The sequence below is a fragment of the Bacteroides sp. OM08-11 genome (genome assembly GCF_003438665.1).
Lineage (GTDB): Bacteria > Bacteroidota > Bacteroidia > Bacteroidales > Bacteroidaceae > Bacteroides > Bacteroides cutis.
This window is the reverse complement of the sequence record NZ_QSTJ01000002.1, coordinates 414,726-472,396: the sequence shown is the minus strand read 5'-3', so window position 1 is coordinate 472,396 and position 57,671 is coordinate 414,726. Positions and strand designations below refer to the sequence as shown.

Annotated in this window: 49 protein-coding genes and 1 pseudogene (2 of these 50 cut by a window edge); 33 read left to right on the top strand and 17 right to left on the bottom strand. The window is 39.8% G+C overall.

The features are described from left to right. The 3 genes from secA to DXC10_RS05695 all read left to right on the top strand — a co-directional run. On the top strand, positions 1–224 hold the end of the coding sequence (gene secA, locus DXC10_RS05705; RefSeq protein WP_101543061.1) for a preprotein translocase subunit SecA. Its footprint begins 3,073 nt before the window's first position; the window shows 224 of its 3,297 coding nt (coding positions 3,074–3,297); the start codon falls outside the window, past its left edge; the stop codon is at positions 222–224. A 113-nt stretch (positions 225–337) separates the two neighbouring features. Continuing rightward, positions 338–1,438, top strand: coding sequence for a DUF6340 family protein (locus tag DXC10_RS05700; RefSeq protein WP_101543436.1), 1,101 nt, complete (start codon positions 338–340; stop codon positions 1,436–1,438). Positions 1,439–1,554: 116 nt separating this feature from the next. Next, positions 1,555–2,001: a hypothetical protein gene (locus DXC10_RS05695; RefSeq protein WP_117737478.1), complete on the top strand. Its 447-nt coding sequence runs from the start codon at positions 1,555–1,557 to the stop codon at positions 1,999–2,001. Between the two features lie 164 nt (positions 2,002–2,165). On the opposite strand, the gene DXC10_RS05690 is transcribed toward DXC10_RS05695, so the two are convergent. Further along, complete coding sequence (locus tag DXC10_RS05690) at positions 2,166–4,799, bottom strand: valine--tRNA ligase (protein WP_101543059.1); 2,634 nt, start codon at positions 4,797–4,799, stop codon at positions 2,166–2,168. A 489-nt stretch (positions 4,800–5,288) separates the two neighbouring features. Here DXC10_RS05690 and DXC10_RS05685 point away from each other — a divergent pair, with 489 nt between their 5' ends. Further along, on the top strand, positions 5,289–6,335 hold the full coding sequence (locus DXC10_RS05685; protein ID WP_101543058.1) for a DUF3810 domain-containing protein: 1,047 nt from the start codon (positions 5,289–5,291) through the stop codon (positions 6,333–6,335). A gap of 41 nt (positions 6,336–6,376) precedes the next feature. After that, complete coding sequence (mazG, locus tag DXC10_RS05680; protein WP_101543433.1) at positions 6,377–7,171, top strand: nucleoside triphosphate pyrophosphohydrolase; 795 nt, start codon at positions 6,377–6,379, stop codon at positions 7,169–7,171. Positions 7,172–7,262: 91 nt separating this feature from the next. On the opposite strand, the gene DXC10_RS05675 is transcribed toward mazG, so the two are convergent. The 7 genes from DXC10_RS05675 to coaW all read right to left on the bottom strand — a co-directional run bounded on the left by DXC10_RS05675 (position 7,263) and on the right by coaW (position 13,467). Further along, entirely contained in the window at positions 7,263–7,727 is a 465-nt protein-coding gene (locus tag DXC10_RS05675) for a hypothetical protein (RefSeq protein WP_101543057.1), read from the bottom strand. A gap of 30 nt (positions 7,728–7,757) precedes the next feature. Further along, positions 7,758–8,132, bottom strand: coding sequence for a hypothetical protein (locus DXC10_RS05670; protein ID WP_101543056.1), 375 nt, complete (start codon positions 8,130–8,132; stop codon positions 7,758–7,760). Between the two features lie 48 nt (positions 8,133–8,180). Further along, a complete protein-coding gene (locus DXC10_RS05665; RefSeq protein WP_101543055.1) occupies positions 8,181–8,735 on the bottom strand; it encodes an RNA polymerase sigma factor in 555 nt (184 codons plus the stop codon). 56 nt (positions 8,736–8,791) lie between these two features. Further along, the gene (locus tag DXC10_RS05660) at positions 8,792–9,706 is read right to left on the bottom strand and encodes a ribonuclease Z (RefSeq protein ID WP_101543054.1); all 915 of its coding nucleotides are present in this window, start codon (positions 9,704–9,706) and stop codon (positions 8,792–8,794) included. A gap of 30 nt (positions 9,707–9,736) precedes the next feature. Then, positions 9,737–10,495, bottom strand: a complete 759-nt coding sequence (locus tag DXC10_RS05655) for a hypothetical protein (protein WP_233519880.1) — start codon at positions 10,493–10,495, stop codon at positions 9,737–9,739. A gap of 232 nt (positions 10,496–10,727) precedes the next feature. Further along, positions 10,728–12,524, bottom strand: coding sequence for a 30S ribosomal protein S1 (rpsA, locus tag DXC10_RS05650; protein WP_101543052.1), 1,797 nt, complete (start codon positions 12,522–12,524; stop codon positions 10,728–10,730). 112 nt (positions 12,525–12,636) lie between these two features. Continuing rightward, entirely contained in the window at positions 12,637–13,467 is an 831-nt protein-coding gene (gene coaW, locus DXC10_RS05645; RefSeq protein WP_101543051.1) for a type II pantothenate kinase, read from the bottom strand. A gap of 123 nt (positions 13,468–13,590) precedes the next feature. Between coaW and DXC10_RS05640 the strand changes: the two genes are divergently transcribed. Continuing rightward, complete coding sequence (locus DXC10_RS05640) at positions 13,591–14,031, top strand: DUF6078 family protein (RefSeq protein ID WP_101543050.1); 441 nt, start codon at positions 13,591–13,593, stop codon at positions 14,029–14,031. A gap of 124 nt (positions 14,032–14,155) precedes the next feature. On the opposite strand, the gene DXC10_RS05635 is transcribed toward DXC10_RS05640, so the two are convergent. Then, the gene (locus DXC10_RS05635) at positions 14,156–16,399 is read right to left on the bottom strand and encodes a DUF5686 family protein (protein ID WP_219618397.1); all 2,244 of its coding nucleotides are present in this window, start codon (positions 16,397–16,399) and stop codon (positions 14,156–14,158) included. 248 nt (positions 16,400–16,647) lie between these two features. Between DXC10_RS05635 and DXC10_RS05630 the strand changes: the two genes are divergently transcribed. Beyond that, positions 16,648–18,837, top strand: coding sequence for a glutamine synthetase III (locus tag DXC10_RS05630; protein ID WP_101543049.1), 2,190 nt, complete (start codon positions 16,648–16,650; stop codon positions 18,835–18,837). Between the two features lie 273 nt (positions 18,838–19,110). Further along, positions 19,111–19,812, top strand: coding sequence for a Crp/Fnr family transcriptional regulator (locus tag DXC10_RS05625; RefSeq protein ID WP_101543048.1), 702 nt, complete (start codon positions 19,111–19,113; stop codon positions 19,810–19,812). 83 nt (positions 19,813–19,895) lie between these two features. On the opposite strand, the gene trxB is transcribed toward DXC10_RS05625, so the two are convergent. From trxB to DXC10_RS05610, 3 genes are read right to left on the bottom strand one after another with little or no spacing between them, the layout of a single operon-like run. Next, entirely contained in the window at positions 19,896–20,831 is a 936-nt protein-coding gene (trxB, locus tag DXC10_RS05620) for a thioredoxin-disulfide reductase (RefSeq protein WP_101543047.1), read from the bottom strand. 29 nt (positions 20,832–20,860) lie between these two features. Continuing rightward, the gene (locus DXC10_RS05615; protein WP_101543046.1) at positions 20,861–21,493 is read right to left on the bottom strand and encodes a LolA-like putative outer membrane lipoprotein chaperone; all 633 of its coding nucleotides are present in this window, start codon (positions 21,491–21,493) and stop codon (positions 20,861–20,863) included. Positions 21,494–21,514: 21 nt separating this feature from the next. After that, positions 21,515–23,998 (bottom strand): DNA translocase FtsK, encoded by a 2,484-nt coding sequence (locus DXC10_RS05610; RefSeq protein ID WP_117737477.1) that lies wholly within the window; start codon positions 23,996–23,998, stop codon positions 21,515–21,517. Positions 23,999–24,181: 183 nt separating this feature from the next. Here DXC10_RS05610 and DXC10_RS05605 point away from each other — a divergent pair, with 183 nt between their 5' ends. The 23 genes and pseudogenes from DXC10_RS05605 to DXC10_RS05495 all read left to right on the top strand — a co-directional run bounded on the left by DXC10_RS05605 (position 24,182) and on the right by DXC10_RS05495 (position 49,692). Further along, complete coding sequence (locus DXC10_RS05605) at positions 24,182–24,814, top strand: DUF5063 domain-containing protein (RefSeq protein ID WP_101543044.1); 633 nt, start codon at positions 24,182–24,184, stop codon at positions 24,812–24,814. Positions 24,815–24,824: 10 nt separating this feature from the next. Further along, positions 24,825–25,469, top strand: a complete 645-nt coding sequence (locus tag DXC10_RS05600) for a 3'-5' exonuclease (RefSeq protein ID WP_101543043.1) — start codon at positions 24,825–24,827, stop codon at positions 25,467–25,469. Positions 25,470–25,485: 16 nt separating this feature from the next. Next, positions 25,486–26,667 (top strand): class I SAM-dependent rRNA methyltransferase, encoded by a 1,182-nt coding sequence (locus tag DXC10_RS05595; RefSeq protein WP_101543042.1) that lies wholly within the window; start codon positions 25,486–25,488, stop codon positions 26,665–26,667. Positions 26,668–27,074: 407 nt separating this feature from the next. Beyond that, positions 27,075–28,340: an MFS transporter gene (locus DXC10_RS05590; RefSeq protein WP_101543041.1), complete on the top strand. Its 1,266-nt coding sequence runs from the start codon at positions 27,075–27,077 to the stop codon at positions 28,338–28,340. Positions 28,341–28,347: 7 nt separating this feature from the next. Beyond that, positions 28,348–28,917, top strand: a complete 570-nt coding sequence (locus DXC10_RS05585; RefSeq protein ID WP_101543040.1) for a bifunctional nuclease family protein — start codon at positions 28,348–28,350, stop codon at positions 28,915–28,917. A 12-nt stretch (positions 28,918–28,929) separates the two neighbouring features. Then, positions 28,930–29,628 (top strand): 16S rRNA (uracil(1498)-N(3))-methyltransferase, encoded by a 699-nt coding sequence (locus DXC10_RS05580; RefSeq protein ID WP_101543039.1) that lies wholly within the window; start codon positions 28,930–28,932, stop codon positions 29,626–29,628. Positions 29,629–29,651: 23 nt separating this feature from the next. After that, positions 29,652–31,205, top strand: coding sequence for a DUF4836 family protein (locus DXC10_RS05575; protein WP_101543038.1), 1,554 nt, complete (start codon positions 29,652–29,654; stop codon positions 31,203–31,205). 24 nt (positions 31,206–31,229) lie between these two features. Then, entirely contained in the window at positions 31,230–31,874 is a 645-nt protein-coding gene (locus DXC10_RS05570) for an ATP-binding cassette domain-containing protein (protein ID WP_101543037.1), read from the top strand. Positions 31,875–31,909: 35 nt separating this feature from the next. After that, positions 31,910–33,124, top strand: a complete 1,215-nt coding sequence (locus tag DXC10_RS05565) for an ABC transporter permease (protein WP_117737476.1) — start codon at positions 31,910–31,912, stop codon at positions 33,122–33,124. 136 nt (positions 33,125–33,260) lie between these two features. Then, a complete protein-coding gene (locus DXC10_RS05560) occupies positions 33,261–34,157 on the top strand; it encodes an AraC family transcriptional regulator (RefSeq protein WP_101543035.1) in 897 nt (298 codons plus the stop codon). A gap of 268 nt (positions 34,158–34,425) precedes the next feature. Beyond that, positions 34,426–35,346, top strand: a complete 921-nt coding sequence (gene miaA / locus DXC10_RS05555) for a tRNA (adenosine(37)-N6)-dimethylallyltransferase MiaA (protein WP_101543034.1) — start codon at positions 34,426–34,428, stop codon at positions 35,344–35,346. 79 nt (positions 35,347–35,425) lie between these two features. Further along, positions 35,426–36,352 (top strand): diacylglycerol kinase family protein, encoded by a 927-nt coding sequence (locus DXC10_RS05550; protein WP_101543033.1) that lies wholly within the window; start codon positions 35,426–35,428, stop codon positions 36,350–36,352. An 88-nt stretch (positions 36,353–36,440) separates the two neighbouring features. Beyond that, positions 36,441–37,244 carry a 3-deoxy-8-phosphooctulonate synthase gene (kdsA, locus tag DXC10_RS05545; protein ID WP_101543032.1) on the top strand — a complete coding sequence of 268 codons (804 nt, stop codon included), beginning with the start codon at positions 36,441–36,443 and terminating at the stop codon, positions 37,242–37,244. A 75-nt stretch (positions 37,245–37,319) separates the two neighbouring features. Beyond that, positions 37,320–40,145 (top strand): pitrilysin family protein, encoded by a 2,826-nt coding sequence (locus tag DXC10_RS05540; protein WP_101543031.1) that lies wholly within the window; start codon positions 37,320–37,322, stop codon positions 40,143–40,145. Positions 40,146–40,226: 81 nt separating this feature from the next. Continuing rightward, a complete protein-coding gene (locus DXC10_RS05535) occupies positions 40,227–41,714 on the top strand; it encodes a DUF5687 family protein (protein ID WP_101543030.1) in 1,488 nt (495 codons plus the stop codon). Between the two features lie 35 nt (positions 41,715–41,749). Further along, positions 41,750–42,559, top strand: coding sequence for an ABC transporter ATP-binding protein (locus DXC10_RS05530; RefSeq protein WP_233519879.1), 810 nt, complete (start codon positions 41,750–41,752; stop codon positions 42,557–42,559). Then, positions 42,556–43,071 (top strand): C40 family peptidase, encoded by a 516-nt coding sequence (locus tag DXC10_RS05525; protein WP_101543029.1) that lies wholly within the window; start codon positions 42,556–42,558, stop codon positions 43,069–43,071. Before DXC10_RS05530 ends, DXC10_RS05525 begins: the two co-directional genes overlap by 4 nt. 84 nt (positions 43,072–43,155) lie before the next feature. Further along, positions 43,156–44,040: a TraB/GumN family protein gene (locus DXC10_RS05520; protein WP_101543028.1), complete on the top strand. Its 885-nt coding sequence runs from the start codon at positions 43,156–43,158 to the stop codon at positions 44,038–44,040. 60 nt (positions 44,041–44,100) lie between these two features. Beyond that, a pseudogene (locus DXC10_RS05515) lies at positions 44,101–44,733 on the top strand (HAD family hydrolase); the annotation flags it as partial. 303 nt (positions 44,734–45,036) lie between these two features. Next, positions 45,037–45,354 carry a 50S ribosomal protein L21 gene (gene rplU / locus DXC10_RS05510; protein WP_101543026.1) on the top strand — a complete coding sequence of 106 codons (318 nt, stop codon included), beginning with the start codon at positions 45,037–45,039 and terminating at the stop codon, positions 45,352–45,354. Between the two features lie 22 nt (positions 45,355–45,376). Then, positions 45,377–45,646 carry a 50S ribosomal protein L27 gene (gene rpmA / locus DXC10_RS05505; RefSeq protein ID WP_101543025.1) on the top strand — a complete coding sequence of 90 codons (270 nt, stop codon included), beginning with the start codon at positions 45,377–45,379 and terminating at the stop codon, positions 45,644–45,646. A 227-nt stretch (positions 45,647–45,873) separates the two neighbouring features. After that, complete coding sequence (gene serS / locus DXC10_RS05500; protein WP_101543024.1) at positions 45,874–47,148, top strand: serine--tRNA ligase; 1,275 nt, start codon at positions 45,874–45,876, stop codon at positions 47,146–47,148. Positions 47,149–47,379: 231 nt separating this feature from the next. Then, complete coding sequence (locus DXC10_RS05495) at positions 47,380–49,692, top strand: bifunctional dihydroorotate dehydrogenase B NAD binding subunit/NADPH-dependent glutamate synthase (protein ID WP_117737475.1); 2,313 nt, start codon at positions 47,380–47,382, stop codon at positions 49,690–49,692. A 98-nt stretch (positions 49,693–49,790) separates the two neighbouring features. Here the strand turns inward: DXC10_RS05495 and panD are convergent, their stop codons facing one another. Further along, on the bottom strand, positions 49,791–50,144 hold the full coding sequence (panD, locus tag DXC10_RS05490) for an aspartate 1-decarboxylase (RefSeq protein ID WP_101543022.1): 354 nt from the start codon (positions 50,142–50,144) through the stop codon (positions 49,791–49,793). A 24-nt stretch (positions 50,145–50,168) separates the two neighbouring features. Beyond that, positions 50,169–51,014 carry a pantoate--beta-alanine ligase gene (gene panC / locus DXC10_RS05485; RefSeq protein ID WP_101543021.1) on the bottom strand — a complete coding sequence of 282 codons (846 nt, stop codon included), beginning with the start codon at positions 51,012–51,014 and terminating at the stop codon, positions 50,169–50,171. 247 nt (positions 51,015–51,261) lie between these two features. On the opposite strand from panC, the gene DXC10_RS05480 reads away from it, so the two are divergent. Then, positions 51,262–52,083: a glycogen/starch synthase gene (locus DXC10_RS05480; RefSeq protein ID WP_101543020.1), complete on the top strand. Its 822-nt coding sequence runs from the start codon at positions 51,262–51,264 to the stop codon at positions 52,081–52,083. A 24-nt stretch (positions 52,084–52,107) separates the two neighbouring features. Then, positions 52,108–53,667, top strand: a complete 1,560-nt coding sequence (locus DXC10_RS05475) for a DUF4270 domain-containing protein (RefSeq protein ID WP_117737474.1) — start codon at positions 52,108–52,110, stop codon at positions 53,665–53,667. An 85-nt stretch (positions 53,668–53,752) separates the two neighbouring features. On the opposite strand, the gene DXC10_RS05470 is transcribed toward DXC10_RS05475, so the two are convergent. The 3 genes in view from DXC10_RS05470 to DXC10_RS05460 are tightly spaced (at most 17 nt apart) and all read right to left on the bottom strand, a layout consistent with a single transcriptional unit that may run on beyond the window. After that, the gene (locus DXC10_RS05470; RefSeq protein WP_117737473.1) at positions 53,753–55,159 is read right to left on the bottom strand and encodes a glycoside hydrolase family 57 protein; all 1,407 of its coding nucleotides are present in this window, start codon (positions 55,157–55,159) and stop codon (positions 53,753–53,755) included. 17 nt (positions 55,160–55,176) lie between these two features. Beyond that, positions 55,177–56,445 (bottom strand): glycosyltransferase family 4 protein, encoded by a 1,269-nt coding sequence (locus DXC10_RS05465; RefSeq protein WP_101543428.1) that lies wholly within the window; start codon positions 56,443–56,445, stop codon positions 55,177–55,179. A 17-nt stretch (positions 56,446–56,462) separates the two neighbouring features. Next, positions 56,463–57,671, bottom strand: the 3' portion of a protein-coding gene (locus DXC10_RS05460) for a glycogen debranching enzyme N-terminal domain-containing protein (protein ID WP_117737472.1). Its footprint extends 735 nt past the window's final position; the window shows 1,209 of its 1,944 coding nt (coding positions 736–1,944); its start codon lies off the right edge, out of view; its stop codon occupies positions 56,463–56,465.

Here is a 57,671-nt window from a genome sequence, read left to right as displayed (position 1 = left end):
AAGAAATCCGTCAGGCAACACCGGAACAACGTCAAGACTTAAGTAAGTATCGCGAACAGAAACAAGACTTGAGTGATCCGAACCAACAGGCAGCTGCACAACAAGACACACGTGAGCAAGTGAAACGCGAACCTATCCGTGCGGAAAAAACAGTAGGACGTAATGACCCTTGTCCTTGCGGAAGTGGTAAGAAATATAAGAACTGCCACGGAAAGAATGCATAAACAGCTAATCGGCCAATCACTAATAAAAGCCTTGAACGGTTAAAAACTGTTCGAGGCTTTTTGTTATCCGAGTAAAAAGATTACTTTTGCTTTCAGAACAAAGAATGAAGACTATGACCAAATATTCTTATTACCTGCTATTGTTCAGCTTATTGCTTTTTAGTGGATGTCAAAGTGTAGAACAACTTTCAATCGACTATATGCTCCCTGCAGAGGTTAGTTTCCCTGAAACCCTGAAACGGGTTGCTATTGTTAACAACATGCCCGAAGTACCGGACAATAAACTTATAGCTAGCGAAGAAGATAAAAAGAAGAGTGAAACAGAGATAGCACGAAAAGTGGACTACTACAATGGTGACGCTACTATTACCACCGAAGCATTGGCAAATGCACTTGCTGCAGAAAATTACTTCAATGAAATTGTAATCTGCGACTCGGCATTGCGCGCCAAGGATATCACCCCCCGCGAAAACACCTTGACTAAGGATGAAGTAAATGAATTAACTCAAAGTCTTGATGTAGATTTCTTAATAGCATTAGAGAATATACAAATGCATTCTATCCGTAGAATAAATTTTATACCTGATATAGGAGCATATTATGGTACCATAGACATGAAGGTTTATCCTACCATAAAGGTTTACTTACCCAATCGCAAAGGTCCTATGGTGGTTGTCAATAGTAATGATAGTATTTTCTGGGATGCAATAGGAGGTACGGAGACTTTTGTGCTTACACATCTTATCAGTGAGAAGGATATGTTAAAAGAGGCTTCAGAGTTTGCAGGAACAGTTCCGGTAAAGCATCTTCTTCCACATTGGGAAACAGCCAACCGGTATATGTTTACTGGGGGATCTGTAAACATGCGTGATGCCGCTGTTTATGTCAAGGAAAAACAATGGAATAAAGCTATTGAGTTATGGAAACAAACCTATCAAACTAAAAAAGGTAAACAGAAAATGCGAGCTGCCTATAATCTGGCTTTAGGTTATGAAATGCAGGACAGTATAGAAATTGCTACTGACTGGGCCTTAAAAGCTCAAGTTGAAGCACGTAAGATAGATGAAATAGACAAACGTGACTCGTCACAATTGGGAGTAGGAGATTTCCCTAATTATATGTTTACTACTTTATATGTAACCGAGTTGAAGATAAGAAAGGAAGGAATATCACGTCTGAATATGCAAATGCAACGATTTAATAATGATTTTTGATCAAATGTGCTGTTTGAAGAAAGATTGATAGTCACTTCCACATTTTTTTCATCATTCATTACTCATTATTCATTATTTTCCCTACCTTTGAACATCCTTAAGAAAGAAAAGTAATTATGAAAGTCGGTCAATCAGTATTATCTATCCTCGAAGTTACCATAAAACGAGCAATCAGCAAGTATACTTGTGGTTGTGAGCAATCTATTGTCACAGATATTCATATCCAAGCCAATCAAAGTACCGGTGAATTTACCATTCTCGATGATGAAGATGAAGAATTAGCAAATACTACCATCGAGGAATGGATGTCTTATGAAGGGGATGATTTTTATGAAAGTCTGGAGCGTGCCCTGAGTAACCTTCTTTGTAACCTGAAAAATAATGGTCTTTTTGATAAATTGACTATCATGAAACCTTTCTCTTTTGTTTTGGTAGACGAAGATAAAGAGACCATTACCGAACTCTTGTTGATGGATGATGACACGTTATTGGTAAACGAGGAGCTCCTGAAGGGTCTGGATGAAGAACTGGACACTTTCCTGAAAGAGTTATTAGAAAAATAGATATCAAATCCAATATATTGTAGTCCTTGTAGTATAAAAATTGCAAGGACTATTTTTGTATATTAATACTCCTAGAAGATATACTTTATTTAGTATCCTATAATAAAAAGAGTCCGAACTTAAGAATCCGGACTCTTTTCATATCTATTTAAAAAATACAAAAATCAGATTTTCTTCAGAGCAGCAATACTTTCCTTTAAAGAATTGATGATACTTTCAGCATCCGCTTGTTTTTTGCGTTCCAACTCAAGGACAGCAGCAGGTGCATTATTTACAAACTTTTCATTACTCAATTTCTTCATGACTCCCTGTAAGAAACTTTCCTTATGTTTCAACTCAGCTTCCATACGGGCTATTTCAGCCTCCACATCAATCATATTACCTAAAGGAACTGCATATTCCGTTGTCCCAACCATAAATGAAGCGGCACCGTCTGATTTATTTTCTACTACATCGATGACCGAAAGATTACACATCTTCATTATAACAGAATTAAAGACAACAACTGGATTTTCACCAACAATCTGCAACTCCAACGTTTCTTTCTGAGCGATGTTCTTCTGTAAACGAATGGAACGAACACTACTGATAATCTCCTTTACTACCTCAAATTGCTGTTCAATGGTCTCATCCATCTTGATAGTAGAAGAAATAGGGCTTACCATCAAGCTCTCACCTTCCTTACGGTCTGAAATATGCTGCCACAACTCTTCCGTAATAAACGGCATGAAAGGATGCAACAGATGTAGTAAATTATCAAAGTAAGCAATAGTCGTTTCATATACCTTCTTACTGATAGGTTGACCATAAACGGGCTTAATCATTTCCAAATACCAGGAAGAGAACTCATCCCAGAACAATTTATAAACAGCCATCAATGCTTCACTCAAACGATACTTGCTGAACAAATCCGCTACTTCAGCAGCTACTGCACTTTGTTTAGTCTCGAACCAACGCATTGCCAGTTCCGCAGACTCGGGCACTACAACCTCCACACTTACTTCCCATCCCTTAATCAAGCGGAATGCATTCCATATCTTATTGCAGAAATTACGTCCTTGTTCACAAAGCGCATCATCAAAAAGAATATCATTACCGGCAGGAGCCGAAAGCATCATTCCCATACGCACACCATCAGCGCCAAATCTTTCAATCAGTTCCAATGGATCAGGAGAGTTTCCGAGTGACTTAGACATTTTGCGTCCCTGTTTGTCACGAACGATACCTGTGAAGTACACATTTTTGAACGGCATTTTACCCTCATACTCATAACCCGCCATAATCATTCGGGCTACCCAGAAAAAGATGATATCCGGTCCTGTTACCAAATCACTGGTAGGATAATAATAGTTGATTTCTTCATTATCCGGGTTATTGATACCATCAAATAGGGAAATAGGCCACAACCAAGAAGAGAACCAAGTATCCAAGCAATCCTCATCCTGACGCAAGTCAGCTTTAGTCAGAGCATTATTACCCGTTTTTTCTTTTGCCAGTTTCAAAGCTTCTTCAATAGAAGTGGCTACTACATAACCACCCTCCGGGAGGAAATAAGCAGGAATACGATGTCCCCACCACAACTGGCGGCTGATACACCAATCCTTAATATTCTCCATCCAGTATTTATAAGTATTCTTATATTTAGCAGGATAGAATTTCAGTTCATCATTCATCACCGGTGGCAACGCCATATCTGCAAAATGTTGCATCTTCAGGAACCACTGCATAGAGAGCTTTGGTTCGATAGCTACATTAGTACGTTCAGAAAAGCCTACTTTATTGGTATAAGCTTCCACTTTCTCCAATAATCCGGCAGCAGCAAGATCTTTCTCAATCTGTTCACGTACATCGAACCGATCCATACCGACATATAAACCGGCTACTTCACTAAGTGTACCGTTATCATTAAAAATGTCAATACTAGGCAAATTATATTTCTCGCCCAACATATAGTCATTCACATCATGGGCAGGAGTTACTTTCAAACAACCTGTACCAAACTCAATATCTACATAATCATCTTCAATAACCGGAATAACACGACCCACCAAAGGTACAATAACTTTCTTACCTTTCAACCAGGTATTTTTCGGGTCATTAGGATTGATACACATGGCAGTATCTCCCATAATAGTCTCGGGACGAGTAGTGGCCACTACTGCATAACGTCCTTCGGGATCATCCTCTACCATATACTTCAGATAATATAGCTTACTGTGTTCTTCCTTATAGATAACCTCCTCATCAGAAAGGGCAGTCAAAGCTTTCGGATCCCAATTTACCATACGGACCCCCCGATAAATCAGCCCTTTATTATACAAATCGACAAATACCTTGAGTACACTTTCGCTACGTTTTTCGTCCATTGTAAAAGCGGTACGATCCCAATCACAGGAAGCACCCAGTTTACGAAGTTGTTTCAAAATGATACCGCCATGTTCATCTGTCCATTCCCAAGCATGTTTCAGAAATTCATCACGGGTAAGATCTGTTTTCTTGATTCCCTGTGCTGCCAGTTTATTTACAACCTTTGCTTCAGTAGCGATAGAAGCATGGTCTGTACCCGGTACCCAACAAGCATTCTTACCTTCCATACGCGCACGGCGAACCAGAATATCTTGAATGGTATTATTAAGCATGTGTCCCATGTGCAACACGCCAGTGACGTTAGGAGGAGGAATAACGATGGTGTAAGGCTCACGACCATCGGGTTTCGAACTAAATAATTTGTGGTCCAACCAATATTGATACCACTTTCCCTCCACGTCAGCGGGGTTGTACTTACTTGCTAATTCCATATTATAAAATCTCTATAATTAATTTATTGCGAATAATGGGCACAAAATTAATGAATTAAAATTTAAATCTTGCTACCCTCAGGTTGTTTCTGCTCATGGAAAGACAATTTCTAACCTTCAGAAAGAGTCACGCCATAAAAAATAACAGGCATAAATACCCAATTTCCTAACATCCAAGAGAAAATTTCACCATATTCAATACAGGTAAAAATCTCTACAAAGAAACATCACATTATTTTTCAATAAGGCCTATAGCAAAAGAAAGTCTCCTCTAACACAACTCAACAATACCAAGTCAACCAAAGTCATGCAAAACACAATTTCTACAATAACATTCTATTTCGTTTTATTCAACCATAAATAATAATTACAATACTTGATGTCGTTGACTCCATCGATTGATTAACAGATTTTTCGCAAAAATAGAGCTATTTTTCTATGTAACGTTTAATTATTGCATATTTTTGTCCATACTAAACAATATCCAGAATGAGATGTAAGCTAAAAATCAGATATGTAATATTAAGTGTACTATTGTTTATTACATGGGGCACACAACTCATTCCGTTTTTTGGAGAATTTTATGCTAAATCTGCATATCCAACCATCTCCTACTGTCTATCTGCATTTTCTAATTTGTTTCCATTTGCCATTGGTGATTTATTCATTTTTCTCAGTATAGCCGGAATTATCCTATATCCTATTTACGCGCGTTGCCATCTGAAGAAGATATGGAAACATATTCTGTTGAACAATTTTGAGTATCTATTGTGGGTATATGTATGGTTTTATCTGGCATGGGGATTGAACTATTCACAACCAAATTTTTACGAACGGACAGGTATTCCCTATACCGCCTATACTCCCGAAAATTTTCGGAAATTTATAGATACATACATTGCCAACCTGAACGCTTCCTATACCGATATAACTTCCATCAACGAACCACTTGTTTGCAAAGAATGTGTTCGAAGCTATAACTATATCAGTGATACACTGGGCATACATCGTCCTCCCCATCAATCACCGCGTGTCAAAACTATGTTCTTCACCCCGTTGATTTCCAAGGTGGGTGTCACCGGTAGTATGGGACCTTTTTTTTGCGAATTCACGCTGAACGGAGACTTGTTACCTTCACAATACCCCGCCACCTACAGTCACGAACTGGCACATCTGTTGGGTATCACCAGCGAAGCAGAAGCCAATTTTTACGCCTATCAGGTCTGTACTCGTTCAGAAGTCCAGAGCATTCGTTTCAGTGGTTATTTCTCTATTCTCTCGCATGTATTAAGTAATGCCCATCAATTGATGAATAAAGAAGAATATACGGAACTTCTGAACCGTATACGTCCTGAAATCATCGAGCTGGCAAGAACTAATCAAAAATATTGGATGGAGAAGTATAGCCCTATTATTGGAGATATTCAGAATTGGATATACGACTTGTATCTGAAAGGAAATAAAATAAAAAGTGGACGAAAGAATTATTCCGAAGTAATAGGATTACTTATTTCCTATGAGAACCGAAAACAATAATTAAAGTAAAGTATTGAATATTGATCACTAAATATAATTATATCATGTCTACAAGAAAAGAACAAATGGAAGCCTTTGGACGCTTCCTTGACATACTCGATGAATTACGCGAGAAATGTCCCTGGGATCGCAAACAGACGAACGAAAGCCTGCGCCCCAATACCATTGAAGAAACCTACGAACTTTGCGACGCCTTGATGCGTAATGACAAAAGTGATATCTGTAAAGAGCTGGGTGATGTGTTACTTCACGTGGCTTTCTATGCCAAGATCGGCTCGGAAACGGGTGATTTCGATATAAAAGATGTATGCGACCTCCTTTGTGAGAAACTTATCTTCCGCCATCCGCATGTATTCGGTGATGTAAAAGCCGAAACAGCCGGACAGGTTTCTGAAAATTGGGAACAACTGAAACTGAAAGAAAAAGGTGGCAACAAAACCGTTTTAAGTGGTGTACCCACCTCCCTACCGTCACTCATCAAGGCTTATCGTATCCAAGACAAAGCACGTAATGTCGGCTTCGATTGGGAAGAGCGCGAACAAGTATGGGATAAGGTAAAAGAAGAGATACAAGAATTTCAAACAGAAGTAGTCCACATGGATAAAGACAAAGCAGAAGCAGAATTTGGTGATGTCATGTTCAGTCTTATCAATGCTGCACGTCTCTATAAAATCAATCCGGATAATGCATTGGAGAGGACCAATCAAAAATTCATCCATCGTTTCAACTATGTAGAAGCACATAGCATCAAAGAAGGTAAAAACTTGCACGACATGACGCTGGAGGAAATGGATAAACTATGGAATGAAGCAAAAATTTTAGAAACCCCAAAATAGATTACCTGTTCACACTAAACAAATAATCTATTTTACTTCAACACATCATCTGTTTCATTATAGATGATGTGTTGTTTTATTTCCTGTCCGACTACCGTTTCGGAGCTCTATCTTTTCCCCCACCACGCTGCATTCCTTTCAGCAAATCCCGATGAAAACGCATCTCAGCCTTTTGAACCAAATAGAGTTTCTTGGCAGAAAGTACTCTCTTGAATTTATCGAAATAAGTCTTTTCTAAACGATCGGAAGCGATACGGGCATCGTATACTCCTTCCATTATTTCCGCATATTGGGCTTCAGTAGTCTTTTCATTTTTTCCCTTGCGGATTAATTCCCAAGCTTTATCATTCAGCTCTTTCTTCTTATCCTGCAACTCAAAATACATCGGGAAAAATTTGACAGCCTCTTCTTTTGTCAATCCCGCTTTCTCCATAATATACGCCTTTTGTTTAGCACGGAATTCCGTAGGAGACAAATGCTGGTCACACCCATCAGCAGCCCACAGCACAGGGGCAAGACTACATACTATAACAAATAAAACAATCAGTTTTTTCATTTCTTCTTAATCAGTTAAGTTGTAAGTACATCATTCTGTTTCAGAGTCTGCCAGATAGACATATAATGAATAATCGTCCATCATGGAATTATCCACAGCGATGTTGATGTATTCCATTTCCATTTCCGTATCATCCGCAGCCATACGATCTCCTGCAGTATCAACCGGAGTATGATTTGAAGAAGCAACGCGGATAATCAGCGCCGCACCTACAAACATAGCAGCCATATAAGCCCACGGCTTCACTCTATCCCACATCGTAGGTACCTTTTCCTTAACAATGACCTTCTCTTTTTCGGGAAGCCGGTCCATAATCTCCGAAGTAAGATTTTCAAAATATCCGTCGGGAACATTAAAAACATTTCCCGTCCCCACTTTCTTCAATATATTATCCTCTTCTTTCATAAGCTCTTCTCCTCTCTGTTTAATTAGACAACTTTTCACATTAAAGGTTTAATCTTCTTCTCCCAAAAACTTCTCTATTTTCTTCACGGCATGATGATAAGAAGCCTTCAAAGCTCCCACAGATGTTCCAAAGATTTCCGACATCTGCTCATACTTCATTTCCTGATAATATTTCAGGTTAAACACCATACGTTGTTTCTCCGGCAAGGTAAGCAAAGCTCTTTGTAAAGTTTTCTGCACCTTGTCTCCCGAAAAATAGGGATCACTCTCTAATTTTTGAAGAACATCAGCTTCAGGATCATCCAATGAAACTGTAGCCGTAGCTCGCTGTTTATTCAAAAATGTAAGGCACTCATTCAAAGCAATACGATAGAGCCAGGTGGAGAGTTTTGCCTCCGCCCGGAAATAATCAATATTCATCCATGCTTTAATAAAAGTATTCTGAAGCAAATCATTGGCATCTTCATGAGAAAATACCAACCGACGAATTTGCCAGTACAGCTGTTCGCTATACTGCGCCACAATCATCTCAAATCCCCGCTTCTGTGTACTTTCATCTTGCAAAAGTGCCAACACTTCACGTTCGTTATAGGAAGGGTTCATACAAATCTATTCACATTTATGTCTTTTTAGACAGACAAAGATACTAAAAGTTTAATTTATACCGATATACAAAGCGTTTCTTTGGCAAGTTGTGTATTTGGGAAAATAGCGGAAGCTTCTTCCAGCAGAATACTTTCGTCCTCATAGCGTGCAGAAAAGTGTCCAATAAGTAACTTTTTCACTCCAGCTTCACGGGCAATCTCTGCTGCCTGTGCAGCCGTTGTATGAAAGGTCTCCTTTGCACGTGGAGTATCTTCATCGGCAAACGTTGCTTCATGAAACAGCAAATCCACTCCTCTTATCTGTTCCACAATGGAAGGCAAAAAAATGGTATCCGAACAATAAGCATAACTGCGAGGAAGTACTGCAGGACGAGTCAAACGCGTATTGGCTATAATCTCTCCTTCGGGAGTTACATAATCGGCCCCATTCTTAATACGATTTAACTCGTATACAGGTACTTGGTAAAAGTCTATCATATCACGCAAGATATGATTAGGACGTTGCTTTTCAGCAAACAGAAAACCACAACAAGGTAGTCTGTGACGCAAAGGAATAGTAGTTACGGTTAATGAACGATCTTCATAAATCACCATCTGTTCTTTAGTTTCGAACTCATGGAAAAGGATTTTATATGTCATTTGATGATTGAAGTAGCTCAACATGGGAGCCATTAATCCTTCCAATCCTTTGGGAGAATAAATATGCAATTCTGCCGTACGTCCCAACAGATTGAGCGTAGAAACCAATCCCAACAGGCCAAAACAATGATCGCCATGTAGATGGGATATAAAAATAGTATTCAACCGTGAAAACTTCAAGCGTGACTTGCGAAACTGCAATTGCGCCCCTTCCCCACAATCAATCATAAACAATTTATCGCGTACATTCACTATTTGTGATGTAGGGAAATGCCGGGTTGTGGGCAACGCCGACCCACAACCCAAAATGTGTAATTCAAATTTTTCCATTAACGAAGACAGAACAATCCTTATCCCGATTTAAAAAAGCGCCTTTATCTCCGAAACCTCAAATATACATTCCATAATTTGGCCGGAAATATCACCCTTATATCGATAAATCAATCTTTTATTATCTTTTATACATGCTTCCAAGAACATTTTTATAGCCGGTTCAGATATATTTAAAGAACCTTTAATATTTTGTTTCATTTGTCCCTCATTGCCTTTCAAAACATTCAGATCAACAGCTTCTTCATCAATCGTATAGTTATAAACCACATTGTCCGATTCTATTGTCAATTTGTCAAGAGTAGTGGCTTCATCCACTTTCATCGGACACGAAACATTCGTTACTTTCACCAACTCTTCCAACTTTTGACGGTCACTTTCTTCCTGACTCATATCCTGGTCCAGGATTTTTTTTAAATCTTCCGTATTCAAATAGCATTCTACCTCTTTTCCCGTAGTTTTCCCTTTATATATAAATTTAATTCCAGATTGGGAAGCAACCACCAATTCCAGCATTTTCTTGATTTCACCTTTTGGATTGTTGAACATAGCAGACACTCCCGACTTCATGGCATCAGGTGTCTTTCCCAGAGCTTCCAAATTGATATAATCTTCATTCATCGACATGGAATACACTACATCTGCACCATCGAAATCAATACTTGTCACTTCACCTGCCACTCCCACACTAATAGGACATTGTTTACCGGCTACTTCTATTGCTAATTTAAGTTTGGATTTTTGACTGCAACTAGTAAGCAACATTAGTGACAAACAAGTTAACAGCATAATTTTACCTGAGATTCTGATGATGTTTTGCATAGTGAATTAAAATTAAGTTATTGATTTATCTTCTTTAAGAGACCTAAGAAAAAATCTTCTTTACGATTTCTTACCTTGCAAAGATAAACATAAAATAAAGAAACATCCCCTATTCCATAAAATTCTACCGGCATAAAAAACAAGAAAGGGCGCTTGTTCTGTACAAGCGCCCCTACCTTATTATCTATATATAAAAGAATTATTTCTTTCCAGCTTCCATCTGTTCTTTCAAAGCAGCCAAAGCGTCGATATCACCCAAAGTAGTAGAAGCAGCTTGATTTTGGATTGAAGAAGCAGCTTCTTCCCTCTTACTACCGGTTGACTTTTTAGAAGCCTTCTTTTCTGCTCTTTCTTCTGCCTTGGCAGCATCTTCGAAGATACGGCTGTGAGAAAGAATGATACGCTTAGCATCCTTGTTAAACTCGATAACTTTGAATTCAAGTTTCTCATCCAACTGAGCTTGTGAACCATCTTCCTTAACGAGGTGTTTCGGAGTAGCGAAACCTTCTACACCATAAGGCAAGGCAACTACAGCACCCTTATCCAGCATTTCGATAATAGTACCTTCGTGTACAGAACCTACTGTAAATACAGTTTCAAATACGTCCCAAGGATTTTCTTCAAGCTGCTTGTGACCAAGACTCAAACGACGGTTTTCTTTGTCAATTTCCAGAACCTGTACGTCGATATCTGCACCAATCTGAGTAAATTCAGAAGGATGTTTAACCTTCTTCGTCCAAGACAGGTCAGAGATATGAATCAAACCGTCTACACCTTCTTCGATTTCTACGAATACGCCGAAGTTAGTGAAGTTACGTACCTTAGCTGTATGTTTAGAGCCAATAGGATACTTTTCTTCAATAGTTTCCCAAGGATCAGCCTTCAGTTGTTTAATACCGAGAGACATCTTACGTTCTTCACGATCCAAAGTCAACACTACAGCTTCAACTTCGTCACCTACCTTCATAAAGTCTTGTGCAGAACGCAAGTGCTGGCTCCAAGACATTTCAGATACGTGGATCAGACCTTCAACACCGGCAGCAATTTCAATGAATGCTCCATAGTCAGCCATAACAACTACTTTGCCCTTTACGTGATCACCTACCTTCAAGTCAGGATCAAGAGCATCCCAAGGATGAGGAGTAAGTTGTTTCAAACCAAGAGCGATACGTTTCTTCTCGTCGTCGAAGTCGAGGATAACAACGTTGAGTTTCTGGTCGAGTTCAACCACTTCTTTCGGATCGCTGACACGGCCCCAAGAAAGGTCAGTAATGTGGATCAAACCATCTACGCCACCCAGGTCGATAAATACACCATAGGAAGTGATATTCTTAACGGTACCTTCGAGAACCTGTCCTTTTTCGAGTTTACCGATGATTTCTTTCTTCTGTTGTTCCAGTTCAGCCTCGATAAGAGCTTTGTGAGAAACAACCACATTCTTGAATTCCTGATTGATCTTAACAACCTTGAATTCCATAGTTTTGCCAACGAATACATCGTAATCGCGGATAGGTTTCACATCAATTTGAGAACCCGGCAAGAAAGCCTCGATGCCGAATACGTCTACAATCATACCACCCTTGGTGCGGCACTTGATGTAACCCTTAATAATTTCTTCGTTTTCCAAAGCAGCGTTCACACGATCCCAAGAACGAGTAGCACGGGCTTTACGGTGAGACAGAACCAGCTGTCCTTTTTTGTCTTCCTGGTTTTCGATGTATACTTCTACAGTATCACCAATCTTCAAATCAGGATTGTAACGGAATTCATTCAAAGGAATGATACCGTCTGATTTGTAACCGATGTTCACAACTACTTCACGCTTGTTCATTGCGATTACGGTTCCGTCAACTACCTCGCGGTCGTTAACCTTGTTCAGCGTGTTGTCATACGCTTTTTCCAAGTCTTCGTGACTTGCTGTTGTTACGGCTTCGCCATTTTCGTAAGCATCCCAATTGAAATCTTCAATGGGAGCAACATTTTTTAAATTTTCCATTAATAAATAAATTGTTTAACTCGTTAATTAAGTGAGACTTTATGTTGACTCATATTAAATCGGGCGCAAAGATAGAAGTATTTTCTTGAATGGCAAAATAATCTATGAAATATCACATTATCACCTTATTTATATATGCCAACGCCGCCCCTATCGCAGTACGGTACTCAGCATAAAGAGGAATATGAAAGCGAACGTGATAAATATCTTCCATTTTTGGAAAGACTTCCCTACACTGGGGCAACTGAGCCAGGTTACCGATTAAAACAAAATCTTTGATAGGGCTGTTCAATGCGGCAAGTACAGCCGCTCCACCGATGGTTTGCAATACCATATAAATAACTCCACATGCAATATCTTCCTGAGAAGCATTACTGTCTGTTTTTCCAAACAAGGAAGCGGTAGCATTAACAGGCAAATCGGGCAAGGCTTTGTTGCAAATATCTCCAATCTGTAAATTCACACGGGTCACATCCCCCCGGGAAGCTAATTCCGCCACCTGATGAATATCATGTGTTTTCAGTAATAACCGCGAAAGTCCTTGTAACGTTCCGCCACCAATTCCCATACCTCCAATATGCTGAATTTCATCGCCGTCAACACGTACAAACGACGTTCCCGTTCCCATACTGACCACTATCAACTGATCTATATCCATTGCATGGCGTGCCCCCAAAGCATTAGCTATAAATTCATCCGTCTTACGAGTAGGAAGCCCGTAGAGCGAACTGTCAATAAAAGCACTACCCACACCGGTCAGCATCACCTGCTCCACATCGGACAGATTAATACCTTTATCATATATATATTTCCCGAATGCTCCGAACAAAGACGTCACCGGGTCGGTAGCCGTAATAAACATAGGAGATTCAATTTGTCCCCCATTGATGCCCACTATTTTTGTAGTACTGCCACCTACATCTATACCGATTACAATTCCCATAGCCAATCATTGTATTTGCGGCAAAGGTACAAAAATAGACTGCTCTAATAGAATTCTATCATAAATAATATACGAATACCCAAAAGAAAGAGTACTTTTACACAATTTATAAAATTAAAAATCATGGCAGAAACGAATAACTTCAACCCAACCAAAGTACCCACCGACTACGCATTATGTCTCAACCGCAAGTGCCCACTGGCATCCAGTTGTTTACGTCAACTAGTAGAACAATGCGTCACAAATACATCTGAGTTCTGGACTATCGTCAGCCCTAAACGCATTGCTTCGCAGCAGGGTGACTGTGCTTATTATCGCAGCTCCGTCAAAGTACAGTTTGCTAAAGGATTCGTCGATATTTTAGGAAATTTACCGAACAAACAGACTAAATACGTCATTGCCCGCCTGATTAATCTATTTAGCAGAAGGACTTACTATCGCATACGCAAAGGCGAACGCCTGCTCTCTCCCGATGAACAGCAGAAAGTATTGGCTATTTTCAAAGAATACGGTGCAAACGGTTCTTTGGAGTTTGATTCATACGTGAAAGACTATTGTTGGTAGTTTGTGCCAATAGGGTGGCACAGTTGTGCCATAGAATTGGCATCATCGTGCCAATTTAATGGCATCGTTGTGCCACTTCATTGGCACAAACCGGTTACCATACTTCACTGATAATGATTAATACCTATCGGTTAAAGAGTTCAAAAGTAAATTTGACGCCCACTTCCTGATACTTCCAATTAGCGAAACTGGCAAATACTCCGAAATCAAAGACGTGTGTACCAATGCCATAACCCACTTCCAAATAAGGATTTAGGTGAGGAACAACCAATGCATTGAGATAAAGACGTTCATTCAATACATATTGAGTGTATTTCTTCAGATGCCGGAGCAGCAGAAACGGTGCTTCGTATGTGACATGTCCGCGAACGTACTTACGTGAAGAGTTATACCAACGTCCGTCGAGCAATTGGAATACCCCGCCGATTTCATCGTTCCAACCTACGGGCAGATTAGAACGGGCAAGGTTGGCAAAATCAACAAAGTAAAGTTCCTTTTGATTGGTAAACGCCCCCCACCCAAAGCGGAAGTAGAGATCGCGCATCAACCCCAAAGGCACATTATGCTGAAAATCGACTTCAATGCGCTCATACTTCCCTGTACTATTAAGGACACCACTGATGCCACGCTCCCAGTCTACCGAGACGGTAGGATACTTGGAATAGAGATTAATCTTACGGTCACCATTCATATAATAGTACTGCCCGGGAGTCCACGTCAGACGTACACGGGGAGCAAAACTGTTATAAGTATGACGGAATTTCTTCAGAATATCAGGGTCGAAACCCGGATAGACAGGAGAAGTTTTTGCAGAAACGATATTCGGCATATCCGGAAAAACAATTACAAACTTGGAACGCTCCACCTCAGTACGCCTATGCATAGAGAGCCCGACATCCAAAGTCAGGCCATTAACTATTTCCCAACTATGACGTATCTGCAAATATAAGTCCTTAAAATAGTCCAGATGAATTTGGTCAAAGTCAAAGATACTGTCCGGTATAGCTTTCAAATCATCCAGCACATCACTGCTATAAATACGGTTACCGTTACCCACACTGACATGCAAGGCAGCACGTTTACGAGGCCAGTAATCGAAATCGGAATTGATGGACCAGTAGAACTCTTTCCGTTTAAAATTATATCCCAATTTAGGAACAATACGGAGCAAACGGTCTCCCGTGAATATACGATTGTATTTGAACTCTTGACGGTAAGAGAAACCATTACTACCACTATAACTCAACAAAAGTGGATTGATGAGCGGAGAGCAACGCACACTTCCCATCTTGGCAAGATCTACCGTATAACGACTGATCAATGCATCGCCAATCTCCCCCCAGAATTCAAGTCGTTTATTCTTCGGCTTCTTTTTATAGAGAAAGGTATCACGCCGCAAAAAAAAGTCTTCGTACAAAGTTTCCTCGTGCGGAGAAAGCGGTATCGGGCGCAATATATTAAAAGAAGTGGTATCACGCCGAAAAGCATTTGTATCGCAACGCAACGTATAAGAGTCGGACAAATCATAACGACTCTTCTTATTTTCCTTTTTCCTAATATTGGAAGGGTCGTGCTGATGAATATCTTTATAATCAAGCACCGCCATATAACTACCCTCTATCACATTTCCAAAGAAACGGAACGTTACATCTATATTATAATGTTTGGGAAGAAATTCGTCGATAGCTCCCACTTCCCCCATGCGTACCAAATTATTAAAACGAAGCATTTCATTGCGCCCTGCAAAACGTATCTCACGTATGCTCCACACATTATCGCTTACCACCATATAACCACCTACCAACTGAAAACTTTTACTTTTCGGCATAAAACGAATGCGATACTGCCGTTTGTGTGTCTCCCCCATAATGGAGTCTACATAATAAGTATAGTATTTTTTCGCATTGGTGGCCAGCGGAGAAAGCAGCTTGTCATATAATAATGTAGAGGAATATATATTAATATGGAAATATTCGGGCAAACGCCCATCCCACTCCCAAAATTCAGAAGAAGTACCGACACTTGCCTTCACCTTCTGGTCGTAAATATTGGGAGCGGTGAAGTGCAAGTCACTGTAGGTTTCCATCATATATTCTCTTACGCCCTTCTGAATACGGAACATAGAAGGAATAAAACGGATAAGATGGTTCTTTTTGCGTATATTCACCCAACCTTTGATATATAGTTCCGCCCGGTAATCATCAATAATACGTTCATAGAAAGGAGCAAAGAAGATTACCTTGTCCATGATGGAGTCTGCAAATGCCCTTTGTGCGACGTATGACTCGGGAACAGACGAAGCTCTTACCTTCTGAAAATCCGAAAGCAAGAAACAGAGCACAATCCATATACATATCAAATGTTTCAACCGCAATTTCTCCTTATAGACAGGGACAAATATAGAAAAAAAGTAATTATCTCCGTATTATTTCAACTTCATTTTATGATAGAGGGAAAGAAGCTTAAAAACACGTTTTTGGAAAAAGATAGGCTTTTTTAAGGGGGTATATTCAAAAAAAACATCAAAAATATAAAGAATACCCCCAAAAAAACAGGGGGTGGTTCAAAAAAAACATGTATTTTTGCGCCCATCAATCAACAAAAGAAAAGACTAATATGTCAAAAATGCGTTTTTTTGCTTTACAAGAGCTTGCCAACAGGCGCCCTCTTGAAGTCACTACCCCTTCAAACAAGTTGTCCGATTACTACGGCAGCCATGTTTTTGACCGTAAGAAAATGCAGGAATATCTGCCTAAAGAAGCTTACAAGGCCGTGATAGATGCTATTGAAAAAGGTACTCCCATCAGCCGGGAAATGGCAGACTTGATAGCTAACGGTATGAAAAGTTGGGCTAAATCCCTGAACGTAACTCACTACACGCACTGGTTTCAACCTTTGACGGATGGAACAGCCGAAAAACATGACGGCTTCATCGAATTCGGAGAAGGTATGGATGTTATCGAACGCTTCTCGGGCAAATTGCTCATCCAGCAAGAACCGGATGCTTCTTCTTTCCCAAACGGAGGTATCCGGAATACATTCGAAGCGCGTGGATATACCGCATGGGATGTTTCTTCCCCTGCCTTTGTTGTTGACTCTACTCTTTGTATTCCTACTATTTTTATTTCTTATACAGGCGAAGCGCTTGATTATAAAACGCCATTGCTGAAAGCTCTCGCTGCCGTAGACAAGGCGGCAACGGATGTGTGCCAGCTTTTCGACAAGAATGTGACCCGTGTCTATACCAATCTAGGTTGGGAACAGGAATATTTTTTAGTAGACTCAGCACTATATAATGCTCGTCCTGACCTTTGTTTGACGGGACGTACTTTAATGGGACACTCTTCTGCAAAAGACCAGCAGTTGGAAGACCATTATTTCGGCTCTATCCCTCCACGTGTCACGGCTTTTATGAAAGAGCTGGAAATAGAATGCCATAAGTTGGGTATTCCTGTTAAGACACGCCATAATGAGGTTGCTCCCAACCAGTTCGAGTTGGCTCCTATTTTTGAAAACGCCAATCTTGCCAATGATCATAACCAGTTGGTGATGGACTTGATGAAACGCATTGCACGCAAACATAACTTTGCGGTATTGTTACACGAAAAACCATATAGCGGAGTCAACGGTTCGGGTAAGCATAATAATTGGTCGCTCTGTACTGATACAGGTGTTAATCTTTTTGCTCCCGGTAGGAATCCAAAAGGCAATATGCTTTTCCTCACTTTCCTGGTGAATGCCTTGATGATGGTTTACAAAAATCAGGATTTATTACGCGCTTCTATCATGAGCGCAGGTAACAGCCACCGTTTAGGCGCCAACGAGGCGCCCCCCGCCATTCTTTCTATTTTCCTAGGCAAACAGTTGTCTTCTATCCTTGATGAGATAGCCCGCCAGGTGAGTAACAGTAAGATGACAGCTGAAGAAAAGACTACACTCAAACTGGGTATAGGCCGTATTCCAGAAATTCTACTGGATACTACAGACCGTAACCGTACTTCTCCGTTTGCTTTCACCGGTAACCGTTTTGAATTCCGTGCGGCCGGTTCATCTTCCAACTGTGCTGCCGCCATGATTGCCATCAATGCAGCAATGGCCAACCAACTTAATGAATTTAAAGCTTCTATCGAAAAACTGATGGAAGAAGGTGTCGGTAAAGATGAAGCTATCTTCCGTATACTCAAAGAGACTATTATTGCTTCGGAACCTATTCGTTTTGAGGGTGACGGCTATTCTGAACAATGGAAACAAGAGGCAGCCAGACGTGGTCTGACTAACATTTGCCATGTTCCGGAAGCCTTGATGCGCTACACCGATAACCAGGCACGTTCTGTCCTCATCGGTGAACATATCTTCAATGAAACGGAATTAGCATGTCGCCTGGAGGTAGAACTCGAAAAATACACTATGAAAGTACAGATTGAAAGCCGTGTGTTGGGAGATCTTGCTATCAACCACATTGTGCCGACCGCTGTCATCTACCAAAACCGTCTGTTGGAGAACTTACGTGGATTACGTGAAACATTCTCGCCCGAAGAATACGAAATTTTGAGTGCTGACCGCATCGAATTGGTACGTGAAATCTCCAAACGGGTAACGGCAATCAAGACACTGGTGCGTAATATGACCGAAGCCCGAAAAGTTGCTAATCACATGGACAACTACAAGGATAGGGCTTTTGCCTATGAAGAAACAGTACGTCCGTATCTGGAAAGTATCCGTGAACACATTGACAATCTTGAAATGGAGATTGATGATGAGATATGGCCGCTTCCGAAATACAGGGAATTACTGTTTACAAAATGATAATTTAGGGATGTAATATCCCTGCAAGATATTCTTTCGGATGATAGTATTTTTTAGGTACGGAGATTGTAAATAATATACTTCCCCCCCCCCAAAAAAATACTATCATTCGTTTGATCTGCTTAATCCATTTCTAAAGAATTAAAACCACACATAAATTTTCTTTTATTTCCTCCCCTTTTCCCCTCCCTCTTGCATCTTTTTACCACAATTGTGTTATTTTTAATTTTTTCTTTATACATTTGTGCTGTACAACACAGTTTTGTAGCAGTTATGGTAAAAATGAATTTATCAGATATAAATGTTCCGGAGTTAATACCTGATATATGGTTACCCCTGAATAATGAGCAACGAGAGTTTCTCGCCAATCATTTCACGCTCCAGAATTATAAGAAAAACGAGATCATCCATTGTGAAGGTGAAACACCTACTTATCTGATGTGCCTGTTAAGTGGAAAAGTCAAGATATTTAAAGATGGTGTGGGTGGAAGAAGCCAAATTATCCGTATGATTAAACCTGCCGAATACTTTGGATATCGTCCTTATTTTGCAAAAGCTGATTATGTTACTGCAGCTTGCGCTTTCGAACCTTCACTGGTATGTTTGATACCGATGACGGCAATTATGACGTTGTTATCACAAAACAATGATTTGGCTATGTTTTTTATCAAACAACTATCCGTCGATTTAGGAATAGCTGATGAACGTACTGTCAACCTCACGCAGAAACATATCCGTGGACGACTGGCTGAGTCGTTGCTTTTCCTTAAAGAGAGTTATGGTTTGGAGGAAGATGGTTCTACGTTAAGTATCTATCTTTCACGTGAAGACCTTGCCAATCTATCCAATATGACAACTTCCAATGCCATCCGTACTCTGTCACAATTTGCAACAGAACGATTAATCACTATCGATGGAAGAAAAATCAAGATTATCGATGAAGAAAAACTGAAGAAGATAAGTAAGATAGGATGAAATAATTAAAAATAAAGAAGAAAGGCCGCGCAATAGTTGAAAATTAACTATTGCGCGGCTTTTCTTCTTTTATTCCTTCTTCTCTAACCGAGCAAATATCTTTCCGCTTCTATTGCAGCCATACATCCCGTTGCCGCTGCGGTAATAGCTTGACGGTAATGAGGGTCGGCAACATCTCCTGCGGCAAACACACCTGGTATATTTGTACGAGGAGTACCTGGTTCGGTAATGATATATCCCACTTCATCCGTATGGATATAAGGCTTAAAGATATCCGAATTAGGCTTATGGCCGATGGCCAGGAAGAAACCGTCAACAGGTAAATCATAACGTTCTTCATCAGATTCTCCCATACGCTTTACCAAATGTATACCTTCCACACCATTCTCTCCATACAAACCTACAGCATTGTGTTCAAACAGAACAACGATTTTCTCATTGTTCATTACACGCTCCTGCATAATTTTAGAAGCGCGCAAAAATGGCTTACGAACAATCAGGTAAACCTTACTTGCCAATCCGGCCAGGTAAGTTGCTTCTTCACAAGCTGTATCTCCACCACCTACTACTGCTACTATTTTTTTACGATAGAAGAAACCGTCACAAGTGGCACAAGCGCTCACACCCATACCGGCATATTTCTTTTCATCTTCCAATCCCAAATATTTTGCAGTAGCACCTGTAGCGATGATAACAGTTTCCGCTTCAATATTTTTTTCTTCATCAATAGTCACTATATAAGGCTTTTTGCTCAAATCTGAGGCCGTTGCTACTCCATAACGTAAGTCTGCACCGAAACGCTCAGCCTGCTTACGCAAGTCTTCCATCATTTGCGTACCACTGATTGCTTCTGGATAACCAGGAAAGTTTTCAATGTCCGTAGTTGTAGTCAATTGTCCTCCCGGCTGCATACCTTCATATAGCACTGGAGAGAGGTTAGCGCGCGCTGCATAGATAGCAGCAGTATAACCGGCAGGACCGGAACCGATAATCAAGCATTTAACTTTTTCTGTTTCCATATTTATTTAATTTATAGTTATCTTTTAAGTCATCTTAGATCAATCACCTCTATTGTGGGATATGCCTTCTTATCAAACACAAATAGGTTGTCAGGATAAGTCTGCCCAGTCTGATATGCATTGATGAACACTACTACCGCATCCTTGTTTCCTCGCTGAACCATGCTGATTTTCAATGGGTGCAACGTATTCTTCTCTACATATAGTATAAGGCATTGAATCTCCTGATTGCGTTTTGTAGCTGTCATCACTATCTTATAAATCTTATCATCTTGCGAACCTCCGACTTTTCCAAGCTTCAGGTGATAATCCTTATTATATAAAGAAAGCCATGCGTATGGATTGATACTTTGCAATTCTTCAGGAGTCGGTTCCGACACATTGACTTCGTCACTGGAAGAAAGATAACTCCACTGAGTATGCCCGTCGAACCATGTAGTCACCCCTTCCGTCTCCAAAAGGAATTTATCGCCTTTCAAACGAATCGCACCTTTATAATCTCCTTCCGGGCTACGAACAGAAAAAACAATCTTTACTCCCCCTGCCTCACGGAACGTATCCGCCACACGGTCGAGCAAAGCCATTGCTTCGGACTGCTGCGCCAACGTCGGTAAAGCGAGACAGAATACCCACACAACAAATAAAAGACGACAGATTTTCATATAAATTCAAACATTGATTGATTATAAATTGTTCAGCCGCATTTCCAAATCATTCTCATCTACACAGAATACCTCACGCGCCTTGCTACCCTGTGCAGGACCTACAATTCCTGCTTTCTCCAACTGATCCATAATACGTCCCGCACGATTATATCCAATGGCAAACTTACGCTGTATAAGCGAAGTAGAACCTTGTTGATGAATTACAATCAACCGGGCCGCATCTTCAAACAATGGATCAAGCTTTCCCATATCGACATCACCCAAATCGTTACCAGCATTCTCGTCTACATATTCAGGCAAATAGAAAGCAGTAGGATACCCTTGTTGGCGGGCGATATATTTCGTAATCTCAGCTACTTCGGGAGTATCGATGAACGCACACTGCACACGAACAGGGTCTGCACCTTGCAAGAACAACATATCTCCCCGACCAATCAATTGGTTGGCTCCCGGACGATCAAGAATGGTACGTGAGTCTACCATAGCCGACACGCGGAAAGCAATACGCGCCGGGAAGTTTGCTTTAATCGTACCTGTAATAATATTCGTTGTCGGACGTTGCGTAGCGATAATCATGTGAATACCCACCGCACGTGCCAACTGCGCAATACGTGCAATCGGTAGTTCCACATCCTTACCGGCCGTCATAATCAGATCACCGAATTCATCGATCACAACTACGATATACGGCATAAACCGGTGACCCTTCTCCGGATTCAACTGACGGTTTATAAATTTCTCATTATACTCCTTGATATTACGCACATGTGCCGCTTTCAACAAATCGTAACGAGCATCCATTTCTACACAGATAGAGTTCAGAGTTTGTACAACCTTAGTAACATCTGTAATAATGGCATCTTCACCGTCAGGCAATTTGGCAAGGAAATGATGTTCTATAACCGAATAAATACTGAATTCTACCTTCTTCGGGTCTACTAACACAAATTTTAGTTCTGCCGGATGCTTTTTATATAATAAAGAAGTGATTATGGCATTCAAACCGACAGACTTACCTTGTCCTGTGGCACCAGCAACAAGCACATGCGGCATCTTGCATAAGTCCACCATAAATACCTCGTTAGTAATAGTCTTACCCAACGCAATAGGTAAATCGTAGGTAGATTCTTGAAATTTCTTGCTACCGATGATACTTTGTCCCGACACAATCTTAGGATTGGAATTAGGAACTTCAATGCCAATCGTACCCTTTCCCGGTATCGGAGCTATAATACGTATACCCAATGCAGAAAGACTAAGAGCAATATCATCTTCCAAACCACGGATTTTAGAGATACGTACCCCTTGTTCCGGCGTTATTTCATAAAGTGTGACAGTAGGACCGACTGTCGCTTTAATAGTGCTAATTTCAATACCAAAACTACGTAGAGTATTGATAATCTTATCTTTATTGGCATTTTGTTCGGCCATATCAATCGTTGGTTCGGCATTATCATAGTGTTTCATCAAGTCAATAGTAGGGAAATGATAATTCTCCAAATCCAAGCGCGGATTATACGGTTCCTTTTCAGAACCTTGATATTCTTCCTCCTCAGTGGTTTCTACCTCAAAGGTAGGTTCTTTCATTTCCGAATGTGATTGTACGGAAGATACTAACTCTGGAGATGATGTTTCAATCGTCATAAAAACATCATCATCCGGCTTAACAGCCCCCACTTTGTCATTCGGCAAGTCACTCAAATCAAGCGTTATTTCATTTGAAACCTCTGTTTCCTCCTCTTCTTCAATATCATTCTTTTCATTTTTAACTTCCGGAATTTCCACGATAGTCGACTCTTTCTTCCCTTTCGCAATCCAAGACTCCGTAAATTCTTCCGGAATTTCCCCTTCTTCAATTTCTTTTTTCTCCTTCTTCAAAAAGTTAAACGTAAACAGTTTACGTAACCAGATAATGGTACGTGTACTCAGATAAATCAGGAAAAAGATAGCCGTAATAAGTAATATCATCCACACACCGGGTACACCTACTTGAGATACCAACCAATTGCTGACGTTATATCCATGCATACCACCCAGATAGAGAAAGGAATCTTTATATTGATCAACAAATACAAAGCCAAAGAATATCGAGAACCATACCAATAATAATGAACATCCAATGAACCATTTCCATAACCGTACCACACGTACCCGCATCAACTTCAAGCCTGCTACGGCCAAAAATATCAAGATAAAAAAGGAAGAAACTCCAAAGCAATCATTTATCAGATAGCTTGCCAACTGCGCACCACGCGAACCGGCATAATTTTTCACACCATTATTCGTTGAAATCAATTCCTGCGCATTGCCGGAGTCTATAATACTCTGATCTGCCGCTCCTGTAAAAAAGAACGACGAAAAAGCCAATAACAAATAAACTGAAAAAATAACCAATACCAAACCGATTATAAAATGAACTGTTTCGTTCTTAAAAACAGCAATTATCTTTCCGAAGAAAGACAACGACCGCTCCGTATCTTTAATTGTATTTTTCTTTACCATAAATCCTATGCTATTAATATCTGTATAATGTCGCAAAAGTAACAAAAAAAAGCGTATGCAGTAATGCTTTCAAACCTTTTTCGTACCTTTGCTTTGCGAAAATAGGTTGCACTTCAGCAAAATGCAAATAAATTTGCTTCTGCACTCGGTTTGCACTATCTTTGCGTTTTAAATCAAGAAGATATGAAAAAAGAAAGCCAAGTGATATTCGACCGTAACGTGATAGAGTTCGTAACCGTAGCTGCCGAGTTCTGCAAGTTTCTGGAACAAGCAGAAATGATGAAACGTCCTGTATTCGTCGATACATCTTTAAAAATACTCCCACTACTTTATCTCAAGGCATCCATGCTGCCTAAATGTGAAATCATCGGTGACGAAGCTCCCGAAAACTATGTTACTGAAGAAACCTACGAGATACTTCGCATAAATCTTGCCAGTCTTTTGGCCGATAAAGACGATTATCTGGATGTTTTCGTATCGGATATGAAATATAGCGATCAGCCTATTAAGAAAAATATATCAGAAGACCTGGCAGATATCTACCAGGATATTAAAGATTTTATTTTTGTATTCCAGTTGGGATTGAACGAAACGATGAATGACTCTCTCGCTACTTGTCAAGAAAATTTCGCCTTATATTGGGGACAGAAACTAGTGAACACACTGCGAGCCCTACATGATGTGAGATACAACCAAACAGATGATGAAGAAGAACAGGAGGAAGAAGAAACTGAAGAGTTCGGGAATTCAGAAAATGAATGCTGTCATGATGATGATTGCCACTGTCACGAACACGATTATCACCATCATCACTAAACATTAAATTATGGTTATCAAAAGAAGTATAAATAAAGAAGAACTGAAGGATATGCCCAAAGCTATCTTCCCGGGTCAGATACATGTCGTACAAACCCCGCTGGAAGCAGAAAAAGCTGTGGCTTACCTGAAGACTTGTCCTCTACTGGGAATTGACAGTGAGACACGTCCATCCTTCACCAAAGGACAATCTCACAAGGTTGCTTTGTTGCAGATCTCATCGGAAGAACATTGTTTCCTCTTCCGCTTGAACCTAACAGGATTAACTCTACCTGTCATTATGTTGCTTGAAAACCCCAATGTAATTAAAGTAGGGTTATCTTTACGAGATGACTTCATGATGTTACACAAACGAGCTCCTTTTGAACAACATTCCTGCATAGAGTTACAAGAATACGTCCGCACTTTCGGTATACAAGATAAAAGCTTACAAAAGATATATGCCATTCTTTTTGCGGAAAAAATATCCAAGAGCCAACGTCTCTCCAATTGGGAAGCGGAAGTGCTGACGCAACCCCAGCAACAATATGCTGCAACTGATGCCTGGGCTTGTATCAATATATACAACCGCTTACAGGAGTTGAAACGTACCGGAGATTTTGAATTGGCTCCGGAAGTTGAAAAAGAAGAAGTGATAACAACAGAAAAAGGATAAACAATACAATATAATCATGCACAAAGTATATCTCAAATCCGGCAAAGAAGAATCATTAAAACGTTTTCATCCTTGGGTGTTTTCAGGTGCTATTGCACATTTTGATGGAGAACCCGAAGAAGGAGAAATAGTTGAAATCTATACGGCCAAAAAAGAATTTATAGCCAAAGGACATTTTCAAATTGGCAGTATTGCAGTCCGTGTACTTAGTTTCAATCAGAAAGAAACGATTGATGCCGACTTTTGGAGACATAAATTACAGATTGCTTACGAAATGCGCCGCAGTATCGGCATTGCAGAAAATCCAGTGAATAATACTTATCGCATGGTACACGGTGAAGGCGACAATCTGCCGGGACTCGTCATTGACATCTATGCACGTACCGCTGTGATGCAAGCACATTCTGCTGGAATGCATCTTGACCGTATGGTTATTGCCGGAGCACTTAGCGAAGTAATGGGCGATAAAATTGACAATATCTACTATAAATCCGAAACAACTCTCCCTTTCAAAGCCGACCTGTATCCAGAGAATGGTTTCCTGAAAGGTGGAAGTTCAGATAACATCGCCATGGAATATGGTTTAAAATTCCATATTGATTGGCTGAAAGGACAAAAAACAGGTTTTTTTGTAGACCAACGCGAAAATCGTTCTTTACTAGAACGTTATGCTAAAGGTCGCAGTATACTGAATATGTTCTGCTATACCGGAGGTTTCTCTGTGTATGCAATGCGTGGAGATGCCAAGTTAGTACACTCCGTAGACAGTTCCGCCAAAGCCATTGACCTGACAAACAAGAATATAGAACTGAATTTTCCCGGTGATACGCGCCATGCCGCCTATGCAGAAGATGCTTTCAAATATCTGGATCGTATAGGCGATCAATACGATCTTATCATACTTGACCCGCCCGCTTTTGCCAAACATAGAGATGCTCTGCGCAATGCTTTACAAGGTTATCGTAAACTCAATGTCAAAGCTTTCGAAAAAATCAAACCGGGTGGTATACTCTTCACCTTTTCCTGTTCACAAGCGGTCAGTAAAGAAAACTTCCGAACGGCTGTATTTACGGCTGCTGCCATGTCAGGACGCAACGTTCGCATCTTGCACCAGTTGACACAACCTGCCGATCATCCAGTGAATATCTATCATCCCGAAGGTGAATATTTAAAAGGTCTCGTACTATATGTAGAATAACACAACAAATATAAACAAATAAAATGTTGCTGTAAAACGTGTCATCTGTTTACCCTAAATCCATCCTATTTTTCATGTAAAACTGAGAAAATATCTAATATGCCAAATATAAAAAAAGTTAATAAAAGATGGTTCGCCGCCCAAATATTATGTTATATAACATAAACCATTTATCTTTGCACTGTGTTTTTCATGGTATTAGATTTAAGGTTAATAAAGATTGGCTGTCTGGGATAGATAGCCTTCTTTTTTATATCCCCCTTACAAACACTTTTTTCACTCCTCTCTTTTCCCCCTTTCCGATAAAATACCTACATTTGCAAGGTTTCACTACAGATTACGCGGATTGACACAGATTATATCTAATATTATATCCGACATTATTGTCTAACATAAAGAAAAACATTATGAGCATTAAAGTTCGTTTAATCATCATGAACTTCCTGCAATTTGCAGTATGGGGAGCATATCTCACATCTATGGGTAGCTATTTGGTTAATGTCGGTCTTGCAGAACATATCGGCATGTTCTACGCTATGCAGGGCATCGTTTCTTTATTCATGCCTGCTATCCTTGGCATCATTGCCGATCGATGGATACCAGCACAGAAGCTATTAAGTTTCAGCCATTTCACTGCTGCATTGTTCATGGCGATTGCCGGATACTATGGAATGACCAAAGGAGCCGATGTAAACTTCGGTACATTATTCTCATTCTACTCATTAAGTGTTGCTTTTTATATGCCGACATTAGCTTTGTCCAATTCCGTAGCATACACTGCTTTAGACAAGGCAGGACTGGATACTATCAAAACCTTTCCACCTATCCGTATTTTCGGAACCATCGGTTTCATTTGTTCTATGTGGGTGGTAGATTTGTTGGGACTACAAAACAACTATGGCCAGTTCTTTGCCTGTGCACTCATCGGTGTGTTCTATGGTGTATATGCACTGACTCTTCCAGATTGCCCAGTTAGTAAGAGTGACAAAGCAAAATCAATGGTAGAAGCTTTAGGGTTACGCGCTTTCACGTTGTTCAAACAAAAGAAGATGGCTATTTTTTTTATTTTCTCCATGCTATTAGGAGTATCCTTACAAATTACCAACGGGTATGCCAATCCATACATCAGTAGTTTCGGAGATATCCTCGAGTATGCCAATACATTTGGTGTACAACATGCCAATATTCTGATTTCATTGTCACAGGTATCCGAAACTCTCTGCATTCTGTTGATACCTTACTCTCTGAAACGGTTTGGTATCAAATATGTAATGTTAATTGCCATGTTGGCATGGGTGTTGCGTTTCGGTCTGTTCGGGGCCGGTAATCCAGGTAACGGAGTATGGATGTTTATTCTTTCCATGATTGTATATGGTGTTGCATTTGATTTTTTCAACATATCCGGTTCCTTGTTTGTTGATAGAGAAACAGACAGGGAAATTCGTTCCAGCGCACAAGGTCTGTTTGTAATCATGACAAATGGTTTCGGTGCTACTATCGGCACATTAGGTGCACAGGCTGTAGTTAATTATTTTGTAGACTTCAACAGTGAAGCTCCACAGATAGTACAATGGCAGTCAGCATGGTATACATTTGCAGCTTATGCATTGGTAGTAGCAGTGGTATTTGCATTTGTGTTCAAATACAAACATCGTCCGGAGGATATAAAGTAAAGAATAAATGAACAAAAAGAAGATTGAACTACAAGTATTGAACATTTCTAACAGTCAGGCGCAAGTAGGTGCTTATGCCATGGTTTTGGGTGAAGTGAACGGCTTACGTAAGTTGCCCGTCATTATCGGTGCCTCAGAAGCACAAATAATGGTCATTGAAATGAAAGGAATTGTTCCTCCACGCCCATTAACACACAATTTATTTGCTTCAGTACTCGAGGTACTGGGAGTGAAATTAATGCGTGTCCTTATTTATAAAGTAGATAATGGGGTTTTCTATTCTTATCTTTATTTGAAGGCTGAAGAAACAATCCTTCGTGTAGATGCCCGTACCAGTGATGCAGTAACACTTGCCTTACGCATGAATGCTCCTATTCTGATCTATGAGGATATTCTTGAAGCCGAACGTGTGAAAACAGAAGCAGATATTACACCTATCACTCAAGAATTGGATATGAAGCCCTCTTCAAAAGAAGAAATGCTAAAGAAATTAAAAAACGCTCTTCAAAAGGCCGTAGATGAGGAAGACTATGAGCGAGCTGCACAATTAAGAGATTTAATCAATCAACAAAAATAAAAGAGTCAAAAAATGCACGTATTCTACACTCCTGATATACAAAATCATACAGAGTTACCCGATGAAGAAGTTACCCATGCTGTTCGTGTACTACGGTTGCAAGTCGGTGACAGAGTGACACTTACTGACGGAAAAGGGAATTTTTATCGTGCCGAAATCAGTACTGTTACCAATAAACGTTGTCTCGTCAACATCCTAGAAATTATTCCTCAAGAAACTTTGTGGAGTGGACATCTACACATAGCCATGGCACCTACCAAGAATATGGATCGTACGGAATGGTTTGCAGAGAAAGCAACTGAAATAGGTTTCGACGAACTGACTTTCTTGAATTGCCGTTTTTCCGAACGTAAAGTCATCAAAACAGAACGTATCGCCAAAATACTGGTATCCGCTATCAAACAATCGCTCAAGGCGCGTCTACCTAAACTAAATGAAATGACAGATTTCAATAAATTTATTACTCAACCATTCAGTGGCCAAAAATTTATAGCTCATTGCTATGAAGGAGAAAAACCACTGTTGAAAGATATTTTGCATCCGGGTGAAGATGCCCTTGTACTTATTGGTCCCGAAGGAGATTTCAGCGAAGAAGAAGTGAAAAATGCTATTAAAAACGGGTTTATTCCCATCAGTTTGGGACGTTCTCGGCTACGTACCGAAACTGCTGCTCTTGTAGCATGCCATATCTTAAATCTACAAAATCAATAACACTCATTAAAACAATTATGAATATGAAAAAAAGTCTATTATCCCACCTCTTGGTACTGGCAATACTGATTGTGTTTGTAAGCGCTTGTTCAAAGAAAGCGGAGTACACCAATGTTATTCCGGCTGACGCTTCGGTAGTGGCCATTAACGTGAAAACGTTGGCTGAAAAAGCCGGAGTAAAAGACAAAGAAAACAAAGAGGTACTAACAAAATTGACGGATGCACTGAAAAGTGGTATGAAAGCCGATACCTATCAACAATTGGAGGCGATAATGAAAGATCCTTCCAAATCGGGAGTAGACATCAATGTACCTATTTATATATTTACCTCTCCTTCATTGAACACTACTGTCGCAGGGGTACTTAAAGTAACCAATGAGAAGGATCTTCATATATTTCTCAAAGCAATGGAGAAAGAACAAGTTTGTACTGCAATAGAAAAAGCCGACAACTACAGCTTCGTAAAAATAGACAACCAGACTCTGATAGCCTTTACGCCCTCTACTCTACTAATTGTAAGCTATAACAATAATTCTCAATTGGAGAAAGTCAAAAAAGACATCAGTACTTTACTAAAACAGACGGAAACAAGCAGTATCAGCAGTAAACCGACATTCTTAAAGATGCAAAAACAGAGTGGTGATATCAATTTCCTTGTTTCTTTTTCAAGCATTTTTGGTGAATACTTCAAACAGATAAATTATGCTATGCCAAAAGACATTGACCTAAAAGGCCTGACTCTCATTGGAAATCTTTCTTTTGAAAAGGGGAAAATCTCACTAGATGCAGAGAACTATACTGAAAACGTAGAACTGAAAACGATACTTGAAAAACAAGCGAAGAGTACTCTCCCCATTGAAAACACATTTTTGAAATATTTCCCAAAATCAACGTTGGCACTAGTCAGTATGGGTATCAATGGTGAAGAGTTTTACAAATTATTACAAGAAAACGAAACCTTCCGCAATAATTTTTCAATATCGAAAGCTGCTGAAGTAAAAGATTTATTCAGTATTTTCCAAAAGGATATTACCATAGGGCTTGTCAACATAACAATGAGTAATAATGCTCCTACTTTCCTAGCATACGCCAGTGTAAATAACGACAGTTCTTTACAAGCTCTGTACGAGAAAAAAGATGAACTGAAATTAGGGAATAAAGAAGATATCGTAAAACTGGGTGAAAATGAATATGTTTACAAATCACGCTCCATCAATATTTTCTTCGGTATACATGACAAGCAGCTGTATGCCACTAATGATGAATTGTTATACAAGAATATCTGTAAACCGATTGATCCATCTGCCAAAGACACTGGATACGCTTCTGTTATCAAAGGAAAGCATTCTGCCTTTATTGTCAACGTAGAGGCAATTCTCGCTCTGCCGATAGTGAAAATGTTAACAAGCTATGGTGGTAAGGAATATGCGATTTATTATGCTCTTGCCGATAAGATTTCTTATTTGGACATAACCGGTAAAAACATGAAGTCTAATCTCACCCTGCAACTAAAAGATAAAGAAGTAAATGCTTTGAAACAAATAGTGGATTTTATTAAAGAGTTTGCAGGAATGTAGTCAATAATAAACGTTTAATGATTAATGAATAGCATTCACTTACGGCAAACACTACCTCAAGTGTTTGCCGACCGTGATGTCATTACTTCCGACGTATGGCATCAAGATATTGTTTTCAGTAAAGGAAAACATTATTTAATTGAAGCAGCCTCGGGTACAGGTAAATCTTCCCTTTGCAGCTATATCTATGGATACCGACGAGATTATCAGGGTATCATAAACTTCGACGAACGAAATATTCGCTCTCTCTCCATCAATGAATGGGTAGATATACGCAAGTATTCGCTCAGTATTCTTTTTCAGGAGTTACGTATCTTTCCCGAATTGACAGCCCTTGAAAATATACAGTTAAAAAATCAAATAACCAACTACAAAAAAAAGAAAGAAATCCTCACCTTTTTTGAAACTCTTGGTATCACCAATAAAATAAACGAAAAAGTCGGTAAACTCTCCTTTGGACAACAACAACGTATCGCCTTTATCCGCTGTCTCTGTCAACCTTTCGATTTCATTTTTTTGGATGAACCTATTAGTCATTTGGATGACAAGAACAGTGCAATTATGAGCAAATTACTCGTAGAGGAAGCAGAAAAACAGAAGGCAGGAATAATTGTAACTTCAATAGGAAAACATTTGGAGATGAATTACGATAGAGTATTACAATTATAAATAAGAATTTATTTAATAAAGAACATCACTATACAATGAATAAACTCGTTTGGAAGCTTCTCCGCCAACATATCAGTCTTGGACAACTATCAGGTTTTTTTCTTGCTAATCTTTTCGGTATGATGATTGTACTACTTAGCATACAATTCTACCGAGATATCCTTCCTATCTTCACGCAAGGTGACAGTTTTATAAAAAAAGATTACATTATTGTTACCAAGAGAATCAGTACTCTCAGTAGTTTGGCTGGAAAAAATAATACCTTCTCCAAAGATGAAATTAATGAGTTGAAAGAACAATTCTTTACTCGTAATGTGGGAGCATTCACTCCTTCTCTTTTTAAAGTATCCGCTGGATTGAGTATGCAAAAAACTGGTATTCATCTCTCTACAGAAATGTTCTTTGAAGCTGTACCCGACGAATATGTAGATGTCAGTTTGGATAAATGGAATTTCGATAAAGACTCAAAAATTATTCCCATCATAATTCCCCGTAATTATTTGAACCTTTACAACTTTGGTTTCGCTCAAAGCCGTAGTCTCCCTAAATTGTCGGAAGGCGTGATGAGCCTGATGCAAATGGATATCATAATGCACGGCAATGAACATGTAGAACAGTACAAAGGTAATATCGTCGGATTTTCTAACCGATTGAATACGATTCTTGTTCCCCAATCATTCATAAACTGGGCAAACAAAACTTTTGCTCCTGAAAGAGAAGCGTACCCATCACGTCTCATCATAGAAGTAAAAAATCCAACTGATACAGCTATCGCCCAATACTTTCAAAAAAAGAATTATGAAACGGAAGGTGATAAACTGGATGCAGGTAAAACTACATACTTCTTACGCCTTATCACCGGTATTGTTATGGGGATAGGATTGTTCATCAGTGTTCTGTCATTCTACATTCTGATGCTTAGCATTTTCCTGTTACTCCAGAAGAATACGATAAAATTGGAAAATCTATTATTAATAGGATACAGCCCTAATCGTGTATCACTTCCTTATAACATCCTCACTGTAGGCCTCAATCTATTAGTCTTACTGTTGTCCATTGGTGGAGTGACATGGATACGTATCTATTATACTGAGACAATTCGTGCTCTATTTCCTCAACTGGAAACTGGATCATCATTACCCTGCATCATTACAGGTTGTATCCTATTCCTCATTGTATCGCTACTGAACATGACTATGATACGAAAGAAAACTATAAATATATGGAAAGGAAAAACAATTCATGTCTGAAAAACAGACAGTATCCATTTTAACAATTTATATAAATTACAGATATATATACCATTATTACAGATTGACGACATACACACTATTCCATATACGAAAAAAACATTAACTTTGTCGTAACCTTAAGATATATAAGAATATGGAAGAATTAATTAGACTCGATCATGTATGTCAGTACAATGAACTTGTGGGTGTTGAAACTCTGCACCCATTGATTAGTGTAGTTGATTGGTCCAAATGCGCTCCTATGTTACATCACCGCCAACGTTTTGGTTTTTATGCCGTTTTCTTGAAAGAAATTAAATGCGGTGACATGCGTTACGGACGAAATTTTTACGATTATCAAGAAGGCACACTCGTGTTCTTGGCTCCTGGGCAAATTGTTGGAATTTCTAATAACGGAGAAGTATTCCAACCTAAAGGTTATGCACTGATTTTCCATCCCGATTTGCTTCGGGGTACTTCTCTTGCACGCAAAATACACGAATATACTTTCTTTTCATATGAATCGAACGAAGCTTTACACTTATCCGAACAAGAACGTAGAACATTCCTGGAATGCCTACATAATATTGAAGAGGAACTACAACATTCCATTGATAAGCATAGCAAGAACTTGATCGTTAACAATATCGAGTTACTACTTAATTACTGCATGCGCTTTTACGATCGCCAGTTCATTACGCGTAGTAATATCAACAAGGATATTCTAACGAAATTCGAACATTTATTGAACGACTACTTCCTGTCTGATAAGCCACAGGAAATCGGTTTACCATCTGTACAGTATTGTGCAGATCAGTTACATCTTTCCCCTAATTATTTCGGAGATTTAATAAAGAAAGAAACCGGTAATTCTCCTCAAGAACATATCCAATTAAAACTGATTGCTACAGCCAAAGAAAGAATATTCGACACTAGTAAATCTATCAGTGAAGTAGCATACGATTTAGGATTTAAATATCCCCAACACTTCACACGATTGTTTAAAAAGGTAGTGGGATGTTCACCAAATGAATATAGACAGATGAATTAAATTTCTTCAGGGAAAAAAAGCTAAACACACCTATATTCAATGAAAAAACTTGACTCTAGGATATAAAAAAAGGAGTACCGCTGTACTCCAACCTTTGTTAACCTTAAATCTAATACTATGAAAAACACATTGCAAATTTATGTACTTTTGAGATTTCCACAAATTATACAAAAGGAAAAACATGTTTTATAACACCTTTTAAGAAGTAAGTATCTCCTTTTCACTTCCTTTTTCATACCTTTGTATTCAAATTAACAAAATCTCAGATATGTCTAACTATGATTTAATCACCATATTGGGTCCTACCGCTTCAGGGAAAACTCTGTTTGCCGCTGAACTTGCTGCCGAGTTGGATACAGAGATTATTAGTGCCGACTCCCGGCAAATCTATCGAGGCATGGATCTCGGTACAGGGAAAGACATTGCCGACTATACCGTAAACGGAAGACTAATCCCTTATCATCTGATTAACATTGCTGATCCGGGCTATAAGTACAACGTTTTTGAGTACCAACGTGACTTTCTGGATGCATACAAAACGATTAAACAAAAAGGTTGCCTGCCCGTTCTATGTGGAGGAACCGGAATGTATATGGAATCCGTACTAAAAGGTTACAAATTACTACCCGTACCCGAAAATCCAGAGCTACGTTCCAATTTATTGGGTAAGTCTTTGGAAGAGTTGACTAGAATTCTGAAAAGTTACAAGAGTCTACATAATACCACGGACGTAGATACTGCTAAACGTGCTATCCGCGCCATTGAAATTGAGGAATATTATGCACATACTCCAGTGGACGAATGCTCGTTTCCACAACTGGATAGCCTCATCATTGGTATGGATATTGATCGAGAACTGCGTCGCAAGAAGATAACCAAACGTTTACGACAACGACTGGATGAAGGTATGGTAGATGAAGTACGCCGATTGTTAGAACAAGGTATTCAACCAGACGATCTTATTTATTACGGACTGGAATACAAATATTTGACACTTTATGTCATCGGTCAACTGACCTACAACGAAATGTTCAGTCAACTGGAAATCGCCATCCATCAGTTTGCCAAACGCCAAATGACTTGGTTTCGGGGAATGGAAAGGCGAGGTTTTACTATCCATTGGATAGATACCCGACTGCCAATGCGAGAAAAGATTGCTTTTGTAAAGGCAAAACTCAAAGAGATTTAGTACTTTTGTCAATTGAGAATTGGCACTTAACAAGTATAAAGTATTTTCAATCGTAAATCGTCAAATCGTAAATTAACTCATGAGCGTAGAACCCGAAAAGTGGGGTGTGATATATAACCCTAAAGCCGGAACACGAAAGGTGCAGAAACGGTGGAAAGAGATTAAAGAATATATGGACAGTAAGGGCGTATCCTACGACTACGTGCAATCCGAAGGGTTTGGTTCGGTAGAGCGTTTGGCGGGTATACTTGCCAATAACGGCTACCGTACCATCGTCATTGTGGGGGGTGACGGTGCTTTGAATGACGCTATCAACGGTATCATGCTTTCCAATGCGAAAGATAAGGAAAATATAGCAATCGGAATTATCCCAAACGGTATAGGTAATGATTTTGCTGACTATTGGGAAATGAGTTCTGAATACAAGAAAGCGGTAGATTGTATCATCAACAACCGACGTAGGAAGATAGACGTCGGTACATGCTATTATTACGATGGCGAAAAGCATCTGACACGTTATTTTCTGAATGCTATTAATATTGGGCTCGGTGCACGTATCGTAAAAATTACCGATCAGTGCAAACGTTTTTGGGGTGTGAAATTTCTCTCCTATTTCATGGCATTACTTTCTATTATTTTTGAACGGAAATTATATCGTATGCACCTGAAAATAAACGGAGAACATATACGTGGACGCATCATGACGGTTTGCATCGGAAGTGCATGGGGATATGGGCAGGCACCAAGTGCTGTTCCATATAATGGTTGGTTAGACGTTTCCGTAATCTATCGACCAGAACTGCTACAACTTTGGTCGGGTCTATGGATGCTTATCCAAGGCCGAATTCTAAACCATAAAGTCGTGATGCCCTATCGTACACAAAAGGTTAAAGTGCTTCGCGCACAAAGTGCTTCTGTCGATTTGGATGGGCGTATCCTCGACCGGCACTTTCCACTGGACATCGGGGTAATGCACGAAGCAATAACACTCATTATTCCAAACTGACCGGTATAACACTGGAACATTTTTTCGGCATGATTGTATTTAATAATATAAATCAACTTCCTATTTACACATTAAATAAAAACAAAATATGATTGAACTGAAAAATAATCCTGCCGGCAACTTCTTTCTTTTGGCAGGTCCTTGCGTCATCGAAGGAGAAGAAATGGCAATGCGCATAGCAGAACGTATAGTAACCATCACCGATAAGCTACAAATTCCATACGTATTTAAAGGTTCCTACCGTAAAGCCAATCGCTCGCGTTTAGACTCTTTCATGGGTATCGGTGATGAAAAAGCTTTGAAGATATTAAAAAAAGTACACGATACATTCGGGGTTCCCACTGTAACGGATATCCATGCCGCAGAAGAGGCTACGATAGCAGCAGAGTATGTAGATGTATTACAAATTCCGGCATTTCTTTGCCGTCAAACAGACTTGTTGATAGCCGCAGCCAAAACGGGTAAGATTATCAATATCAAAAAAGGACAGTTTCTCTCTCCTTTTGCCATGCGCTTTGCAGCGGATAAAGTGGTGGAAGCAGGAAACAAGAATGTAATGCTCACAGAACGTGGTACAACATTCGGTTATCAAGATCTAGTAATTGATTATCGCGGTATTCCTGAAATGCAATCTTTTGGATTTCCTGTTATTTTGGACGCAACTCACTCACTTCAACAACCTAATCAAACCAGTGGAGTCACCGGCGGTATGCCTCAGTTGATTGAAACTATTGCTAAAGCTGGTATTGCAGTGGGTGTAGACGGCTTGTTCATCGAAACTCACGAAAATCCTGCAGTAGCAAAAAGTGATGGTGCTAACATGTTGAAACTCGACATGCTAGAAAATCTTTTGACTAAGTTGGTTCATATCCGCAAAGCCATCAAAGAATAAATTATCCATTATATTGTGATTTATTATTCCGGTATCCGACATATAAGTCAAAGAACATTTAATTATATAACTATAATGAAACATTTATTACACAGTTTATGGATTGTAGCGCTAATAATTTGCTGCAACTTCCAACAAGTATTTGCCCAGCAAATGCCACCTATCCCCATTGATAAAAATGTACGCATAGGTAAATTAGACAACGGATTGACGTATTATATCCGTAAGAACAGTCTTCCTGCCAACCGAGCAGATTTCTATATTGCCCAGAAAGTAGGTTCCATTCAGGAAGAAGAAAGTCAACGAGGTCTTGCCCATTTTCTAGAACATATGTGTTTCAATGGAACGACCCACTTCCCGGGTGACGCTTTGAAACAATATCTGGAACGTATTGGTGTGAAATTCGGTGAAAACCTGAATGCCTATACTTCCGTGGACGAAACCGTATACAATATCTCCAATGTTCCCGTAACCACTCCAGGTGCCATTGATTCTTGTTTGCTGATTTTGCACGACTGGAGTAATGATCTTACTCTCGATCCAAAAGAAATCGACAAAGAACGTGGAGTTATCAATGAAGAATGGCGTACCCGCATGAGTGCTATCCAACGTTTCCAGGAAAAGATGTTACCTGTAATGTTTGAAGGAACCAAGTATGCACACTGTTTTCCTATCGGAACAATGGAAGTGGTAATGAACTTCAAACCTCAGACCTTGAGAGATTATTATGAAAAATGGTATCGTCCTGATTTACAAGGTATCGTTGTAGTAGGCGATATAGACGTGGATGTTATTGAAGCTCAAATCAAGAAGATGTTCTCTGACATTCCAGCACAACCCAATGCTGCCAAGCGTGAATATTATCCCGTGAATGATAATAAAGAGCCGATCGTTATCATCTATAAGGATAAAGAACAGCCTAATGTCCAGGCATTGGTTTTCAACAAACACGAGAATACCCCTGATACCGAAAAGACTAATATGGGATATCTATTGCAAGACTATGCAATTACTCTCATTAACAATATGCTGAATGCACGTTTGAACGAATTGGTACAAACAGCCAATCCACCTTATATCTACGCTACTACTTATGATGACAATTTTTTTGTTGCTAAAACAAAGGACGCATTTACCGGTATCGTAGTTTGTAAGGAAGATGCCATAGAAAATGGTATTGCCACCCTACTTCGCGAGACCGAGCGTGCACGCCAGTTCGGATTTACCGAAACTGAATACAACCGTGCCCGCGCTGAATACCTACGTCAATTGGAATCTGCTTTCAATGAACGCGACAAACGTAAGAATGAGGAATATGTAAACAAATATGTCCGTCATTTCCTTGATAATGAACCCATTCCTGGTATCGAGAACGAATATGCCATCATTAACCAAATTGCCCCTGCCATCCCTGTAGCTGCATTAAACCAAATGATGCAGGAACTTGTAACCGACAGCAACCAGGTAGTTGCCATTCTCGCTCCTGAGAAAGAAGGATTGAAAATACCTTCGGAAGATGTAATCAAACAAATTCTGAAAGATGTAAAAGCTGAGAAGTTGACTGCATATGTAGACAAGGTATCTGATGAACCATTGATGAAAGAAACTCCGAAAGGTGGTAAAATCATATCCGAAAAGAAGGATGATATATTCGGTACTACAACCTTAACACTCTCTAATGGCGTTAAGGTTATTATCAAGAAGACTGACTTCAAGGCTGATGAAATCCGTATGAAAGGTGTCAGTTTAGGTGGTAGCTCTTTGTTCCCAAATTCAGAAATTATCAATATCAACGGTTTAGATGCTGTAAGCGTAGGTGGTTTAGGAAATTTTAGTACTGTGAATCTCGAAAAAGTATTGGCTGGTAAGAAAGCCTCTGTCAGCTATGGTATCGGTGACAAGACAGAGACCATTCATGGCAATTGTTCTCCAAAAGATTTTGAGACCATGATGCAGTTGACTTATTTGACATTTACCGCTCCACGCCGTGATGATGAGGCATTCGCTTCGTATAAAAATCGTAGTAAAGCAGCATTGCTTAATATGGAAATGAATCCACAAATAGCTTTCAGCGACTCTATTCAAGCTGGTATCTATATGAAACACCCCAGACAAGTGAGAATTAAAGCCGACATGATTGACAAGATGGACTATGATAAAATTCTGTCAATGTACAATGACCGTTACAAAGATGCCAGCGACTTTACTTTCATTTTTGTAGGAAATGTAGACGTTGAGCAGATGAAACCGCTGATTGTTCAATACTTAGGATCACTACCTGCCATCAATCGTAAGGAAACTTTCAAAGATAATAAAGTTGAAATACGCCAAGGTACCTACAAAAACGAATTTATCCGTAAACAAGAGACAGCCAAAGCTTCTAACTTTGTTTTGATTAGTGGTAACTGCGAATACAATTTGAAAAATGACATTTTGCTAGATATGACTAGCCAAATCCTTGACCTGATTTACACAGCCAAAGTACGCGAAGATGAAGGTGGTACATACGGTGTATATGTAGGCGGGCAATTGAGAAAGTATCCGACAGAGAAGGCTGTTTTGCAAATAATCTTCGATACTGCCCCTGCTAAAAGAGACAAATTAATGAAGATCATCTTTGATGAACTTAATAATTTTGCCAAAGCAGGTTCTACCGAAGAAAACCTGAACAAAGTAAAAGAGTTCATGCTAAAAAAACATGCTGAAGACCTGAAAGAAAACAATTATTGGTTAAGTGGTATTGACGAATATTTATTCACCGGTATGGATCGCATTAAAAATTACGAACAAATTGTAAACAGCATTACCATGAAAAACATTCAGAAATTTGCTGACGATCTACTCAAACAGAAAAACGAGATTGAAGTATCAATGATCAGTCCTGAAGCAGAAAGCAAATAATAGCTTATAACTTTAAAAGGCTGCGTTGTTTGAAAAAAGCAGCGTGGTCTTTTTTATATACATTCTAATCATTTATATACAATGAGCCTATTTTTAGAATTACGCAAACATGGTAAACTGGCAGCCAAACGAAATCCGATGTACGAAAAGAATAAGTTCGGCAAATTCTGGATGTATTTCATGGCTATCTTTTGGGCCGGTTATCTGATGTTCTTCGGAACAACCTTTGCTTTTGCTTTCGACGGTGGTGCTACGGAAGCCTATCACGTATTAAACAGTGGACTAATATTTGTTTTGGTTCTAGACTTTATGATACGCTTTCCTTTTCAAAAGACACCGACACAAGAAGTAAAGCCCTATCTGCTGCTTCCCATAAGGCGGAATCGTCTTATTGACTTTTTATTAATACGCTCCGGCCTGAATGGATTTAACCTGATATGGTTGTTTTTTTTCGTACCATTCGCTATCGTCACCATCACTAAATTCTATGGTATCATGGGGGTACTGGCCTACTGTACAGGCATCTGGTTACTGATGATTTTCAATAATTACTGGTTCCTGTTATGTCGTACCCTGATGAATGAACGTATTTGGTGGATAACATTACCAATTGTTGTATATGGAGGTATAGCAGCAGGATTATTCATACCGGAACATAGTTCGTTATTTGACTTTTCGGTAAGTCTCGGAGAGGGATTCATTACCGGAAACTTACTGTCATTCGTCGGAGTACTGGTAATTATAGCCTTAATGTGGTTCATTAATCGTGTATTGATGATTGGTCTGATCTACGATGAAATCAATAAAGTAGAAGATACGAAAGTAAAACATGTATCGGAATATAAATTTCTGGATCGTTATGGCGAAATAGGTGAATATATGCGTTTGGAACTGAAAATGTTGTTACGTAACAAGGTTTGCAAGACAGCCTTACGCACGGTGTTTATCGTAGTAATCGCTTTTAGCTGCATCCTTAGTTTCACAGAAGTGTATGACGGACAAGGAATGAAGAACTTTATCATGGTATATAATTTTGTTATCTTCGGCATTTTATTTCTTTCCAGTCTGATGAGCTACGAAGGTAATTACATCGATGGTTTGATGAGCCGTAAGGAATCAATATATACATTACTCCGTGCCAAATACATATTATATAGCGTTGCCATACTTATTCCTATGGTGTTAATGATACCTGCCATGGTCACGGGAAAACTCCTCGTATTGAGCTGCTTTGCCTGGGCCATATTTGTAGCCGGATGTGTCTACTTCTGCCTGTTCCAACTAGCTGTATATAATAATAAGACGGTAAATCTGAATGCCAAAATGACCAATCGCCATAATATGGGATCTGGATTGCAGAACCTGATAGCAGGTGCAGCTTTCGGTATCCCCCTGCTTATGAACTTTATATTGAATGCCTTTTTCGGTCCCACCGTTACCGCATGCATCCTGATTGTAATAGGCACAGGGTTTATCCTGACTTCCCGTTTCTGGCTGATGAATGTATATCATCGCTTCATGAAACGCCGTTACAAAAATATGGAAGGTTTCAGAGACAGTAGGCAATAAGAAAAGTAATAAATCATTAAACAATAAATATCAAAATGATACGGATTAATAATCTTCAAAAGAACTTCGGCAACAAAAAAGCCGTTGATATTGAGAAATATACAATCAACCAAGGTGACATGCTTGGGTTAGTGGGAAATAACGGAGCTGGAAAAACTACCCTCTTCCGTCTGATACTGGATTTATTGAAAGCTGACAATGGAAATGTTACAATTAATAATATAGATGTTAGCAAGAGTGAAGATTGGAAAAACTTTACCGGTGCTTTCATCGACGATGGTTTTCTGATAGACTATCTCACACCTGAAGAATATTTCTATTTTATTGGAAAAATGTACGGATTGAAAAAGGAAGAAGTGGATGAACGTATCGCTCCTTTTGAACGCTTTATGAACAACGAAGTAATAGGACAAAAAAAATTCATCCGTAATTTTTCTGCCGGGAATAAACAGAAAATCGGTATTATATCTGCCATGCTCCATCATCCACAACTGCTTATCTTGGATGAACCATTCAACTTTCTCGACCCTAGTTCCCAATCCATCATCAAGCATCTGCTGAAGAAATACAATGAGGAACATGAAGCAACTGTCATCATCTCCAGCCACAACTTGAACCACACGGTAGACGTTTGCCCGCGTATCGCTCTGCTGGAACATGGTATTATTATCCGTGATATTCAGAATGAGAACAATTCGGCGGAGAAAGAATTGGAAGCTTATTTCAACGTCGATGTAGAAAAAGAAATTGCAGAAGAGCTGAATGAAACAGAAAAACTGAACGAAACAGAAAAAACTTTTGAAGCAACAGGTTCTGTTGAAGTACCTAAAAATATGGAAGAATGAAAAGAGTCCTTTCCTATATAGTTATCCTCACCGGATTGTTGACCGGCTTAAGTTCCTGCCACTCTTCCGCTCCACGCCTTGACTACAAAGCATTGGCACAAGCCTCCATACGCTTAGGTATAGATATCGGATTGGAAGACAATCATAAGTTGTATATTGATGCTGCCAAATGGATAGGTACTCCTTATCGTGTTGGTGGCAATACCAAGCATGGTACAGACTGTTCGGGATTTACATCGCAACTCTATAAAGAAGTGTATCGTACGCGTCTGTCGAGAAGTACAAATGGACAATTACAAGAAAGCCATAAAATCTCCCGCAGCAATTTGCGCGAGGGAGATTTGATATTCTTTACCAGCCGCAATTCTCACAAAAAGGTAGCGCATGTAGGCATCTACCTTAAAGACGGAAAGTTTATCCATGCCAGTACCAGCCAAGGAGTAATTGTCAGCAGCCTTAAAGAAAAATATTATATACAATATTGGCTTTGCGGAGGAAGAATCAATTCATAATACACTGATTTTTCTTTATTGTGTGATTATCTTTATTCTTTTCCGACTTATATACTAAAATTAACCCTATAAGAAAGAAAAACAATGAAGAAAATTTCAGGGATATTCCTGTTTATCTGCATTGCATTAAACAGTAGCGCACAACTCTTGTGGAAAATATCCGGTAACGGATTGGAAAAGCCTTCTTACATTTTCGGCACACACCATCTGGCGCCACTCAGTATCAAAGACAGCATTACCAGCATGGCACAAGTCATCAACGAAACCAATCAGGTTTATGGTGAAATAATAATGTCTGAAACGAACACACCAGCCTTCATGCAGGAAGCACAAAGAATGATGAAGATGCCAACAGACACGACTCTACAAAGCTTGTTTACCTCTGAACAATACGAATTACTCGGCAAAATTGTTAAAGAATACCTGATGACAGATATTTCAATGCTGGCACAAGTCAAGCCCACGATTATTAACCTACAGTTAGAAGTCGTCTTCAGTTTGAAGTATTTTAAAGACTCCAATCTACAACAATCAATAGATGCTTACTTTCAACAACAAGCCCAACAGAACGGCAAAAAGGTCGGCGGATTGGAAACTACCCGATCACAGCTGGATATGCTATTCAACAGACAAACATTACAACGTCAGGCCCAACTTTTATATTGTGCCATCAGCCATATCGAAAAGACCATAGAACAAAACAAAAAAATTGTAAATTACTATAAAGCCCAAGACTTAGATAGTATATTATGTCTCATGGAAGAAAAAGAAGGAAGTTCCTGCGACCCTCTTCCGAACGAAATGGAAATATTGCTTGACAAGCGTAATAAAGCATGGACAAAGAAAATGCCGATAATAATGAAAGAAGCTCCTACTCTTTTCGTTGTAGGTGGAGGACATTTGCCCGGAAACAACGGGGTATTGAATTTACTGAAGCAGCAAGGTTATATCATAGCTCCTATGAAATAAATCTTCTAATAAATATAAAATACCGATTAATTCATATCTTTGCAAACAAAATAGCCTGCAATGAATTATACGACTTATCTTTTCGACTTTGATTACACTCTCGCTGATTCATCACGCGGTATTGTCACTTGTTTCCGGATTGTACTTACGCGACACGGATATATGGAAGTGACAGATGACGAAATAAAGCGTACTATCGGTAAAACCTTGGAAGATTCTTTTTCTATTCTCACCGGAGTGACGGATTCTACACAACTAGCAGGCTTCAAAGAAGAATACCGTAAAGAAGCTGATACACATATGACCGTAAATACAGTCCTTTTTCTTGAGACTAAGTCTGTATTGGTGGCATTGAGAGATTCGGGGGCACGTATAGGTATTATATCTACTAAATATCGTTATCGTATCAAAGAACTGTTAGATCAACATTTCCCTTCCAACTTTATAGACATCATAGTGGGTGGTGAAGATGTAAAAGCCGCTAAACCATCACCCGAAGGTCTATTATTTGCCATCAAACAATTACATGTCACCAAAGCCGAAACACTATACATCGGTGACAGTACGGTAGATGCCCAAACCGCTAAGTCCGCTGATGTAGACTTTGTAGGTGTACTACATGGTATGACTACAGCCGAGGAATTACAGCAATATCCTCATAAGAAAATAATGAATAGTCTGGAAGAGTTGTTGGAAAAGGAACCCCTAACCGAGCAAAGAACTCAAGTAAAAAATTCCAAGCCAAACCAGAACCTTAAAAAAGTAATTTTAATTTTGACCTTTATCTCTATATTCCTAGCTATAATAGCTATTTATATATTCAAACCATTTTTATAGTAGACCGTTATTTTATCAATAAAAACGAGAAAAAACATTTGCACATTTCAAATAAAAGAGGTAATTTTGTGCCCGATTATTCCGCACCGGGTTTAATTAAGTGTTTTCTAAGTGATTAGAGACCACCCGACGGAGCTAACTTATACATTAATATAAGCAATGTACGCAATTGTAGAAATCAACGGTCAGCAATTCAAAGCTGAAGCTGGCAAGAAGCTATTTGTACACCACATTCAAGAAGCAGAAAACGGTGCAACAGTAGAATTTGAAAAGGTTCTTTTAGTAGACAAAGATGGTGCTATCACTGTAGGTGCTCCTACTGTAGAAGGTGCAAAAGTTGTTTGTCAGGTAGTATCTAACATGGTTAAAGGTGAAAAAGTACTTATCTTCCACAAAAAAAGAAGAAAAGGTTATCGTAAGTTGAATGGTCATCGTCAACAATTCACAGAGTTAACAATTACAGAAGTAGTAGCTTAATCAATTTAAAAAGTAAGAAGAAATGGCACATAAAAAAGGTGTCGGTAGTTCTAAGAACGGCCGCGAATCAGCAAGTAAGAGATTAGGCGTTAAGATATTTGGTGGCGAAGCTTGTAAAGCAGGTAACATCATCGTTCGTCAAAGAGGTACTGAATTCCATCCGGGTAACAATATCGGTATGGGTAAGGACCATACTCTTTTCGCTTTAGTAGACGGAACTGTACAGTTCAAAGTAAGCAAGGAAGATAGACGTTATGTATCTGTAATTCCTGCAGAAAGCGCAGAAGCATAAGTTTCCGTAACAGACAAAAGAAAATGGGATGCAATCTTGAAGATTGCATCCCATTTTCTTTTGTCCCTATATTCATATTCCCTCCCAAACAAATCCATTCAAATACTCATTATACATCAATAAGGCTATAAACAAATAATTTATCTCAATATCGGAATATAGCTTCTCTTATTTTTATATATCTTTGTAGTCGCAAAACGGAGTATTATAAAAAACAAGTATAAGATATGCTTACCATCAAACAAATTACAGAAAACACCGACGCGGTAATTCGCGGACTGGAGAAAAAGCACTTCAAGAATGCTCAGGAAACCATTGAAAAAGTGCTGGAAACTAACAATAAAAGACGCAATACTCAAACAATCTTAGATAAAAATCTATCGGAGGTAAACGTACTTTCCAAATCCATAGGACAGTTAATGAAAGAAGGCAAGAAAGAAGAGGCAGAAGTTGCCAAAAATCGTGTTGCCGAACTGAAAGAGAGCAATAAAACTTTGCAAACCGAAATGGATGGAGCTGCAACCGATTTACAGAACTTGCTTTATACCATCCCTAATATTCCATACGACAGTGTACCCGAAGGTATCGGTGCGGAAGACAATGTCATAGAGAAAATGGGAGGTATGGAAACAGAACTTCCCAAAGATGCGTTACCCCATTGGGAGTTGGCCAAGAAATATGATCTGATAGACTTTGACCTAGGTGTAAAAATTACAGGGGCAGGTTTTCCTGTTTATAAAGGTAAAGGGGCACAGTTACAACGTGCACTCATCAACTTCTTTCTGGACGAGGCTCGTAAATCCGGTTACACGGAAATTATGCCGCCTACCGTAGTAAATGCAGCTTCCGGTTATGGTACAGGCCAGCTTCCTGACAAAGAAGGCCAGATGTATCATTGCGAAGTAGACGACCTATATTTAATTCCGACCGCAGAAGTTCCTGTTACCAACATATATCGTGATGTAATCTTGGACGAAAAGCAATTGCCGATCAAGAACTGTGCATACACTCAATGTTTCCGTCGTGAAGCAGGCTCTTACGGAAAAGATGTACGCGGATTGAACCGTCTGCACGAATTTTCCAAAGTAGAATTAGTACGTATCGACAAACCGGAACATTCCAAACAATCCCATCAGGAAATGCTTGACCATGTTGAGGGTTTGCTCCAGAAATTAGAATTACCCTACCGTATCCTCCGCCTTTGTGGTGGTGATATGAGTTTCACTGCAGCCCTTTGTTTCGACTTTGAGGTTTATTCCGAAGCTCAGAAACGCTGGTTAGAAGTTAGCTCCGTATCCAATTTCGATACTTATCAAGCTAACCGTCTGAAATGTCGTTATCGTACAGCAGAAAAGAAAACAGAACTTTGCCACACATTGAATGGTTCTGCATTAGCTCTGCCACGTATCGTAGCCGCGTTGCTTGAAAACAATCAAACTCCGGAAGGTATCCGTATCCCGAAAGCATTAGTTCCATATATGGGATTTGAAATGATTGATTAGAAGAATTCAACCTGTCATATTTTAGACGCGAGTTATACAAAATAAAAATACAGTCTTAATAAAAGAAGTCTGTAAATTTTGTATAGTTCGCGTTTTATTTTATTACTACATTCCTCCCCGACCCATTCTTTTTCCCTTCACATTTTTTGTTATTACCAAATAAGCCGTATCTTTGCAAAATCTATCAATCTGAAAGAAATAACGTAATTATACCAACAAAATTATTAGATAATGAATAAAATCATTAACAAAGAACATTTTTCAGAAAAGGTCTTTAAATTAGTAATTGAAGCACCGCTAATCGCCAAATCACGCAAAGCAGGACACTTTGTCATCGTACGTGTAGGCGAAAAAGGTGAACGTATGCCGTTGACAATTGCAGCTGCCGACTCGGTAAAAGGAACTATCACTTTGGTTGTTCAAGAAGTAGGATTGTCATCTACCCGTCTATGTGAGCTGAATGAGGGTGATTACATAACAGACGTTGTTGGTCCGCTGGGACAAGCTACGCATATCGAAAACTTCGGAACCGTAGTTTGTGCCGGAGGTGGTGTAGGCGTGGCACCGATGCTTCCTATCGTACAAGCATTAAAAGCTGCCGGCAATCGGGTAATCACAGTATTGGCAGGCCGGAACAAGGAACTGATTATCCTTGAAAAAGAAATGCGTGAAAGTTCTGACGAGGTAATCATCATGACCGATGACGGTTCTTACGGCCGTAAAGGTTTAGTAACCGAAGGTATAGAAGACGTTATCAAACGCGAAAAGGTTGATAAATGTTTCGCTATCGGCCCTGCCATTATGATGAAGTTCGTTTGTTTACTAACTAAGAAATATGAAATTCCTACAGAAGTATCACTGAATACAATCATGGTAGACGGTACGGGGATGTGTGGCGCCTGTCGTATCACCGTAGGTGGAAAGACCAAGTTTGTTTGTGTGGATGGTCCTGAATTTGACGGACATCAGGTTGATTTTGACGAAATGTTAAAACGTATGGGAGCTTTCAAGAGCATCGAGCGTGAAGAAATGCACAAACTGGAAGAAGAGCCACAATCTACCTGCCAGATTACCGGAGAAGCGCTGCAAACTATTGACGACAAAAGCCGCAATGCAACCTGGCGTCAAGAGTTACGCAAATCAATGAAACCCAAAGAACGTACGGCTATACCCCGTGTTGAAATGAACGAACTGGATGCAGAATATCGCTCACACAGTCGTAAAGAAGAAGTAAATCAAGGATTGACAGAAGAACAGGCCTTAACAGAAGCCAAACGTTGTTTGGATTGCGCCAACCCAGGTTGTATGGAAGGATGCCCTGTCGGTATTGATATTCCTCGCTTTATCAAAAACATCGAACGTGGCGAGTTCCTTAAAGCAGCCCAAACACTGAAAGAGACAAGTGCATTGCCTGCTGTTTGTGGTCGTGTTTGCCCGCAAGAGAAGCAGTGCGAATCTAAATGTATCCATCTGAAGATGAACGAAAAACCGGTAGCTATCGGTTATCTGGAACGTTTCGCTGCCGATTATGAACGGGAAAGCGGACAAATCTCCATACCGGAAATCAAGGAGAAAAATGGTATCAAAGTAGCTGTAGTCGGTTCAGGACCTGCCGGTCTGTCTTTTGCCGGAGATATGGCAAAATATGGATATGATGTTACCGTATTCGAGGCATTGCACGAAATCGGCGGTGTTCTGAAATACGGTATTCCCGAATTCCGTTTGCCCAATAAGATTGTAGACGTTGAAATCAATAATCTCGCCCAAATGGGTGTAAAGTTCGTCAAGGATTGTATCATCGGCAAAACAGTGAGTGTGGAACAACTTGAAGAAGAAGATTTCAAAGGTGTTTTTGTCGCTTCAGGCGCAGGATTACCTAATTTTATGAATATTCCCGGCGAGAATTCCATAAACATCCTGTCTTCCAACGAATATCTGACACGTGTCAATCTGATGGATGCCGCCAGCGAAGACTCTGACACTCCCGTTCCCTTCGGAAGACGTGTAGCTGTTATCGGTGGCGGTAACACAGCAATGGACTCCGTACGTACTGCACGACGTCTCGGTGCAGAACGTGCCATGATTATCTACCGCCGTTCAGAAGAAGAAATGCCAGCACGAATCGAAGAAGTAAAACATGCTAAAGAGGAAGGTGTAGAGTTCCTGACACTGCATAATCCGATAGAATACATTGCGGATGAACAAGGGAAAGTAAAACAAGTCGTTTTACAAAAAATGAAACTTGGCGAACCGGATGCATCCGGACGCCGTAGTCCTGTGCCTATCCCGGGAGCAACTGAAACTGTTGATATCGATCTTGCCATTGTCAGCGTAGGCGTATCACCCAACCCGATTGTACCAAGTTCTATTAAAGGTCTGGAGTTAGGGCGTAAAGGAACAATTGCCGTGAACGACAATATGCAATCATCCATTCCGACAATTTATGCAGGTGGTGACATTGTCCGTGGTGGCGCAACTGTAATCCTTGCCATGGGTGACGGACGAAAAGCTGCTGCCGCAATGAATAAGCAATTAAAGAAATAAACAACAAAAGCGTATATCCCCCTCTATACAAACAAAAACCCCGCCTGCTACACTCTTGTACAGACGGGGTTTCTTTTTTGTATATTTCTCCAAAGACTTTACTTCACCACCTTATTTGTTACCGGATCTGGGAAAATCACTGTCGGTTTAAACGATTTGGCTTCTTCAAAATCCATCAATGCATAAGACATGATAATAACGATATCATCCGGTTGAACCTTACGAGCCGCAGCACCATTCAAACAAATCTTACCCGAACCGCGTTCACCTTTAATTATATATGTTTCAAAACGTTCGCCATTATTATTGTCGGCAATGTAAACCTTTTCACCGGCAATCATATTGGCTGCATCCATCAAATCCTCATCAATCGTGATGCTACCCATATAATTCAGGTTAGCTTCCGTGACGCGGGCACAGTGAATTTTCGACTTCAACACTTCAATCATCATAAGATTAGCTCTTTTTGAGGGTTATTATTCTTTGTATTTGATATTATCAATCAAACGAACATCTCCACAGAACACCGTGATACATCCCACAGCATAAGTAGTATCTTCCCAATTGGCAATTCTCTGCAAAGTATTGCCATCCACCAATTCGAAATACTCCAATCGCAAACCGGGAGCGGCCGCAATGGCATCTTCCACAAACTTCTGTGTCTCAGCCACCGTATGCGAAGTCGCAAAGGTACGACTTTCAAATAAAGTCTGCGATATTTTTAAAGCATTTTTACGTTCTTCAGTAGACAAAAGGGCATTGCGGCTACTCAAAGCCAAACCATCTTTCTCACGAACAATAGGACAACCCACAATCTCCAAAGGAAATTTCATCTGGCGAACCATTTCACGGATAATAGCCAATTGTTGAAAATCCTTCTCTCCGAAATATGCGCGATCGGGACGCACCGCATCAAACAGTTTACTCACAATCTGGCAAACTCCATTGAAATGTCCGGGACGAAATATTCCCTCCATCACTGTATCTAACGGAGCGTAACTGAACTGTCTGGTATCCGGTTCCGGATACATCTCCTCAGCAGAAGGCGCAAAGACAAAAGCGGTTCCACATTCTTCCAATAAACGGCAATCAGCTTCCAATGTACGAGGATACTTCACCAAATCATTCTTGTCATTAAACTGAGTCGGGTTTACAAAAACACTTACCACAGCGACGTCATTCTCTGCCACACAACGTTTCACCAATGAGGCATGACCGGCATGCAAGGCTCCCATCGTAGGTACCAGACCTACCTTTTTACCCTGGGCTCTCAAAGTCGAAAGTCCGGCCTGCAAGTCCTTGATAGTATGTACTATTTTCATTTTAAATTGGTTGTATAATAACTTAGTTATTTGCAAAAGCGGTGCAAAATAAACCATTATTTACCATATAAAGAAGAAATATCATAAATTTATGCAAAAGTTAGTACTTGCGAAAGTAATCGCCCTTCCTCATTTATACCTGATAAACAAGCGGTTAACAATTCATAAGGAATTATAAGCAAGGTCTGCTTGCTTTATTGCCCGATTTTTTTTATATCTTTGCAGAATAATTGAGAACATTGTTATTATGACAAAAGCGAACAAGGTATTATTTATAACACAAGAAATTACCCCTTACGTTTCAGAAACCGAAATGTCCCTTGTGGGCAGAAATCTGCCTCAGGCAATTCAAGAAAAAGGCAGAGAAATCAGAACATTTATGCCCAAATGGGGAAACATCAATGAACGCAGAAACCAGCTGCATGAAGTGATACGTCTCTCCGGCATGAATCTTATCATCGATGATACCGACCACCCGCTGATTATTAAAGTAGCTTCCATTCAATCTGCACGTATGCAGGTCTATTTCATTGATAATGATGACTATTTCCAGAACCGCCTGCAGGTTACCGATGAAAATGGTGTTGAATATGAAGACAATGACGCGCGTGCCATCTTCTACGCTCGTGGCGTTCTGGAAACGGTAAAAAAACTCCGTTGGTGTCCGGATGTTATCCACTGCCATGGTTGGATGACGGCTTTAGCCCCCTTGTACATCAAGAAAGCCTATAAAGATGAACCTTCTTTCAGAGATGCAAAAGTTATCTTTTCGCTCTACGATAATGATTTCAAGCAATCTTTCCATCCTGATTTTACCAGTAAATTGATGCTGAAAGGTATTACCAAGAAAGATATTGCCAATTTGAAAGAACCGATTAACTATACCGCTCTCTGCAAACTAGCTATTGACTTCTCTGACGGTGTAATTCAGCAAAGCGAACATATCAACGAAGAAGTCCTGGAATACGCCCGCAAATCAGGAAAATTAATTTTGGATTATCAATCTCCCGAGAATTTCGCAGATGCCTGCAACGACTTCTACGACAAGATTGGGGAAATAGAACAATAATAAATTGATTCAAGACAAAAAATTATGAAAGTAAGATATCTGGGAATATTGCTTTTGGCATTCCTGACTCTCTTTAGTTGTGATGACAACACCGGAACACTGGGCATGGGTATGTTACCCGATTCAGATGGTATTAAAGCGGAAACTACAACTTTTAATGTAATAACCAACTCCTATCCCGCAGGGAGAGTCTATGCCAAAACGAGTACCGGTTATGTAGGAAAGTTCACCGATACTTCTGCTGATAAGTTTGGCAATTACGAAGCCAGTTTCCTTACTGAGTTGAACTGTACGGACAACTTCACATTTCCGGAAGTATATAATGACAAGACTCATACGGGTATCATGGCCGGTGATACAGTCGTTTCCATCCAATTGGCAATTTACTATTCAACCTGGTTTGGAGATTCGCTGAATGCATGTAGAATTGGCGTATATGAACTGGATAGTAAACTTGATAAAAATCGTTATACCGATATTGACCCGACAGAATATTACGGCAACAAAGAAGTCAAGCCTAATTTTAAAACGGGTTATTTCAATCTGCATAAAGCATATACGGCATACGACACGTCCGTGCCCGACTCCGTAAGAAATGCGACAGATTCAAACAAGAATAAGATTTTCTACCCTAATATCACACTTCCATTAGATACCGTATACGGCAATGAGATATTACATCTGAGCAGAAAGCATCCTGAATATTTTGCCAATTCGGAGGCTTTTATCAACAACGTATTGAAAGGTGTATATATCAAAACCGATTATGGTGACGGAACAATCCTTTATGTAGATCAAGTAGCTTTGCAGATGCAATTCCGTTTTCACTATGTAGACGACTCCGGTGCAAAACTTCTGAAAAAAGACGGAACGGATTCGTTATATTATAGTATGGCTACTGTATTTGCTTCCACAAAAGAAGTAATTCAAGCCAATCAATTTAAAAATTCAGATTTACTTGAGGAACGAATAAAGGAAGAGGGGCATACTTATCTTAAATCTCCTGCCGGAATATTCACGCAAGCTACCATGCCTTACGATCAGATACATGATGCACTTACGAACGACACGCTTAATGCCGTGAAACTGACTTTCACTAATTACAATCAAGAAACCAGTAATAAGTTTAGTATGAGTGCCCCGGAAACTGTCCTATTACTCCGCAAGAAAGATTTAGCTACCTTCTTTGAGGATAATAAGCTCACAGACAATATAACTTCATTTATTGCTACTCACAATAATGTTGCAACCAACCAATATACGTTTAGGAATATTGCCCGTTTAGTAACAACCTGTATCAACGAAAAGAAAGCAGCTAAACAAACAGCAAAAGAAAAAGCCGGTGCCGCTTGGGACGAAGAGAAGTGGGAAAAAGAAGTATGGGCAGTGGAAAATGAGGATTGGGATAAAGTATTGCTTGTTCCTGTCAGTGTAACTTACGATACATCCAACCAAAGTAATCCAACAATGACTGGAATTCAAAATGATTTAAAACCCGCTTACACCAAATTACAAGGAGGAAATCCGGAAAAAGGGGGTAGTTATCTGGAACTAGAAGTTACCTATACAAGTTTCAACAAATAATTCTCATATCCTCATCATCAATAAAAAAGTCTCCCGCCCTTAAAAATGGAGCGGGAGACTTTTTTATTGCATAATCACGACTTTCTTATGCCTCTTTCTTTGCAGCCTGTTTCTTTGCTACCGGCTTCTTCGTTGCAGGTTTCTTTGCAACAGTAGCCTTTGCCGGTGCTTTAGTTTCTTTTTTCTTTTCCGTTACCTTCTCTTTATCCAACTTACTCTGGGCCTTTTCCAGTTCTTTATGTAACTCTTCGATTTCATCACCCTGATTTTTGATAGTAGTCAACAAAGCATTCAATTCTTCATTATCAATATCCACCGGATAAAGAGAATCAACCCGTTTGATGAAATCACCCAAAATATTCATATAATTAGTAAAGGCATCGTAAGGAGATTCATAAATGCCACGATTTAAACCTACACCACTATTCTTGGTCGTCATGAAACGGAAATTATTACTTGCCTGCAAATAATCCCAGTCTTGCTTGATACGGCGGTCATCGCAGAGATGTACACGTTCAGCCACACTATATAATTTATTGAAAGCTTCACGTTGCATTACGTTACCCAACCAACAACTGGTATCTCTTTCTTCGTCCACCCAAGACATCGGATACGGCACATCCAATGCAGAAACCGACTTCAACTTCGTAACAATCTCTGTCGGAGTAGAGAACGTAATGCCCTTTTCCTTAGCACATACCGGCAATGCTTTCAAGAACTCCAGGATATTGGAAGACAAAGGCTGAGACATACCCAGTGCACAAAGTTCCATAAAAATATTAATGACCTGTTCTTCCTGGGGTAATGCATCAATCCAACTGATATACTTATCGGCAAACAAAGGATATTCGTTCCATTCAGAATTGGAGAAACGCAAACTGATATCATCGGACAACTTGAAATCGCGCAACAACAACTTCAAATTAGAATTCATATTACAATGATATACATAATGCGGGCTCTTCCAACCCAACACATGCTTGGCACCTTCAGTCAGCATACCTTTGAACCCCATACTGGCCACGACAGCTCCAATTTCATCATTATAAATCAAACTGGAGTTACGGAATACCTTCGGAGCCTTGCCAAACATTTGCTTCATCTTTGCACTCTGACGCATCACTTCTTCCTTGAAACAATCTTCGTTAGCCAAAGAAGAAAGGCCGTGAGAATAAGGTTCAGCCAAGAATTCGCAACAGCCCGTATCGTTCAGCTGATGCAACAAGTCAACAACAGCAGGAGCATGAATCTCAAGCTGTTCCAATGCTACACCAGAAATTGACAAAGCAACTTTAAACGCACCTCCCGAATTCTTCACCATCTCGATAAGCGTACTCAGAGCAGGTATGTAAGAACGTTCAGCAACTTCATTGATGCTGGTTTCGTTGGTATAATCATCATAATAATAATGATTAGTACCTATATCAAAGAAACGATAACGTTTCAGATGTATAATTTGATGTATTTCAAAATAAAGACAGATCGTTCTCATTTTCAATTATTGTTTTGTTATTTACCATAGTTTCTTAACACATCCTCATAGAGGGCACGGATTTTCAGACCGACTTTTTCCCAAGTAATTCCATCCACTTCTTTTTTACCTTCCTCCTGTAGATAATGGAAGAGAGACGGATTGTTACAGATGGAGTAGATAGCATCCGCCATAGCGTGAATGTCCCAATAATCGGTCTTAATCACCTTATCAAGGATCTCACCACACCCCGACTGTTTAGATATGATCGAAGGAGTTCCACATTGCATAGCTTCCAGTGGAGCAATACCGAAAGGTTCGGAGACAGAAGGCATAACGAATACATCACTATTCTTATAAACTTCATATACTTGTTTACCTTTCATAAAACCCGGGAAATGGAAACGATCGGCAATACCTCTCTCAGCAGCCAAATTAATCATGGCGTCGAGCATATCGCCCGAACCCGCCATTACAAAACGGATATTACGTGTACGTTGCAACACCATTGCAGCAGCTTCCACAAAATACTCCGGTCCTTTCTGCATAGTGATACGTCCAAGGAATGTCACTACCTTCTCTTTAGAATGTTCCGGACGAGGAATATCCTGATATTCCTGTGAAAGCGGATAAACAGCGTTATGCATGGCAAACACCTTTCTCGGATCCTGATGATACTCATTGATAACCGTACGGCGGGTCAGTTCGGATACGCACATAATGCAGTCGGCATAATCCATACCATTTTTCTCCATAGAGTAAACCGTAGGATTGACTTTTCCACGTGAACGGTCAAAATCTGTAGCATGAACATGTATGCAGAGCGGTTTACCACTCACCATCTTGGCATGTACGCCGGCAGGATACGTCAACCAGTCGTGAGCATGAATGATATCAAACTCCTGTTGGCGCGCCACAACCCCGGCAACTACAGAGAAATTATTAATTTCCTCATGCAGGTTTCCCGGATAACCACCGGCAAACTCCATACAACCAAGATCATTGACGTGCATATAAGAAAAATCAGCATAAATATGATCACGCAGAGAATAATAGTCTTCCGGCGTCATGCAATTACACAAACGCGATTGCAGATAATTATAATCAGGATCACGCCAAACGATAGGTACCTGGCTCATACTGATTATCTTCAGGAACTTTTCTTCATCTCCACAAGGCTTGGGCATACAAAACGTAATATCCATATCACCCTGCAAACTCAGTCCTTTAGTAATACCGTAAGAGGCAACTGCAAGACCACCATATATTTTGGGAGGAAATTCCCATCCAAACATTAAAACTTTCATCTTCATTCCCTCCTCTCTTATGAATTATAATACTTAGATAACAACTTCAAAATACGTAGTATTTCTGCTATATTCATGGCAAACGACACTGCCCCACGTCCTTTGAAAGGAGGATTGCCATCGAACAGTTCTGGAAGCGAACTTATGCAGTGACTGGTCATTTCATCTTCAAATCCAATCAAGTAACGTTCTACAAAAGAAATACCGCTCATCTTATAAATACGCAAATAGGCCTCCATATAAAATCCCATCAGCCACGGCCAGGCCGTACCCTGATGATAAGCGTAATCCCGTTGAATTTGGGGACCGACATAATTCGGATTATATCCACCACTCTTAGGACTCAACGTGCGCAAACCTTTCGGTGTGAGCAATTCTTTCGTCACGATATCGAGCACTTGCTTCTTCTGTGCCCTATCCAACGGGGAATAATCGAAAGCAACGGCAAATATCATATTCGGACGAACACTCCAATCCATCATATAACCATCTACATAGTCAAACAGATAACCGTATTCATTACGGAAGACCTCCACAAATGATTTTCCGGTAATCTCAGCCTGCGCATCCAGTTCATCTGCAAGAATTGTGTTTTCACCTTCACGTACCATATCTGCAACGAAGCGCAAAGCATTATACCACAGAGCATTCACCTCTACAATATATCCGGTGCGAGGAATTACCGGACGCCCGTTAGCTGTAGAATTCATCCATGTTACGGCTTTCTCCGTTCCATTGGTATAAAGCAAACCGTTCTCATGCAAGAAAAGGTTATCATGTTTGCGACCACGAATATAATCCATGATATCTTCCAGCAACTTGCCATATTTCAGGCGGCATTGGCTACGGGAAGTTTCCTTCGCATACTGCTGCAACGCCCATACGGCCCATAGCAATACATCAGGATGCTCCATTTCATAAATCTTATATCCTACCGGTTTGTCTTCTATGAAATCACGTATAGCCTTTTCCGCTGTTTTCATAACATCTTCAAACTCATCTTGTTCGTCTACAGCCAGAGTTAAACCCGGCAGGGAGATAAACAAGTCACGGGCACGACATTTAAACCAGGGATATCCCGCAAGTATATAATGCTCCTCACCTTGTTTGTTGTGGAACTGATGCGCAGAATTTTTTAAACAGTGGTAAAAGCTGTCACGCGGTGTCCGGTCGGCCACTTCCGCTTCAAACGTCTGTTTCAACTTGCGTGGAGAAGTTTCGGAAAT

Coding starts and splice junctions, on each gene's coding strand:
- DXC10_RS05700 (WP_101543436.1), top strand. CDS start 338: ATGACCAAATATTCTTATTACCTGCTATTGTTCAGCTTATTGCTTTTT.
- DXC10_RS05655 (WP_233519880.1), bottom strand. CDS start 10,495: ATGCTGTTAACTTGTTTGTCACTAATGTTGCTTACTAGTTGCAGTCAA.
- DXC10_RS05590 (WP_101543041.1), top strand. CDS start 27,075: ATGAGCATTAAAGTTCGTTTAATCATCATGAACTTCCTGCAATTTGCA.
- DXC10_RS05605 (WP_101543044.1), top strand. CDS start 24,182: ATGAAAAAAGAAAGCCAAGTGATATTCGACCGTAACGTGATAGAGTTC.
- DXC10_RS05550 (WP_101543033.1), top strand. CDS start 35,426: ATGAGCGTAGAACCCGAAAAGTGGGGTGTGATATATAACCCTAAAGCC.
- coaW (WP_101543051.1), bottom strand. CDS start 13,467: ATGGGAATTGTAATCGGTATAGATGTAGGTGGCAGTACTACAAAAATA.
- DXC10_RS05530 (WP_233519879.1), top strand. CDS start 41,750: ATGATACGGATTAATAATCTTCAAAAGAACTTCGGCAACAAAAAAGCC.
- DXC10_RS05630 (WP_101543049.1), top strand. CDS start 16,648: ATGTCAAAAATGCGTTTTTTTGCTTTACAAGAGCTTGCCAACAGGCGC.
- rplU (WP_101543026.1), top strand. CDS start 45,037: ATGTACGCAATTGTAGAAATCAACGGTCAGCAATTCAAAGCTGAAGCT.
- DXC10_RS05695 (WP_117737478.1), top strand. CDS start 1,555: ATGAAAGTCGGTCAATCAGTATTATCTATCCTCGAAGTTACCATAAAA.
- DXC10_RS05475 (WP_117737474.1), top strand. CDS start 52,108: ATGAAAGTAAGATATCTGGGAATATTGCTTTTGGCATTCCTGACTCTC.
- serS (WP_101543024.1), top strand. CDS start 45,874: ATGCTTACCATCAAACAAATTACAGAAAACACCGACGCGGTAATTCGC.
- miaA (WP_101543034.1), top strand. CDS start 34,426: ATGTCTAACTATGATTTAATCACCATATTGGGTCCTACCGCTTCAGGG.
- DXC10_RS05540 (WP_101543031.1), top strand. CDS start 37,320: ATGAAACATTTATTACACAGTTTATGGATTGTAGCGCTAATAATTTGC.
- DXC10_RS05670 (WP_101543056.1), bottom strand. CDS start 8,132: ATGAAAGAAGAGGATAATATATTGAAGAAAGTGGGGACGGGAAATGTT.
- trxB (WP_101543047.1), bottom strand. CDS start 20,831: ATGGAAACAGAAAAAGTTAAATGCTTGATTATCGGTTCCGGTCCTGCC.
- DXC10_RS05600 (WP_101543043.1), top strand. CDS start 24,825: ATGGTTATCAAAAGAAGTATAAATAAAGAAGAACTGAAGGATATGCCC.
- DXC10_RS05610 (WP_117737477.1), bottom strand. CDS start 23,998: ATGGTAAAGAAAAATACAATTAAAGATACGGAGCGGTCGTTGTCTTTC.
- DXC10_RS05660 (WP_101543054.1), bottom strand. CDS start 9,706: ATGGAAAAATTTGAATTACACATTTTGGGTTGTGGGTCGGCGTTGCCC.
- DXC10_RS05535 (WP_101543030.1), top strand. CDS start 40,227: ATGAGCCTATTTTTAGAATTACGCAAACATGGTAAACTGGCAGCCAAA.
- DXC10_RS05495 (WP_117737475.1), top strand. CDS start 47,380: ATGAATAAAATCATTAACAAAGAACATTTTTCAGAAAAGGTCTTTAAA.
- DXC10_RS05580 (WP_101543039.1), top strand. CDS start 28,930: ATGCACGTATTCTACACTCCTGATATACAAAATCATACAGAGTTACCC.
- DXC10_RS05665 (WP_101543055.1), bottom strand. CDS start 8,735: ATGAACCCTTCCTATAACGAACGTGAAGTGTTGGCACTTTTGCAAGAT.
- rpmA (WP_101543025.1), top strand. CDS start 45,377: ATGGCACATAAAAAAGGTGTCGGTAGTTCTAAGAACGGCCGCGAATCA.
- DXC10_RS05675 (WP_101543057.1), bottom strand. CDS start 7,727: ATGAAAAAACTGATTGTTTTATTTGTTATAGTATGTAGTCTTGCCCCT.
- DXC10_RS05690 (WP_101543059.1), bottom strand. CDS start 4,799: ATGGAATTAGCAAGTAAGTACAACCCCGCTGACGTGGAGGGAAAGTGG.
- DXC10_RS05625 (WP_101543048.1), top strand. CDS start 19,111: ATGGTAAAAATGAATTTATCAGATATAAATGTTCCGGAGTTAATACCT.
- DXC10_RS05565 (WP_117737476.1), top strand. CDS start 31,910: ATGAATAAACTCGTTTGGAAGCTTCTCCGCCAACATATCAGTCTTGGA.
- DXC10_RS05685 (WP_101543058.1), top strand. CDS start 5,289: ATGAGATGTAAGCTAAAAATCAGATATGTAATATTAAGTGTACTATTG.
- DXC10_RS05575 (WP_101543038.1), top strand. CDS start 29,652: ATGAAAAAAAGTCTATTATCCCACCTCTTGGTACTGGCAATACTGATT.
- DXC10_RS05470 (WP_117737473.1), bottom strand. CDS start 55,159: ATGAGAACGATCTGTCTTTATTTTGAAATACATCAAATTATACATCTG.
- panC (WP_101543021.1), bottom strand. CDS start 51,014: ATGAAAATAGTACATACTATCAAGGACTTGCAGGCCGGACTTTCGACT.
- DXC10_RS05465 (WP_101543428.1), bottom strand. CDS start 56,445: ATGAAAGTTTTAATGTTTGGATGGGAATTTCCTCCCAAAATATATGGT.
- kdsA (WP_101543032.1), top strand. CDS start 36,441: ATGATTGAACTGAAAAATAATCCTGCCGGCAACTTCTTTCTTTTGGCA.
- DXC10_RS05560 (WP_101543035.1), top strand. CDS start 33,261: ATGGAAGAATTAATTAGACTCGATCATGTATGTCAGTACAATGAACTT.
- DXC10_RS05640 (WP_101543050.1), top strand. CDS start 13,591: ATGGCAGAAACGAATAACTTCAACCCAACCAAAGTACCCACCGACTAC.
- panD (WP_101543022.1), bottom strand. CDS start 50,144: ATGATGATTGAAGTGTTGAAGTCGAAAATTCACTGTGCCCGCGTCACG.
- DXC10_RS05585 (WP_101543040.1), top strand. CDS start 28,348: ATGAACAAAAAGAAGATTGAACTACAAGTATTGAACATTTCTAACAGT.
- DXC10_RS05525 (WP_101543029.1), top strand. CDS start 42,556: ATGAAAAGAGTCCTTTCCTATATAGTTATCCTCACCGGATTGTTGACC.
- DXC10_RS05480 (WP_101543020.1), top strand. CDS start 51,262: ATGACAAAAGCGAACAAGGTATTATTTATAACACAAGAAATTACCCCT.
- DXC10_RS05520 (WP_101543028.1), top strand. CDS start 43,156: ATGAAGAAAATTTCAGGGATATTCCTGTTTATCTGCATTGCATTAAAC.
- DXC10_RS05570 (WP_101543037.1), top strand. CDS start 31,230: ATGAATAGCATTCACTTACGGCAAACACTACCTCAAGTGTTTGCCGAC.
- DXC10_RS05595 (WP_101543042.1), top strand. CDS start 25,486: ATGCACAAAGTATATCTCAAATCCGGCAAAGAAGAATCATTAAAACGT.
- rpsA (WP_101543052.1), bottom strand. CDS start 12,524: ATGGAAAATTTAAAAAATGTTGCTCCCATTGAAGATTTCAATTGGGAT.
- DXC10_RS05615 (WP_101543046.1), bottom strand. CDS start 21,493: ATGAAAATCTGTCGTCTTTTATTTGTTGTGTGGGTATTCTGTCTCGCT.